This is a genomic window from Rhizobium sp. Leaf341, assembly GCF_001424325.1.
Taxonomy (GTDB): domain Bacteria; phylum Pseudomonadota; class Alphaproteobacteria; order Rhizobiales; family Rhizobiaceae; genus Ferranicluibacter.
The window spans coordinates 56,990-112,998 of sequence record NZ_LMPE01000003.1 but is presented as its reverse complement, the minus strand read 5'-3'; the positions used below and the strand labels follow the sequence as shown (position 1 = coordinate 112,998).

The 56,009-nt window shown below is 67.5% G+C and carries 49 protein-coding genes and 1 tRNA gene (2 of these 50 running past the window's edge); 22 read left to right on the top strand and 28 right to left on the bottom strand.

All coding sequences use genetic code 11. The annotated features are described in order from the left end of the window. Positions 1 to 420: the 5' end (the start) of an A/G-specific adenine glycosylase gene (gene mutY, locus ASG03_RS02200; protein WP_062691916.1), read on the bottom strand. 762 nt of this gene lie to the left of the window's left edge; only the first 420 of its 1,182 coding nucleotides appear in the window; its start codon is at positions 418 to 420; the stop codon falls past the left edge of the window. Positions 421 to 538: 118 nt separating this feature from the next. Here mutY and ASG03_RS02195 point away from each other — a divergent pair, with 118 nt between their 5' ends. The 5 genes from ASG03_RS02195 (at position 539) to ASG03_RS02175 (ending at position 10,592) form a co-directional block, all read left to right on the top strand. Next, complete coding sequence (locus ASG03_RS02195) at positions 539 to 1,048, top strand: DUF721 domain-containing protein (protein ID WP_062472080.1); 510 nt, start codon at positions 539 to 541, stop codon at positions 1,046 to 1,048. 276 nt (positions 1,049 to 1,324) lie between these two features. Beyond that, positions 1,325 to 2,176 (top strand): DsbA family protein, encoded by an 852-nt coding sequence (locus ASG03_RS02190; protein WP_062691914.1) that lies wholly within the window; start codon positions 1,325 to 1,327, stop codon positions 2,174 to 2,176. A gap of 153 nt (positions 2,177 to 2,329) precedes the next feature. Next, on the top strand, positions 2,330 to 5,794 hold the full coding sequence (locus ASG03_RS02185; protein WP_062691912.1) for a chromosome segregation SMC family protein: 3,465 nt from the start codon (positions 2,330 to 2,332) through the stop codon (positions 5,792 to 5,794). Positions 5,795 to 5,988: 194 nt separating this feature from the next. Continuing rightward, on the top strand, positions 5,989 to 8,664 hold the full coding sequence (gene ppdK, locus ASG03_RS02180; protein ID WP_062691910.1) for a pyruvate, phosphate dikinase: 2,676 nt from the start codon (positions 5,989 to 5,991) through the stop codon (positions 8,662 to 8,664). A 74-nt stretch (positions 8,665 to 8,738) separates the two neighbouring features. After that, on the top strand, positions 8,739 to 10,592 hold the full coding sequence (locus ASG03_RS02175) for a GGDEF domain-containing protein (RefSeq protein ID WP_062691908.1): 1,854 nt from the start codon (positions 8,739 to 8,741) through the stop codon (positions 10,590 to 10,592). Positions 10,593 to 10,810: 218 nt separating this feature from the next. Here ASG03_RS02175 and ASG03_RS02170 read toward each other — a convergent pair whose 3' ends face one another. Next, positions 10,811 to 11,224 carry a hypothetical protein gene (locus ASG03_RS02170; protein ID WP_062469411.1) on the bottom strand — a complete coding sequence of 138 codons (414 nt, stop codon included), beginning with the start codon at positions 11,222 to 11,224 and terminating at the stop codon, positions 10,811 to 10,813. Positions 11,225 to 11,791: 567 nt separating this feature from the next. On the opposite strand from ASG03_RS02170, the gene ASG03_RS02165 reads away from it, so the two are divergent. Then, positions 11,792 to 12,766: a DUF1499 domain-containing protein gene (locus ASG03_RS02165; protein ID WP_062691906.1), complete on the top strand. Its 975-nt coding sequence runs from the start codon at positions 11,792 to 11,794 to the stop codon at positions 12,764 to 12,766. A 308-nt stretch (positions 12,767 to 13,074) separates the two neighbouring features. On the opposite strand, the gene ASG03_RS02160 is transcribed toward ASG03_RS02165, so the two are convergent. Both ASG03_RS02160 and ASG03_RS21925 read right to left on the bottom strand, forming a co-directional pair. After that, entirely contained in the window at positions 13,075 to 14,010 is a 936-nt protein-coding gene (locus ASG03_RS02160; RefSeq protein ID WP_062691904.1) for an MBL fold metallo-hydrolase, read from the bottom strand. After that, complete coding sequence (locus ASG03_RS21925) at positions 14,007 to 14,303, bottom strand: cupin domain-containing protein (protein WP_062691901.1); 297 nt, start codon at positions 14,301 to 14,303, stop codon at positions 14,007 to 14,009. The genes ASG03_RS02160 and ASG03_RS21925 overlap by 4 nt, the downstream gene beginning before the upstream one ends. A gap of 553 nt (positions 14,304 to 14,856) precedes the next feature. Between ASG03_RS21925 and ASG03_RS02150 the strand changes: the two genes are divergently transcribed. After that, positions 14,857 to 14,931 (top strand) — tRNA-Gln (locus tag ASG03_RS02150). Between the two features lie 73 nt (positions 14,932 to 15,004). Here the strand turns inward: ASG03_RS02150 and ASG03_RS02145 are convergent. The 4 genes from ASG03_RS02145 to ASG03_RS02130 all read right to left on the bottom strand — a co-directional run bounded on the left by ASG03_RS02145 (position 15,005) and on the right by ASG03_RS02130 (position 19,396). Continuing rightward, positions 15,005 to 15,295 carry a hypothetical protein gene (locus ASG03_RS02145; RefSeq protein ID WP_062469388.1) on the bottom strand — a complete coding sequence of 97 codons (291 nt, stop codon included), beginning with the start codon at positions 15,293 to 15,295 and terminating at the stop codon, positions 15,005 to 15,007. 995 nt (positions 15,296 to 16,290) lie between these two features. After that, positions 16,291 to 16,509 carry a hypothetical protein gene (locus tag ASG03_RS02140; RefSeq protein ID WP_062469385.1) on the bottom strand — a complete coding sequence of 73 codons (219 nt, stop codon included), beginning with the start codon at positions 16,507 to 16,509 and terminating at the stop codon, positions 16,291 to 16,293. A gap of 607 nt (positions 16,510 to 17,116) precedes the next feature. Next, positions 17,117 to 17,326: a cold-shock protein gene (locus tag ASG03_RS02135; RefSeq protein ID WP_062469383.1), complete on the bottom strand. Its 210-nt coding sequence runs from the start codon at positions 17,324 to 17,326 to the stop codon at positions 17,117 to 17,119. A gap of 432 nt (positions 17,327 to 17,758) precedes the next feature. After that, a complete protein-coding gene (locus ASG03_RS02130; protein WP_443216583.1) occupies positions 17,759 to 19,396 on the bottom strand; it encodes a helicase HerA-like C-terminal domain-containing protein in 1,638 nt (545 codons plus the stop codon). 276 nt (positions 19,397 to 19,672) lie between these two features. Between ASG03_RS02130 and ASG03_RS02125 the strand changes: the two genes are divergently transcribed. Further along, positions 19,673 to 20,059, top strand: coding sequence for a DUF2780 domain-containing protein (locus ASG03_RS02125; RefSeq protein WP_062469380.1), 387 nt, complete (start codon positions 19,673 to 19,675; stop codon positions 20,057 to 20,059). 109 nt (positions 20,060 to 20,168) lie between these two features. On the opposite strand, the gene ASG03_RS02120 is transcribed toward ASG03_RS02125, so the two are convergent. Together ASG03_RS02120 and ASG03_RS02115 are read right to left on the bottom strand one after the other, a co-directional pair. Continuing rightward, complete coding sequence (locus ASG03_RS02120) at positions 20,169 to 21,005, bottom strand: aldo/keto reductase (protein WP_062691900.1); 837 nt, start codon at positions 21,003 to 21,005, stop codon at positions 20,169 to 20,171. 192 nt (positions 21,006 to 21,197) lie between these two features. Next, the gene (locus tag ASG03_RS02115; protein WP_062691897.1) at positions 21,198 to 22,382 is read right to left on the bottom strand and encodes an MFS transporter; all 1,185 of its coding nucleotides are present in this window, start codon (positions 22,380 to 22,382) and stop codon (positions 21,198 to 21,200) included. Positions 22,383 to 22,533: 151 nt separating this feature from the next. Between ASG03_RS02115 and ASG03_RS02110 the strand changes: the two genes are divergently transcribed. Together ASG03_RS02110 and ASG03_RS02105 are read left to right on the top strand one after the other, a co-directional pair. Beyond that, the gene (locus ASG03_RS02110) at positions 22,534 to 23,439 is read left to right on the top strand and encodes a LysR family transcriptional regulator (RefSeq protein WP_062469373.1); all 906 of its coding nucleotides are present in this window, start codon (positions 22,534 to 22,536) and stop codon (positions 23,437 to 23,439) included. A gap of 294 nt (positions 23,440 to 23,733) precedes the next feature. Continuing rightward, entirely contained in the window at positions 23,734 to 24,558 is an 825-nt protein-coding gene (locus ASG03_RS02105) for a gamma-glutamylcyclotransferase (RefSeq protein ID WP_244475134.1), read from the top strand. 76 nt (positions 24,559 to 24,634) lie between these two features. Here ASG03_RS02105 and ASG03_RS02100 read toward each other — a convergent pair whose 3' ends face one another. The 4 genes from ASG03_RS02100 to ASG03_RS02085 all read right to left on the bottom strand — a co-directional run bounded on the left by ASG03_RS02100 (position 24,635) and on the right by ASG03_RS02085 (position 27,806). Beyond that, on the bottom strand, positions 24,635 to 25,033 hold the full coding sequence (locus ASG03_RS02100; RefSeq protein ID WP_062469370.1) for a response regulator: 399 nt from the start codon (positions 25,031 to 25,033) through the stop codon (positions 24,635 to 24,637). 226 nt (positions 25,034 to 25,259) lie between these two features. Continuing rightward, entirely contained in the window at positions 25,260 to 26,045 is a 786-nt protein-coding gene (tam, locus tag ASG03_RS02095) for a trans-aconitate 2-methyltransferase (RefSeq protein ID WP_062693003.1), read from the bottom strand. A gap of 2 nt (positions 26,046 to 26,047) precedes the next feature. Next, positions 26,048 to 26,611: a hypothetical protein gene (locus ASG03_RS02090; RefSeq protein ID WP_062691895.1), complete on the bottom strand. Its 564-nt coding sequence runs from the start codon at positions 26,609 to 26,611 to the stop codon at positions 26,048 to 26,050. A 154-nt stretch (positions 26,612 to 26,765) separates the two neighbouring features. Beyond that, entirely contained in the window at positions 26,766 to 27,806 is a 1,041-nt protein-coding gene (locus ASG03_RS02085) for a zinc-dependent alcohol dehydrogenase family protein (protein ID WP_062691893.1), read from the bottom strand. A gap of 304 nt (positions 27,807 to 28,110) precedes the next feature. On the opposite strand from ASG03_RS02085, the gene ASG03_RS02080 reads away from it, so the two are divergent. Next, complete coding sequence (locus ASG03_RS02080; protein ID WP_062469359.1) at positions 28,111 to 28,995, top strand: branched-chain amino acid aminotransferase; 885 nt, start codon at positions 28,111 to 28,113, stop codon at positions 28,993 to 28,995. Positions 28,996 to 29,116: 121 nt separating this feature from the next. Here the strand turns inward: ASG03_RS02080 and ASG03_RS02075 are convergent, their stop codons facing one another. Continuing rightward, positions 29,117 to 29,902: a hypothetical protein gene (locus ASG03_RS02075; protein ID WP_244475177.1), complete on the bottom strand. Its 786-nt coding sequence runs from the start codon at positions 29,900 to 29,902 to the stop codon at positions 29,117 to 29,119. Positions 29,903 to 30,120: 218 nt separating this feature from the next. After that, complete coding sequence (locus tag ASG03_RS02070) at positions 30,121 to 31,548, bottom strand: hypothetical protein (RefSeq protein ID WP_062691891.1); 1,428 nt, start codon at positions 31,546 to 31,548, stop codon at positions 30,121 to 30,123. A 264-nt stretch (positions 31,549 to 31,812) separates the two neighbouring features. Here ASG03_RS02070 and ASG03_RS02065 point away from each other — a divergent pair, with 264 nt between their 5' ends. Then, positions 31,813 to 32,412, top strand: a complete 600-nt coding sequence (locus tag ASG03_RS02065) for a superoxide dismutase (RefSeq protein ID WP_062469353.1) — start codon at positions 31,813 to 31,815, stop codon at positions 32,410 to 32,412. Positions 32,413 to 32,502: 90 nt separating this feature from the next. Here ASG03_RS02065 and ASG03_RS02060 read toward each other — a convergent pair whose 3' ends face one another. Next, a complete protein-coding gene (locus ASG03_RS02060; protein ID WP_062691889.1) occupies positions 32,503 to 33,198 on the bottom strand; it encodes a helix-turn-helix transcriptional regulator in 696 nt (231 codons plus the stop codon). Positions 33,199 to 33,340: 142 nt separating this feature from the next. Here ASG03_RS02060 and ASG03_RS02055 point away from each other — a divergent pair, with 142 nt between their 5' ends. The 4 genes from ASG03_RS02055 to ASG03_RS02040 all read left to right on the top strand — a co-directional run bounded on the left by ASG03_RS02055 (position 33,341) and on the right by ASG03_RS02040 (position 36,923). Then, complete coding sequence (locus tag ASG03_RS02055) at positions 33,341 to 34,003, top strand: LysE family translocator (RefSeq protein WP_062691887.1); 663 nt, start codon at positions 33,341 to 33,343, stop codon at positions 34,001 to 34,003. A 232-nt stretch (positions 34,004 to 34,235) separates the two neighbouring features. Then, positions 34,236 to 35,042 carry a class D beta-lactamase gene (gene blaOXA, locus ASG03_RS02050; RefSeq protein ID WP_443216582.1) on the top strand — a complete coding sequence of 269 codons (807 nt, stop codon included), beginning with the start codon at positions 34,236 to 34,238 and terminating at the stop codon, positions 35,040 to 35,042. A 252-nt stretch (positions 35,043 to 35,294) separates the two neighbouring features. Further along, positions 35,295 to 35,729, top strand: coding sequence for a c-type cytochrome (locus ASG03_RS02045; protein WP_062691883.1), 435 nt, complete (start codon positions 35,295 to 35,297; stop codon positions 35,727 to 35,729). 279 nt (positions 35,730 to 36,008) lie between these two features. Beyond that, positions 36,009 to 36,923, top strand: a complete 915-nt coding sequence (locus ASG03_RS02040; protein WP_062691881.1) for a c-type cytochrome — start codon at positions 36,009 to 36,011, stop codon at positions 36,921 to 36,923. A gap of 402 nt (positions 36,924 to 37,325) precedes the next feature. On the opposite strand, the gene ASG03_RS02035 is transcribed toward ASG03_RS02040, so the two are convergent. From ASG03_RS02035 to ASG03_RS02025, 3 genes are all read right to left on the bottom strand, one after another. After that, positions 37,326 to 37,928, bottom strand: coding sequence for a GNAT family N-acetyltransferase (locus tag ASG03_RS02035; protein WP_082475494.1), 603 nt, complete (start codon positions 37,926 to 37,928; stop codon positions 37,326 to 37,328). 258 nt (positions 37,929 to 38,186) lie between these two features. Then, positions 38,187 to 38,636 carry a MerR family transcriptional regulator gene (locus tag ASG03_RS02030; protein ID WP_062691879.1) on the bottom strand — a complete coding sequence of 150 codons (450 nt, stop codon included), beginning with the start codon at positions 38,634 to 38,636 and terminating at the stop codon, positions 38,187 to 38,189. A gap of 96 nt (positions 38,637 to 38,732) precedes the next feature. Next, the gene (locus ASG03_RS02025; RefSeq protein ID WP_062691877.1) at positions 38,733 to 39,194 is read right to left on the bottom strand and encodes an Lrp/AsnC family transcriptional regulator; all 462 of its coding nucleotides are present in this window, start codon (positions 39,192 to 39,194) and stop codon (positions 38,733 to 38,735) included. Positions 39,195 to 39,283: 89 nt separating this feature from the next. Here ASG03_RS02025 and ASG03_RS02020 point away from each other — a divergent pair, with 89 nt between their 5' ends. Beyond that, a complete protein-coding gene (locus ASG03_RS02020; protein ID WP_062691874.1) occupies positions 39,284 to 40,246 on the top strand; it encodes a threonine ammonia-lyase in 963 nt (320 codons plus the stop codon). A 122-nt stretch (positions 40,247 to 40,368) separates the two neighbouring features. Here the strand turns inward: ASG03_RS02020 and ASG03_RS02015 are convergent, their stop codons facing one another. From ASG03_RS02015 to ASG03_RS01995, 5 genes are all read right to left on the bottom strand, one after another. Next, entirely contained in the window at positions 40,369 to 42,693 is a 2,325-nt protein-coding gene (locus ASG03_RS02015) for a glucose/quinate/shikimate family membrane-bound PQQ-dependent dehydrogenase (RefSeq protein ID WP_062691872.1), read from the bottom strand. A gap of 264 nt (positions 42,694 to 42,957) precedes the next feature. Beyond that, positions 42,958 to 44,463, bottom strand: coding sequence for a protein adenylyltransferase SelO (locus ASG03_RS02010; RefSeq protein ID WP_062691869.1), 1,506 nt, complete (start codon positions 44,461 to 44,463; stop codon positions 42,958 to 42,960). 166 nt (positions 44,464 to 44,629) lie between these two features. Then, positions 44,630 to 45,913 (bottom strand): DUF2254 domain-containing protein, encoded by a 1,284-nt coding sequence (locus ASG03_RS02005; protein WP_062693001.1) that lies wholly within the window; start codon positions 45,911 to 45,913, stop codon positions 44,630 to 44,632. A 130-nt stretch (positions 45,914 to 46,043) separates the two neighbouring features. Then, positions 46,044 to 48,149: a S9 family peptidase gene (locus ASG03_RS02000; RefSeq protein WP_062691867.1), complete on the bottom strand. Its 2,106-nt coding sequence runs from the start codon at positions 48,147 to 48,149 to the stop codon at positions 46,044 to 46,046. Positions 48,150 to 48,284: 135 nt separating this feature from the next. Continuing rightward, entirely contained in the window at positions 48,285 to 49,295 is a 1,011-nt protein-coding gene (locus ASG03_RS01995; RefSeq protein WP_062469315.1) for a LysR family transcriptional regulator, read from the bottom strand. 137 nt (positions 49,296 to 49,432) lie between these two features. Here ASG03_RS01995 and ASG03_RS20905 point away from each other — a divergent pair, with 137 nt between their 5' ends. Beyond that, the gene (locus tag ASG03_RS20905; RefSeq protein ID WP_082475493.1) at positions 49,433 to 49,795 is read left to right on the top strand and encodes a DUF2798 domain-containing protein; all 363 of its coding nucleotides are present in this window, start codon (positions 49,433 to 49,435) and stop codon (positions 49,793 to 49,795) included. A 6-nt stretch (positions 49,796 to 49,801) separates the two neighbouring features. Here the strand turns inward: ASG03_RS20905 and ASG03_RS01985 are convergent, their stop codons facing one another. Next, positions 49,802 to 50,734, bottom strand: coding sequence for a VOC family protein (locus tag ASG03_RS01985; protein WP_062691865.1), 933 nt, complete (start codon positions 50,732 to 50,734; stop codon positions 49,802 to 49,804). A 416-nt stretch (positions 50,735 to 51,150) separates the two neighbouring features. Here ASG03_RS01985 and trhA point away from each other — a divergent pair, with 416 nt between their 5' ends. After that, the gene (trhA, locus tag ASG03_RS01975; RefSeq protein ID WP_082475576.1) at positions 51,151 to 51,768 is read left to right on the top strand and encodes a PAQR family membrane homeostasis protein TrhA; all 618 of its coding nucleotides are present in this window, start codon (positions 51,151 to 51,153) and stop codon (positions 51,766 to 51,768) included. A gap of 185 nt (positions 51,769 to 51,953) precedes the next feature. Here trhA and msrB read toward each other — a convergent pair whose 3' ends face one another. After that, on the bottom strand, positions 51,954 to 52,391 hold the full coding sequence (gene msrB / locus ASG03_RS01970; RefSeq protein WP_062691859.1) for a peptide-methionine (R)-S-oxide reductase MsrB: 438 nt from the start codon (positions 52,389 to 52,391) through the stop codon (positions 51,954 to 51,956). A 761-nt stretch (positions 52,392 to 53,152) separates the two neighbouring features. Between msrB and ASG03_RS01965 the strand changes: the two genes are divergently transcribed. From ASG03_RS01965 to ASG03_RS01955, 3 genes are all read left to right on the top strand, one after another. Then, positions 53,153 to 53,629: a MucR family transcriptional regulator gene (locus tag ASG03_RS01965; RefSeq protein WP_082475492.1), complete on the top strand. Its 477-nt coding sequence runs from the start codon at positions 53,153 to 53,155 to the stop codon at positions 53,627 to 53,629. 362 nt (positions 53,630 to 53,991) lie between these two features. Then, positions 53,992 to 54,648, top strand: a complete 657-nt coding sequence (locus tag ASG03_RS21920; RefSeq protein ID WP_244475131.1) for a helix-turn-helix domain-containing protein — start codon at positions 53,992 to 53,994, stop codon at positions 54,646 to 54,648. Beyond that, the gene (locus ASG03_RS01955; RefSeq protein WP_062691856.1) at positions 54,645 to 55,535 is read left to right on the top strand and encodes a DUF6456 domain-containing protein; all 891 of its coding nucleotides are present in this window, start codon (positions 54,645 to 54,647) and stop codon (positions 55,533 to 55,535) included. The genes ASG03_RS21920 and ASG03_RS01955 overlap by 4 nt, the downstream gene beginning before the upstream one ends. A gap of 106 nt (positions 55,536 to 55,641) precedes the next feature. Here the strand turns inward: ASG03_RS01955 and ASG03_RS01950 are convergent, their stop codons facing one another. Then, positions 55,642 to 56,009: the 3' portion of a SufE family protein gene (locus ASG03_RS01950; RefSeq protein WP_062469301.1), read on the bottom strand. Its footprint extends 76 nt past the window's final position; the window shows 368 of its 444 coding nt (coding positions 77-444); its start codon lies beyond the right edge, outside the window — the gene reads right to left on this strand; it ends in the stop codon at positions 55,642 to 55,644.

Genomic DNA, 56,009 nt, shown 5'->3' with positions numbered 1-56,009 from the left:
CGCCCTTAATCCGTCTTCCGTGTCGGGAAAGCGCCCGCCATGCCGGCTCGCCACCTGTTCGGCGCACGCCTTGAGGTTGCGGGCCCGGGCATAATATCCGAGCCCCGCCCACGCCTTCATGACGTCCTCGGTATCGGCTGCGGCCAGATCGGTCACGGTCGGCCACAGCGCCAGGAATATTTCGAAATAGGCCTTCACCGCCTGCACTGTCGTCTGCTGCAGCATGACCTCCGACAGCCAGATGTGATAGGGGTCGGGCCGCCGGCCGGCTGTAGCCATGGCCGGGGTGATGCGCCAGGGCAGCACGCGGTGGTTGCGGTCGTACCAGTCGAGCAGCAGGGCGGCGGCAGAGCCTGCCGGCAGGCCGGATCTCGACGCTTCGACGGGCAGCGCCTCTGCCGTGGACGGAAAACCTTGCATCATGGTCCTTGAGGCCGACATGCTCTATGAATCCCTGCACGTCGCCGCGCCGAGCGTCATAGCCGAAACGGCCTCGGCGGGTAAGGGCTTCGACATCATTCACCACGGGAACAACCGCATGGCGCCTTCCAAGCCCTATACCCCGAAAGGGGTCCGCCAGATCAGCGAGGTCGCCAACGGGCTGCTCGATCCGGTTCTGGCAAAACGCGCCGGCATCAGCACGCTGCTGCTCGGCTCCTGGGATGAGATCGCCGGAGAGGCTTTTGCCGACTGCACGCGCCCGGAAAAGATCGCCTGGCCGCGGCGCGTCTCGGAAATGACGGGCGACAGCCGCCACCAGCCGGGCGTCCTCACCATTGCCTGCGACGGCGCCCGCGCCCTGTTTCTCGCCCATGCCGAAGGCGAGCTCGTCCAGCGTATCAACGGGTTTTTCGGCTTTCCCGCCATCGATCGCGTCCGCATCGTCCAGAAGCCCGTCACGCCGCAGAACCGCGCCCGTCGTGCCCCGCGTCCGCTCACCGGCCAGCCCGCCCGTCATCTCGCCGCCTTGACGGCGGAGATCGAGGACGAAGGCCTGAAGGCGGCATTGACCCGGCTTGGCACGGCCGTGCTCGGGAAGACGCGGTAGGCGGTATCGCCCTTCCGAGCAAGGTCCCCGTTTGTTTTTGCAGGCTTGGCCAGGCTTTCCCAAGCTTTGCCAGGCTTAAGGGAGGGGTGGTCGGGACGCCGCCGACGGGGCTTCAGAGCCGACCCGGCGTCGTCGCCAAGGCCGTCTTTCGTCCGTCAGGCGTTCCCGCGCCACAAATGCCTCACAATTCTTTGAACGATGCACCATGGGGGCCCCTTGTCCGGTCCCGGCCGGCGCGATATCGCAGAGGCCCGTCTCCGCTTGAACAGGTGAATCATGTCCCTTTCCGAAATGACCTTGCTGAAACGCCTTTCGAGCGGTGTGGCCATTGCCACCGTCGCGCTCGCGCTCGTCGCCTGCAGCGACGAGAAGAAGGAGACGGCGAATGCACAGGCGCCCGTCCAGACGGTCGATACCGCAACCAAGACCGAGATGAAGCCGGCGGATGCGATGACCACATCCTCCACCAGCGCGACCCCTGCGACGTCTTCGGCGCCCGCCCCCTCTCAGACCCAGGCCCAGACCCAGATGGCCCAGGCCGCAGCCCCCGCGGCCGCACCGGAGCTTCCCCAGGCCGACGGCGAGGTGGAGCTTTCCAAGCTGATGGAACCCGGCGCACTGCCGGAAATGGCGATCGGCAAGGCCGATGCCCCGGTGACCATCGTCGAATACATGTCGATGACCTGCCCGCATTGCGCCCATTTCCACAACACGACCTTCGACGCCATCAAGGCGAAGTACGTGGAATCCGGCAAGGTGCGCTTCGTCCTGCGCGAGTTTCCGTTCGATCCCCGCGCTGCGGCCGCCTTCATGCTGGCGCGCTGCGCGCCGGAAGGCCAGTATTTCCCGATGGTGTCCATGCTCTTCAAACAGCAGGAGCAGTGGGCTGCCGCGCAGAACGGCCGCGACGCCCTGCTGCAGATGTCCAAGCTCGCCGGTTTTTCACAGGAGAGCTTCGAGGCCTGCTTGACGAACCAGAAGCTTCTGGATGATGTGAATGCCGTGATGCAGAAGGGCATGAAGGACTACAAGGTGGCTTCGACGCCGACCTTCTTCATCAACGGCAAGCGCTATTCCGGAGACATGTCGGTTGACACCATGTCGGCCCTTATCGACCCTCTGCTGTAAGTCGCCCCCGGTTGCGGCACGGGAAACCGTGCCGTTTTTCCGTGCGATCCCCGCTGCCCTTCTCGCGACCACCCGCCTTTATCCGGGGACCCTCCGTTATCCAGGGACCCGCGTTTATCCAAGGACTCGCCGGCGCGTGAACGGCGGGACGTCATGAAATTCACCAAGCTGCGGCTGGTCGGCTTCAAGTCCTTCGTGGAGCCGTCGGAATTCGTCATCGAGCGCGGGCTGACCGGCGTCGTCGGGCCGAACGGCTGCGGCAAGTCGAACCTCGTCGAGGCCCTTCGCTGGGTGATGGGCGAAAACTCCTACAAGAACATGCGCGCGTCCGGCATGGACGACGTCATCTTCTCCGGCTCGGGCAAGCGCCCGGCGCGCAACACGGCCGAAGTCGGCCTCTATCTCGACAATACCGACCGCACCGCCCCCGCGGCCTTCAACGACAGCGACGAGATCCAGGTCACGCGCCGCATCGAGCGCGAGAACGGCTCGGTCTACCGCATCAATGGCCGTGAAGCGCGCGCGAAGGACGTGCAGCTGCTCTTTGCGGACGCCTCGACCGGCGCCCGTTCGCCCTCCATGGTCGGGCAGGGCCGCATCGGCGAACTGATCGCCGCCAAGCCCCAGGCCCGCCGCCAATTGCTGGAAGAGGCCGCGGGCATTTCCGGTCTCCATTCGCGCCGCCACGAGGCGGAGCTTCGTCTGCGTGGCGCCGAAACCAACCTCGAACGGCTGGACGAGGTCACGGCCGAACTCGAGAGCCGCATCGAGAGCCTGAAGCGCCAGTCGCGGCAGGCGAGCCGCTTCAAGATGCTCTCCGCCGAGATCCGCGCCCACGAGGCCATGCTGTTCCACATGCGCTGGGTGGAGGCAAAGCAGGCCGAAAGCGAGGCGGACAGCCTGCTCAACCGGGCAACCTCGCTGGTCGCCGAAAAGGCGCAGGCCCAGATGGAGGCGGCAAAGACCCAGGCCATTTCGAGCCTCAGGCTGCCGGATCTGCGCGAGGAGGAGGCCCGCACGGCCGCCGCCCTGCAGCGGCTGCAGATCGCCCGGACCCAGCTCGACGAGGACATGAACCGAACGCTGCGCCGGCGCGATGAACTGCAGCGCCGCCTAGCCCAGCTTCGCGAGGACATCGCCCGCGAAGAGCGGCTGGCGCTCGAAAACGCCGGCGCCGTCGCGCGGCTCGAGGACGAAGCCGAAGCGCTGCTGGCCGACGCGGAGGAGGCCGGGGAGCGGGCGGAGGAGGCGCAGGCACGTCTGGCCGACGCGCAGGACAGGCTCGAGACCAGCGAGCGGGCGCTGGCGTCGCTGACGGCCGAGCGCGCGGAAGCCGCCGCCGCTCGCGGCCAGCTCGAGCGCAGCATCCGTGACCTCGGCGACCGGCAGATGCGATTGTCGCGCCAGATCTCCGACCAGGCCGCCGACATCGCCGCGCTCGACCGGGAGATCGCCGGTCTCGCAGACCTCGACACGCACCGCGATGCGGTCGACGATGCGCAATCCGATTTCGAGGCGCGCGCCGAGGCGATCGCGCAGGCCGAGGCGGCGCTCAGCGAAGCCCGTGCGCGCGAGGCCGAGGCCCGTGGCCCGCTCGAGGCCGCGCGGGCGCGCCTGAGCGCGGCCGACACCGAAGCGCGCACCCTTCGCCGCCTTCTGGACGCGGCCACGCTTGCCGGTGGCGCGCGGCCGGTGGTCGACGCCATCACGGTGGAGCGCGGCTATGAAATGCTGCTCGGGGCCGCGCTCGGCGATGACCTCGAGTCCCCGCTCGATCCGTCCGCTCCCGTCCACTGGCGCGATCCCGGCTCCGGGCCGGCCGATCCGGCCCTGCCGCCGGGCGTCGCCCCGCTGCTCGATCATGTCACGGCGCCCGAGGCGCTGCGCCGCAGCCTGTCGCAGGTCGGCATCGTTGCGGGCGACGCCGAGGCGGAAACGCTGCTTCCCGCGCTTCATCCCGGCCAGCGCCTCGTGACGCGGGCCGGTGCCCTCTGGCGCTGGGACGGCCATGTCACCGGTGCCGACGCGCCGAGCGCCGCCACCCTGCGGCTCGAAAACCGCAATCGGCTGATCGAACTGGACGCCGAGATCGCAGAGGCCGGCGAAGCCCTGGAACGTTGCCAGCGCAGCCTGGAGGCGGCGACCGGGGCCATCCGGGCCGCCGACGAGGCCGTGCGCGGGACGCGCGAAGCCGAGCGGCAGGCGATCCGCCGCCTTTCGGAGGCCCGCGATGCATTGGCTGCCGCCGAGCGGGCAGAGGGCGATCTCGCCCGCCGTCGCGCGGTGCTGGTCGAGGCCTCCGCCCGGATCGAGGAGCAGCGCGACGAGGCGATGGCCGCCTTCGAGGATGCCGCGGCGGCGCTCGAGGACGCCCCGGATCTGGACGGGCTCGACGCCCGCCTTGCCGCGCACGGCGCGGAGGTCGCTGCCGACCGCTCGGCGATGGCCGAAGCGCGGGCGCTCGCCGACGGCCTGACCCGTGAGAGCGATGCACGGACCCGCCGGCTGCGGGCGATCGATGCCGAGCGCGCGACCTGGGCGAGCCGTGCCGCCAGTGCCGACGACCAGATCACCACGCTGCGCGACCGCGAGGCGGAGGCGCGTGACGAACTCGAGGCCATTCTCGATGCGCCCGACGAATTCGACGAGAAGCGGCGTGCCCTGATGAGCGCCCTGTCGGACACGGAAGCGGCCCGCCGGGCGGCGGCCGACAGGCTCGTGGAAGCCGAAACCCGCCAGCGCGATGCCGATCGGTTGGCCGCGACGGCCCTCTCCGAACTGGCCGAGACCCGCGAAAAGCGCGGCCGCGCCGAGGAGCGGCTGATGTCGGCGCGCGAAAAGCGCGTGGCGGTCGAGACGGCGATCCAGCAGGCGCTGTCGGTCGTGCCGCACGCGGTGCTGCGCCTGACGGGCCGGGCCGCCGAGGCCCTGCCGGCCGATCCGCGCAGCGTGGAACGCGATCTCGAACGCCTGAAGATCGAGCGCGAGCGGCTGGGCGCCGTCAACCTGCGCGCCGAGGAGGAGCAGGCGGAGCTCTCCGCGCGGCTCGCCGCGCTTCTCAAGGAGCGCGAGGACGTGATCGACGCGATCCGCAAGCTGCGCAGCGCCATCCAGAATCTCAACCGCGAGGGTCGCGAACGGCTGCTCGCAGCCTTCGAGATCGTCAACGCCCAGTTCCAGCGCCTGTTCAGCCACCTGTTCGGCGGCGGAACGGCGGAGCTGCAGCTGATCGAAAGCGACGATCCGCTCGATGCCGGTCTCGAAATCCTTGCTCGCCCGCCGGGCAAGAAGCCGCAGACCATGACGCTGCTGTCCGGCGGCGAACAGGCCCTGACCGCCATGGCGCTGATCTTTGCCGTGTTCCTGACCAATCCCGCGCCGATCTGCGTGCTGGACGAGGTGGACGCTCCGCTCGATGACCACAATGTCGAGCGCTACTGCAACCTCATGGACGAGATGGCCGCCTCCACCGAGACCCGGTTCGTCATCATCACCCACAACCCCATCACTATGGCCCGCATGAACCGCCTCTTCGGCGTCACCATGGCCGAACAGGGGGTCAGCCAGCTGGTGTCGGTGGATCTGCAGACGGCGGAGCAGCTGCGCGAGGCGGTGTGACCCATCACGCCGGCATGCGACCGTGATCGGGCGCGCCCCCGCAACAATTTTGCTGCAATGCAACAATATTACCGCAGGCGCAGCATTCCTAATCGGTGGTTGATGCTGTAGCGTGAAGGGGGAGAAGAGGCGGACCGGGCCGAAGGTTGCAGACATGCGACATCGGGCACGACTGTCTCAGGGTGGAGACGGACATGCAGAAGTGGGTATACGCTTTCGGCGGAGGCAAGGCCGAGGGGCGGGCGCTGGATCACGACCTCCTCGGCGGCAAGGGGGCCAATCTTGCGGAAATGTGCAGTCTCGGCCTGCCGGTGCCGCCGGGCTTCACCATCGTCACGCGCGCCTGCGCCCTTTACTTTGAAAACGGCCGCTGCCTTCCCGACAGCCTGAAGACCGACGTGCGCGCCGGCATCGCCATCGTCGAGGACATGGCCGGCCGGCGTTTTGGCGATGGGGAACGGCCGTTGCTCCTGTCGGTGCGCTCCGGCGCCCGTGCCTCCATGCCCGGGATGATGGATACGGTGCTCAATCTCGGCCTCAACGATGCCACGGTCGAGGCGCTCGCGCGCGACAGCGGCGATGCACGCTTTGCCTGGGACAGCTATCGCCGCTTCATTCAGATGTATGGCGACGTGGTCATGGGCATCGACCATGAGGTCTTTGCCGAACTGCTGGAGGACGAGAAGGGCCGCACCGGCAAGGAACAGGAAACCGATTTCACCGACAGCGAATGGCGCCGCCTCGTCGGCCGCTACAAGGATGTCATCGAGGAGGAGACCGGCGAGGGCTTTCCGCAGGACCCGGCCGTTCAGCTCTGGGGCGCGATCGGCGCCGTCTTTGCCAGCTGGATGAGCCCGCGTGCGGCAACCTATCGCCATCTGCACGATATTCCCGCCGACTGGGGCACCGCGGTGAACGTTCAGACCATGGTGTTCGGCAATCTCGGCAACGAGTCCGCCACCGGTGTCGCCTTCACGCGCAATCCCTCGACCGGCGAAAAGACGCTCTATGGCGAATTCCTCGTCAATGCGCAGGGCGAGGATGTGGTCGCCGGCATCCGCACGCCGCAGAACATCACGGAGAGCGCCCGCATCGCCTCGGGCTCCGATCGCCCCTCGCTCGAAAAGGTCATGCCGGATGCCTTTGCCGACCTCTGCGCCATCTGCGACCGGCTGGAAGGCCATTATCGCGACATGCAGGACATCGAGTTCACCATCGAGCAGGGCAAGCTGTGGATGCTGCAGACCCGTGCGGCCAAGCGCACGGCGCGCGCGGCCATGAAGGTGGCGGTCGACATGGCCGACGAACGGCTGATCACGCGGGACGAGGCGGTGGCCCGCATCGACCCGGCCGCCCTCGACCAGCTGCTGCATCCGACGATCGACCCTGCCGCCCGCCGCGACATCATCGGCGCCGGCCTTCCCGCGTCTCCCGGGGCGGCGACCGGCGAGATCGTCTTCACCTCGGAGGAGGCCGTCTCGGCCAAAAAGGAAGGCCGCGCCGTCATTCTGGTGCGGGTGGAGACGAGCCCGGAGGACATTCACGGCATGCATGCGGCCGAAGGCATCCTCACCACCCGCGGCGGCATGACGAGCCATGCGGCTGTGGTCGCGCGCGGCATGGGCATCCCCTGCGTTTCCGGCGCCGGCTCGATCCGGGTCGACCTGCGCAACGAGACGCTGATGGCCGCCGGCGTCACCTTTGCCCGCGGCGATGTCATCACCATCGACGGATCCTCCGGCCAGGTGCTCAAGGGCCGCGTCTCCATGGTCCAGCCGGAGCTCTCGGGCGATTTCGGCCGCATCATGGAATGGGCCGACGCCAGCCGGCGGATGACCGTGCGCACCAATGCGGACACCCCGGCCGATGCCCGCGCCGCGCGCTCCTTCGGGGCCGAAGGCATCGGCCTCTGCCGCACCGAGCACATGTTCTTCGAGGGCGAGCGCATCAACGTGATGCGCGAGATGATCCTTGCGGCCGACGAGGCCGGACGGCGCGCGTCTCTCGCCAAGCTCCTGCCCATGCAGCGGGCCGATTTCACGGAACTCTTCTCCATCATGCACGGCCTGCCGGTGACGATCCGCCTGCTCGATCCGCCCCTGCACGAGTTCCTGCCCAAGACCGAAGAGGAGATCGCGGATGTGGCGGTGGCGCTCGGCATGAAGCCGCTCGTGCTGCGCCAGCGGGTGGATGCGCTACACGAGTTCAACCCCATGCTCGGCCATCGCGGCTGCCGGCTGGCCATTTCCTACCCCGAGATCGTGGAAATGCAGGCCCGCGCCATCTTCGAAGCGGCCGTGCTGGCCGCGCGGGAGACGGGCGCGCCGGTCGTGCCGGAAATCATGGTGCCGCTGGTCGGCCTGAAAGCCGAGCTCGACTACGTCAAGGCGCGCATCGACGCGGTGGCCGCCGAAATCCTCGCCGAGGCCGGCGTGGGCATCGACTATCTCGTGGGCACCATGATCGAGCTGCCGCGCGCGGCACTTCGCGCCCATGTCATCGCCGAATCCGCGGACTTCTTCTCCTTCGGCACGAACGACCTCACGCAGACCACCTTCGGCATCTCGCGCGACGATGCCGCGCAGTTCCTGAACACCTATCGCACGAAGGGCATCATCGACCGCGATCCCTTCGTTTCCATCGATTATGACGGCGTCGGTGAACTTATCCGGATCGCCGCCGAGCGCGGACGGCGGACCAAGAACGGCCTGAAGCTCGGCATCTGCGGCGAGCATGGCGGCGATCCCGCGTCCATCCGTTTCTGCGAGGAGACGGGCCTGGACTATGTCTCCTGCTCGCCCTTCCGCGTACCGATCGCCCGTCTGGCCGCGGCGCAGGCGGCCATCAGCGGCAAGATTTCGGGGGCCTGATTTTTAGGGTGTTCACCGCCGCTTAAAGGTTCATGAGTATCGGTTCAAGGAGGCGAGGCTTAAGGAAGGCGGCGATGAACCAGGTCAAGCGACAGGCGCGATCCCTGTATGGCAAATGGCGACACGCGTGCCTGCTGCTGTCGATGGCGCTTCTCGTCATGGCCCTCTGGATCGTGGCGCCCTCGGTCCAGGCCTTTCTCGATGCGGAAGACAGCCTGGCCGCGGTTCGCGACTATGAAGCACTGCTTGTGGCGACGCACGCCCTGTCGGCCGAGCGCGGTCCGTCCAATGTCCTGATGTCGGTCGAGGCGGGATCCGATCCTGCTGTCGCCGCCCGGCTGCGGCTCGCCCGCCGCACGACCGATGCCGCCCTGTCCGTGGTCGACCGGGCCGCGACCCTGGCGACGGCGCCCGGCACGCTGCGCAGCCTCAAGGCCGATCTGGAGAGTGCGCGTGCGCGCATCGACGCCATCGCGGCCATGCCGCAGGCCGAGCGGTCGCTTGAGATCATGGCGGATGCGATCGACCGGATGTTCGCCATCGTCGACGCGATCCAGCCTTCCGTTGCCCGGGCGGCGGCTCTGCTGGAAGCGCGCAATCCGACCCTGTCCCGCAGCGTCTTCACGGCGCTGATCGCCACGGAGCTTCGCGAGCAGGCAGGGCGGCTCGGAAGCTATGTCGTTCCCAGCGTGTCGCGCGGCCTCGCCCTGTCGCCCGAAGCGGTCGACAGCGTCAACCAGACGCGGGGCCGGATCGACCAGCTCGTGCAGATGCTGGGTGCGCGGCTCGACATCGCGGATGCGGACCTGCGCCAGCAGATGGGCGAGGTGCGCCGCCGCTTCATCGGCCGCGGCGTCGGCCTGATCGAGCGGCTGACGCGGGAGGGGCGCCGCGCCGCACACTACAGCATCGCTCCGGCCGAGCTCACCGGCCTCTACGTTCCGACCCTCCTGCCGCTGGAAGACCTGCGCAAGGCCGCGATCGGAAACATGGTCACGGATATCGGCCACAGCCGCGATCTCGCCCTGCTGCGGCTGGTCGGCATCGTCGCGGCGACGCTGCTCGTGCTCGTGCTGCTGGTCGTCGTCATGCGGCGCCTCTTCCTCTCCGTCCTGCGTCCGCTTTTGACGGCGCAGGCGATGATCGTCGGGCTTGCCGAGGAACGGCCGCTGCCGCGTGCGGCCCGCCATGCCGATACGCAGGAACTGAACGATCTCTTCGAGGCGATCTCCCGGCTGGAATCCCAGCTGTCCGAGCGTCGCGAGCTGACCCAGCGGCTGCGCTTCCGGGCCGAAACCGATCCGCTGACCGGTCTATTCAACCGCGCCCGTTTCTTCGGCCTCGGCGACGAGCGGTTCGCGGAAGCCTCCGCGGCGGCTGGCGATGGCGGGAAGCGCCGGATCGAAGGAGACATGCCGGAAAGCCGTGTCGGCGTGCTCTATCTCGATCTCGACGGGTTCAAGACCGTGAACGATACGCATGGCCATTTCGCCGGCGACCAGCTGCTGCGCGAGATCGCCTCGCGTCTGTCGAACGTGGTGGGGCCGCAGGCCCTGCTCGCGCGCCTGGGCGGCGACGAATTCGCCATCTGCACCCGCGGTCTCGACGCTGCCGATCTCCAGGCCTTTGCCCGTCGCATTCTGCGGGCGTTCAACAAGCCGATCATCATCGGTGGTCTGCCGGTCCACGTGGGCGCGAGCATTGGCCTTGCCCTGATGGATGCCTTGCGTGAAGCGGACGCGGCTTCGGGGCAGGATGCGGGATCGGTCGCGGAGGCCGCAAGCTTTGCGCAGCTCTGCGCCCAGGCCGACGCCGCGCTTTACGAGGCCAAGCGGGGCGGCCGCAACACCTACCGCCTCTACGGTGACGCCATGGCCCGGACGGACGCATCGCCGCAGGCCCACCGGCTGCAGGCGCTGGCGGGATAAAGCGCGGCAGCCCCGGACACACGTGGTCGCCCCGAGCGACAGGGTGAGGTCCAACGGCTTCGGCGTTCTCTCGAACGTCCCTTCTCAGGACAAGGCGTTCCGCCGCGGCGGGCAAGGTCTAAGCGTTGGCGTTAAAAGGGTACACGCAACGTGCTTTAAGGTCTTGTTGTGGCGCATGCCGTTTCCCGAAACCGCTGCACACGTTCGGGCGACATGCATCAGATCCGCTGAAAGACGTCCACGAAGGCCTGGGCGAAGTTTGCGAGGCCCAGGGTGCGCTCGTCGGGCTTCTCGATGCGGATCGATGTGCCGTCCGCCTCCAGGCAGGCAAAGATCGTCTCCGCGCCCATGTCCTTGTCCCGCGGAATCCGCAGCACGGCGATCCGCTGGCAGTTCTCGACCAGCCCGGAGGCGGGAAGGTCGAACAGGAAGGCGCCGTTGAGGTCCGCCGCAGCGGCCCGTACCCGATCGGAAAAGGCAAGGCCATCGCTCGCAAGGCTGCTGCCGGCCAGGCCGTCGAGCACGATCCCGTCCAGCGACAGTTCGAGCTCCAGCATTTCCATCGTGAACTCGAAATCGCCGGCATCCGGACCGCTCCGGGCGGCCTCACCATCGATATTGGCAGAACGCATGGTCCTCATCCCCCTTTGCAACCGGTGCGAACCGGCCAGACAGTGCGACCGGACCCATCCGGCCAGCCACACATGTTCAGACACTCTTTGTCAGACGCCCGGTCTTTGTCAGTCGGCCAGTGAACGCAAGCCGCGCCGGGCGGAAGGCTGCAGGTCACGGGAAATATCGTTAACAAGTATGTCAATTCCGTGGCAGCGCGTCTCCCGGTTGCGGTCGATCGCGAAGCGCTTGTCAACGTGGCAGGCAGATAAAGGTTCCATGTCCCCTGCATATGCCAAGGCCCCTGCAGCCGCATCCGGGGTATGCGGACCGTCCCCACGCATCACCGACCGGTGGCAAAGGCGCGGTTCACGCCGTCGTTCGGCCGATGCCGCCGGAAGCGCCGCAATTGCAGCCTTGGATGACGCGCCGGATTGTGTAAGGACAGGGCGACGGCAGACGGCAGGTCGCAACGCCGTCATGGATCCAGGACCGGGACCCGCAGGCGGGTCGGGGAACGGGATCCGAGATGACGGGGCAGCGGCTGCGATGGCAGAGATGCGGGAAAGACGAGGGTTCGGCCGGCAATGATCACCTATGAACGCCCGATCTCCTACGCGGCCCGCTGGGCGCGCCATGTCGCGCGGCTGGCCTTCGCCCTTTTCGTCCTGTCGCTCGCCGCGCATCGTTTCGGCTCGCTGTCGAGCACGCTCTTCGTCACGCTGGCCCTTGCCAGCGCGGTGCTGGCTGTCTTGGCCGTCATCCTGGCCGTCGTCGGCTTCGTCCGCCTGTGGCAGGTGGCGGCCGTGGGCGGCATCGCCTCCACCATGGCGCTGGTCTATGCGGCGCTGCCGCTCGGCGTCGCGGGGTTTGCAGCCTTCCAGCTGGTCGACAAGCCCGGCCTTTCCGATGTCTCGACCGATCTCGTCACGCCGCCGCCCTTCATCCGCGACCGTCCGATCGAAGCAGGGTGGCTCACCCCGGCGGCCCCCACCGTTGCCGACCGGCAGGCGCAGGCACGCGCCTATCCGGCACTGACAGGGCGTCGGTACGACGGCGCGCTCGACCGCGTCCTTGCTGGCGTCCGCACGGTCGCCGAACAGTCGGGGATCGCAATCGTCGCAGAAGAGGGCCTCGAGAATGCCGAGCCCGATTTCGAGGATCTCGCCGTGAAGACGGAGCCGCCGGCGGACGCCGAAGGCGGGCCGAAGGGCAAGGCCCGGGGACGCGCATCCGGACGGGCGGGCGCGACGGCACCCTCGGGCGATCCGGGCCCGGTGCCCATTCCGCTCTCGCGCCCCAAGCCGGATTTCGGGCCCCTGATGCCGCTGCCGCCCGGGCGCAAGGCGGGCGACATCCTTCTGCAGGGAGAAAGCCGCAGCCCCGTCATCGGCTTCCGCTTCGATCTCGTCATCCGTCTGCGCGAGGAGTCCGAAACCACCTTCGTCGACATTCGCGTCGCCTCCCGCCTCGGGCGCCACGATCTGGGCCTCGATGCCATGACGGCCGAAGACGTCCTGCATGCGCTCGACGCGGAGCTTCTCGGCATCGCCGGCGACTGAGCACGACAAGCCGGCCCACGGCCTGACGCAAAGCTTGGAAGGCACGGCGCCTCGGACGGCACCGAGCTTGGAACAGCGTCGAACGTGGAAAGGCACCGAACGTGGCAAGGCTCGGACCCTCAAAAGGCGCCGAGCTTGGAAAATGCACGGCGGTCGTCGCTGCGCGTAACGGGCTGTCGGCTCCGCCTGGTGCCGACCTGTCTGTGCCGCCCCGCCCGGTGCCGCTCTGGCCGGTGCGCCCTCTCCGGTGTGCTATGGCCGGTGCCCCCCTCCCCAGTGCGAACGCGCGGTCGTCGCGGCAAGGTCCGTCAGGCGGGCCGGTAGCGTCCCGTCAGCGCCGGCGGGCCGTCCGTGAGGACAAGCCCGCGCTCCACCAGATCCTCGAGATGGGCCAGCACCGAGAGGGCGGCCGCGCCATGCAGGCGCGGGTCCGTGGAGGCATAGAGCGCCTGCACGATCTGCGAAATCTCCCGGTCGCCCCGACGGATGCGCTCCACCACGCCCCGCTCGCGCATGCGCCGATGGGCGCGCAGCCCGCGCAGGAACTTTGCCGGTTCCGTCACCGGCCCGCCATGGCCGGGCAGGAAGAGCCGGTCGTCGCGCGTCAGCATCAGGTCGAGCGAGGCCATGTAGTCGCGCATGGCGCCGTCCGGCGGCGCAACGATGCTGGTCGCCCAGGCCATGACGTGATCGGCGGAAAAGACGATGCCTGTTCTCTCCAGGGCGAAAGCGAGGTGGTTGGCCGTATGGCCGGGCGTGGCCAGCGCCGTCAGCGTCCAGCCGTCGCCCGCAAGGGCCGTGCCGTGGCCGAGCCGGAGGTCGGGCGTAAAATCGAGGTCGGCGCTTTCCGAAAACGGATTGACCTCGCCGTCATGCAGGGGGCGGGAAGGCCGGTGGGGCCCTTCCGCCGCGATCACCCCGCCGACATGGCGCTGCAGCACCCGCGCCAGCGGCGCATGGTCGCGGTGGGTGTGGCTGACGAGGATATGGCTGACCGGCCGCCCGTCGATCGCCCGCAAGAGCGCGGCGAGATGCGCATCGTCGAGCGGGCCGGGATCGATCACCGCCAGCGTCCGCTCCCCGACGAGATAGCTGTTCGTGCCGTGGAAGGTGAACGGCCCGGGATTGCCGACCGTCAGCCGCGTGACGCCCTTAGCGACCGCGACCGCCTCGCCGTAGGAAGGCTCGAAGGCCTGCTCGAAGCGCGGCTCCGCCTCGTCGCTGTCGGGAAGGGCAGCGCTCACTTCAGTTCGATCTCGATGAAGCTCATCGGGGCATCGCCGGCATTGATCACATCGTGCTCCACGCCGGCATCGCGCCTGTAGACCGCGCCCTTGGCCACATCGAATTCCCGCACGCCCTCGGCATCCTCGATCCGGAAACGGCAATCCGTCATCGGCACGACGATATAGCCGAGGCCGTGGACATGATGCCCGGTGTGCGCACCCGGCGCGAAATCCCACTGGGTGACGCGCATCAGCGGGTCGTCGCTGATCACCGTCGGCCGCGCCGGCATCCGAGCCTGATATCCTGCCATGTCTCCGTCTCCTTCATCCCGGCCGATCGTCAACACGGCGGCGCGCTGGGTCCGTGCGGCCGGAAGCAATCCCCGGAAGCCATCCCCAGAAGCCATCCCCAGAAGCCATCCCCGGAGCGCCCCGACGAGCGTCGCGAACGCCGTGACGCCCGGCCCGGCTCTGAAGCCCGCTTTGTGCCTCGACGCAACTCTAGCCTTAAAACCCTTCCGACCGAAAGTGCAGCGACCGTCATCCCGTGCCTCAACGGAGAGGAGAGGGACGCGCGATGCCCACCTCCGGCGGAAACGGCACAAGCGGCGACAGGCGCCCAGGGAAACAGGCGCCCAGGGAAACAGGCGCCAAGGGAACAGGCACACGGCCCAAACCCACCGGACGCATGCCGGCCCGGCAGGGGTGCGGCATGAGACCCAATACACAGGAGACCTGACAAACAGGAGACCCGATAAACATGAGACCGGATAAACTTGAGACCCGGCAAACTTACCCGTTGTCCCCGCCCTCACGCTTTGCTATCAGCCCAACACCCGGCCATCACCGCAGCCGGATCGGCAATGGGGCGTCGCCAAGCGGTAAGGCACCGGTTTTTGGTACCGGCATTCCCAGGTTCGAATCCTGGCGCCCCAGCCACCCTGATGGTCCATCCTTCGCTGAAAGACCGCACCGGCGGCGTGCCGGATGATTGGCGGGCTCGCCCTTCCGCTCAGGCTGCCCGGTTCAGCAAGGCGTTGCGCACGACGCCGCAGTCGCTGTTCTGGGTCGAGAGAAGCGTCGCCGGATCGACGAAGCCGGTGGTGACGCCCAGCGCCTGGGCAGCGGCCCAGCCCCAGTTGTCCTGCGCCATCTGGAGAAGACGCGGTCCTTCCGCAGCGATGCAGGCGCGCCCGGCCTGGATGAGCTCTGCCGAGGGCATGCCCTGCAGGCGCTCCAGCAACTCGGTCTGCAGGGGGGTGACGACGAAGATGGCAAAGAGGGTGCTGATGAAGTCGGACAATCCTGGTCTCCTGTCTGGAGATCATAGATGGTTAGACATCGTGCAGATACAAGGGCCAAACCGGAAGCTGGCATGGGGACTGTACGGGACGCAGATCGGGACATCCGCGAGGGCACGCACGGGACAGAGATAAGGGGCAGAGCTGGACGGAGACAAGGGACAGAGACAGAGACAGGGGACAGAGACAAGTGGCAGAGCGCGGTCATACCTCGGCGGCCGACAGGCTTTCCGTCGCGCGCACGGCGCTTCCGACGGCGCGGCATGCCTGTCGACCGTATCTTCCGCATATCGCAGCCCGGCCATCGGACACGGCACGGCGTGTTTGTGCTGCCGCAGCCGGTATTTGTGCTGGGGAACGGGGCAGGAGAGGCGGGGTCGGATGCGCGCGGCAGCGGCCGGAGGTGAGCGGCAAGGGGTAGAGGGTGCGCGGCAGCCGATCGAGGGGCGCGGCAGCGGCCGGAAGCGGGCGGCAGGCGGCAGGGGTGCGCGGCAGCGGCCGGAAGCGAGCGGCCAGGCGGCAGGCGGGCGCGGCAGCGGCCGGAGGTCAGCGGCAGGCGGGCGCGGCAGCCGGCAGTTATAGGAGACAACAGGCCGTCAGCGACCGCCGGGAGGCCGGGCCAGCGGCCAGCAAGGGGCCCTCGCGGTACGCGCAAGGCTGCGTGGTTTCAGCCGACACACCGGGACCAGCGCCACGCGGCGATCCAGGGGCGGCGCTTGCCGCGGTCCGGGATGGGCGTTTTGCTGGCCAATCCAGGATCGACGCCGTGCCGGTCCATGCGGAGCGGCGATGCCTGCGTCTGGGAACCGGCACCCCGCCGGGGCCCGGGATCTCTTGCGGGCGATCCGAGATTGACGCTTGCCCGCCAATCCGGGATTGGCGCGTGCTAATCCATCCTGCGTCGGCGCGTGCTAATCCATCCTGCGTTGGCGCTTTGCCGGCCAGGCTGGAGCCGGGGAGCCGGCCTTTGGCGGTCAAGCGCGGCCGAGCAGGAACGTCAGGCCTTCTTGCGGGGCTTGGCGGTCTTCTTGACGGGGGCTTCGGGGGCGGGCTGGCTGGCCTCCTGGGCGATCCGGGCCTGCTTCAGGCGCTCGGTCTTTGCGCGGCGCTGGGCGGCTTCGACCTCGATGATGGAGCGGGATGCCGAATCGGTCTGCGTCGCCTTGGCATTGGCGGGGCGGGCTTCGGTCTTGAACAGGCGATCGGCGGGAACCAAGGCGTTCTCCTTTGAGAAGATGTGGGGCGTCGAGGGCCGGTCGGCCACGATCGCGAAGTCTGTTGTCGGTCTCGAGCCTGTCCGCCGGATGCATGTGCCGTTCGGCGCGGGGCGCACGGCCGCCCTCGGGTCAGGGCGCGACCGGGTCTTAAGGGTCGGGACGTCGGTTAGCGCAGTCCCGGGTGGGGTGCGTCTTTGTCGAGCGGACCTCCGTCTGCCTGTCCGGCGCCGGCATCCCGCAATCATAGCAGCATCTTACCGCATTCGAAAACAAACCGGAAGCGCCGCGCGCGACATACAGGATGGCGCGTGGCCCCCGCAGATGCGTCGCTGGGTCGCAGCCGATGGCCATGCGCGGTCAAACGGCACGGGCCGCCCGATCTGCCGACCCCGATCTGCCGACCCCGATCCGGTCACCCTCATGCATGTCGCCCGAACCTGTGCAGCGGTTCCGGGAAACAACATGCATCACAACAAGACTGCAAAGCGCGGCGGTGCGGGAGACAGGCATAAAAAAAGGCCGGGAAATTCCCGACCTTCTCGATATCGTCTCGACGGTTTCTGCCAGTACATCCGTGGTCAGGCGCCGGAAACGAAATTCGGCCTATTAGGCTGCAGACAGGTTGTCGGCAGCGCTCTTGCCGCTGCGACGATCCTGAACGATTTCGAAGTTGACCTTCTGGCCTTCGTTCAGCGAACGCATGCCAGCGCGCTCAACAGCCGAGATGTGCACGAAAACGTCGCTTGCGCCGTTGTCCGGAGCGATGAAGCCGAAGCCCTTGGTTGCGTTGAAGAACTTTACGGTACCTGTTGCCACGACGTGATTCCTTTTCAATCGTGATGAAGATGCGCTCGCAACGTGCGGGCGGTGATAGATCGACGTTGAAAGAGAAGATTGAACGGCGCGTTGCGCGGGAGCAAAGCTCAAAATGCAAGATCGATAGACATGAGATAGACGATCCCCCCGACAATTGCAAGACGTCGGCAATAATTTGCAAGAACGCCGGCGGATCCCGGGCCGGCAACACCCAGAAAATCCTGAGCGAATCCCGGGCGCAAGCCGGTTGCGCCATGCGGCAGACGAAGCGCTTGGCCGGAAAACCGGCCGCCCGCATCCGGTGCGGCCGGGGGTCTTCTTCCCTAGCACCCCCGTTCGCGCGAACGGGGGCCTCGATCTGGCCTCGATCCTGGCCTCGATCTTGACGTTGGTTTTGGGGCTTCGTCCGGAAGGAGCCCCCCGGGCGGGCGCCTAGCGCTTGAGGCTGCCGAGGATGCCGCGCACCAGCGCCCGGCCGAGCGAGCTTGCAACCGTGCGCGCCACCGTCTTCATGGCAGCCTCCACCACGGTTTCCCGCTGATAACCGGTGCTGCGCGGCCGCTCTGCCGTGCCCGCGCGCGTCGGCTTCCGGCTCCTTCCGGCGTCATCGTCAGCACGCGGCCCGGCACCGGACGCCGCATCGTCGCCGAAGCCCGGCAGCGTCCAGCGGCGGCGGGCAGGGGCGTCCTCCCCCTGTGTTCCGTGATCTGGTGTCCCGTGCTCCGGCGTTTCGTCGTCCGGCGTCGCCGCCCGGCGCGCCGCGTCCGCCTGCGCGCTCGCCCGGGCGGCGCGGGCGGCAAGGATCTCGTAGGCCGATTCGCGATCGACATCCTGGTCGTAGATGCCGGCCACCGGGCTCAGCGCCATCACCTGCGCCCGCTCGGCGTCGGTCAGCGGGCCGACGCGGGCCGATGGCGGACGGATGAGCGTGCGCTCCACCATGGAGGGGGATCCCTTGGCCTCCAGCGTCGAGACCAGCGCCTCGCCGGTCGAAAGCTGGGTGATCACCGCGGCACAGTCGAAGTCGGGATTGGCGCGAAAGGTCTCGGCGGCCGTCTTCACGGCCTTCTGCTCGCGCGGCGTATAGGCGCGCAGCGCGTGCTGCACCCGGTTGCCGAGCTGCGCCAGCACGGTTTCCGGCACGTCCAGCGGGTTCTGCGTGACGAAGTAGACGCCCACGCCCTTGGAGCGGATCAGCCGCACCACCTGTTCGATGCGCTCCAGCAGCACCTTGGGCGCGTCGTTGAACAGAAGGTGCGCCTCGTCGAAGAAGAACACCAGCCGCGGCTTGTCCGGGTCGCCCACCTCCGGCAGTTCCTCGAACAGCTCCGACAGCAGCCACAGCAGGAAGGTGCCGTAGAGCCGCGGGTTCATCATCAGCCTGTCGGCGGCGAGCACGGAGATCGTGCCGCGCCCCTCGGGCGTCACCCGCATGATGTCGGTGACCTTGAGCGCCGGCTCGCCGAAGAACTGCTCGGCGCCCTGCTGCTCGAGAATGAGAAGTTCGCGCTGGATGGAGCCGACGGACGCCTTGGAGATCAGGCCGACGGTGGCCGAGAGCGCGCTGGCGTTCTCGCTCATATAGGTCAGAAGCGCGCGCAGATCCTTGAGGTCGAGCAGCGGCAGGCCGCCCTCGTCGGCGATCTTGAAGGCGATGTTGAGCACGCCTTCCTGCGCGTCCGTCGCATTCATCAGGCGGGAGAGCAGCAACGGCCCCATCTCCGACATGGTGGTGCGCACGCGGTGGCCCTTTTCGCCGTAGAGATCCCAGAAGATCACCGGAAACTGCGTGAGCTCGTACGGGTCGAGCCCGATCTCCGCGGCGCGTTTGACAAGGAAGTCCTTCGGCTCGCCGCGGGCGGCGATGCCCGAAAGGTCGCCCTTGATGTCGGCGCAGAACACCGGCACGCCGGCGCTGGCAAAGCCTTCGGCGAGAACCTGCAGCGTCACCGTCTTGCCGGTGCCTGTGGCGCCCGTCACCAGTCCGTGGCGGTTGCCGTATTTCAGCGTGAGATATTCGGGCCGGTTCAGCGTGTCGTCCGGTTTGCGGCTCGTGCCGAGGTAGAGCATTCCGGGCTGCAGCAGTGCCATGTCGGGATCCATTCGCTTGTTGTGCCGGGATAGTATACGTTGTCGGCAACCAGACAAGCACACTGTTGCCCTGGGGTGGGGACCGCCGCCCCAAGGCAGGGACCGCATGCGCTCGTTCGGCATGCCCGCCCCGAGACGCTGGCCGGTCCGCCTCGCGGGTGCCAGCACGCGGTTGAAAACCGCTGCGAACCGCTTGATTTCTCCGCCTATCCCTTTACGTTGACGTGAACGTTATTCGCTGCCGAGGAGAAGAGCATGAGCGAACTGGTCACCCGCGTATCCGACAATGTCGGCATCGAGCCGGACAGGGCGGAAAAGGCGATCGGCATGATGTTGGGCTTCCTGCAGCGGGAAGCCGATGCCGGTCCCGTGGCCCGCATGATCGAGGCCGTGCCCGGCGCGCCCGATCTCGTTGCCCGCTTCAATGGCGAAGGCGCCAAGACCGGCCTGCTCGGCAAGGTCATGGGCGCTGTCGGTGGCGGCGTCATGGCGCTCGGCCAGCAGCTGATGGGCCAGGGCCTGTCCATGGGCGAGATCACCGGGCTTGCCAAGGAAACGCTCGCCTACGCCCGCGAACATGCCGGCGACGAAACGGTCGATGCGGTGATCAATTCCGTCCCCGGCCTTCGCCAGTTCGTTTGAGCGCGTTCGTTTAAGCCGGATCGGCCGCCCCGCAGAGGCCGCATCCACCCTCACGCAAGGCTGTCCCGCCGCAGGTCTTTGGACCCGCGGCGGGTTTTTGTCGTTCGGGTCAGGCCGCCGCGTCCCAGGTCGGGGCGAGATGGCCGGGATTGACGATCCGGCCGTCGGGGCGGGCGAGCCCGTGGATGGCCTGCATCTCCTGCGGCGAAAGGTCGAAGTCAAAGATCCCGAGATTTTCCGCAAGCCGGGCTTCCGTCGACGTCTTCGAGAGGGCGATGACGCCATCCTGCTGGACCAGCCAGCGCAGCACGATCTGCGCGGCCGTCTTGCCGTGGCGGCTGCCGATGTCGTTGAGCACGGCATCCCTCGGCACCTGCCCGTCGGCCATGGCGTAATAGGCCGTGATCGACTGCCCGAGGTCGCGCGCCGTCTCCAGCACTTTCGACTGGTCGATATAGGGATGATACTCGATCTGGTTCGTCACGATCGGCGCATCCGACAGGCGGCTTGCCGCCCGCATCGCTTCGGTGTTGAAATTGCTGATGCCGATATGGCGTGTCTTGCCCGCCTTCACGGCGGCGTTGAGCCCCTCGATCTGCTCTTCCAGCGGCACGCTGCTGCCCCGCGGCCAGTGCAGCAGCAGCAGGTCGACATGATCGGTCTTCAGCTTCGTCAGGCTTTCGTCCACCGACTGTGCAAAGCTCGACCGGGCGTATTTCTCCGGCCAGACCTTGGTCGTCAGGAAGATCTCGTTGCGGGACACGCCGGATTGCTGGATCGCGGTTCCCACCTCCGCCTCGTTGCCGTAGATCTGCGCCGTATCCACGTGGCGGAAGCCGCGCTGGATCGCCTTCGGCACGATGTCGAGGACTTCGGGTCCGGGCATGCGGAAGGTTCCAAAACCGAGCGCAGGGATCTCGGCACCATGGGCGTTGACATGTTTCATGACGATGGTTCCTCTGTGGAAGGGCCCCGCGCACGGTTCGGCAGGGGCGGGGAAGGGCAGCACTCATCCTCTACAAGAGGATGCTGACATGCCTGTAAGGGATTCATTCATTTGTCTTTCGAGAGCGTCGCACGCGCGCCGCTCTCGAAGAGACCCTAATGTCGCGGAGCCGTGGAGGTTCCGCAAAAGCGGTCAGGCACAGGCCGGGGCCGCAGCCGGCGTCCGGCAGTCGAGATGTCCGCTGACGAGCGTCAGGCCGAGCGCCCCGAGCACGATGAGCGCACCGACCCAGGGCGTGGCGCCGAGGCCGAGCGTGGAGGCGACGGTGAGGCCGCCGATCCAGGCCCCGACGGCGATGCCGAGATTGAAGGCGGCAATATTGAGCGCCGAGGCGACGTCCACGGCGGCCGGACGCTGCTGGCGGGCGAGTTCCACGACGTAGAGCTGCAGCCCCGGCACCGTGGCGAAGGACAGGAAGCCGAGCGCCGTCAGGGTGACGAGCGCGGGGATCGTGGCGCTGGCCGTCCAGGTGAGCGCAAAGAGAACGAGCGCCTGCGCCGTGAACAGGGCGGCAAGCGCCTTCACCGGATGGCGGTTGGCCAACCGGCCGCCGGCCAGGTTTCCGGCCGCGATGGCGAGGCCGTAGAGCACGAGGACCAGGCTGACGGCGGAGGCGGAGAGGCCGGTGATCTCTTCCAGAAGCGGCGCGAGATAGGTGAAGGTGACGAAGGTCCCGCCATAGCCGAGCGCCGTCATCCCGAAGACGAGGAGCAGCCGTCCGCTGCCGAGAACCTTGACCTGGTCGAGAAGCCTGGCCGGCGGGCTGGACGGCAGATCGGCCGGCAGCAGGACCGCGATGGCGGCGAAGGCGACGGCGCCAAGACCGGCGACGGCGGCGAAGGTGGCCCGCCAGCCGAAGGTCTGTCCGATCAGCGTGCCGAGCGGGACGCCGGTGACGATGGCGACCGTCAGCCCCATGAACATCATCGCAATGGCCGAGGCGCGGCGGTTTTCGGGCACCAGCCCTGCCGCGATCGTCGCGCCGACCGAGAAGAACACGCCATGTGCGAAGGCCGAGAGAACGCGGGCGACGAGCAGGATGCCGTAGCCCGGCGACAGCGCCGCCAGCGCGTTGCCGAGGATGAACAGCGCCATTAGCCCGAGAAGCAGCGGCTTGCGCGCGATGCGGCTGGTCAGTGCCGTCAGGATCGGCGCGCCGAAGGTGACCCCGAGCGCATAGATCGAGACGATGAGGCCGGCCATCGGCAGCGTGATGCCGAGATCGCGGGCGACCGTCGGCAACAGACCGACGATGACGAATTCCGTGGTTCCGATCGCGTAGGCCGCGATCGTCAGGGCGAGAAGGGCAAGGGGCATAAGCGGCCTCCATGGGGTGCGGATGGGAGGCGTCGGCGCTGCGAAGGCGGGCGACGCGGGATGACCGGAGATATAGCCGGTGCCCGCTTGTGCGATAATCCGGCCTATCGGATAATCATCTGTGATTTGGTTTCATAGATAGGACGGACCCATGGACAACCGGGCGGGCGAGATGGAGGTGTTCGTCGCGGCCGTCGACGGGGGCGGTTTTTCGGCCGCCGCGCGCAGGCTCGGGCTGTCGCCATCGGCCGTGAGCAAGCTCGTCGCCCGGCTGGAGGACCGGCTGGGAACGCGGCTTCTGGTGCGCACCACCCGCACCCTGCAGCCGACGCCCGAAGGCGAGCTTTACCTCGCCCGCGCCCGCGCCATTCTCGCGGACATCGACGATGCCGAGCGCCTGGTGACCAGCGGCGCCCAGGCCGTTCCGCGGGGCCTGTTGCGGGTCAGCGCGCTGATGGCCTTTGCCGAGCGCTTCATCCTGCCGCTGGTCGGTGAGTTCCGCGGCCTCTACCCGCATGTGCGGCTCGATCTCTCGCTCAGCGACGACGTGGTCGATCTGGTCGGAGACCGCACGGATATCGCCATCCGCTCTTCCGGCGCGCTCCGGGACACGTCGCTGAAGGCGCGAAAGCTGCTCGACAGTCATCGGCTCCTTGTCGCCTCTCCCGACTATCTCTCTCGCCACGGGACGCCGCAGGCGCCGGACGATCTTGCCCGGCATGCCTGCCTCGGCTTCAATATTCCCGGCATGCGCACGGAATGGCCTTTTCTCGACCCGCGAAGCGGCGCGACGGTGCAGCGCCCGTTCGAGCCGGCCGTCCTTGTCAACACCGGGGCCACCATGCGCCGCCTCTGTCTCGACGGCGTCGGCATCGGCCGCATCGGTGCCTTCCACATCCAGCCGGATGTCGATGCCGGGCGTCTCGTGCCGATTCTTCAGGCGCATCGCCCGGCCGACCGGGAAACCATCCACGCCGTCTTTGCCAGCCACGAGCATCTTGCAGCCCGCATCCGCGCCTTCATCGATTTCCTGGTCGCCCGCATCGACCCCGCCTGAGACTCCGCCGGGGGCCGGCACTGGCGCCGGGGCCGGGGCCGAAAGGGAGAGCGGGCGACAAAGGGCCGGGGGAGCAGCACCCGACAGCAGCACCCGACAGCATTAGAAGGGGAGCAGCATCAGAGCCGAGTCTTAAGGGAAGCAGCAGGAGAGCAACGCGGTTGCGCGCCGTGATCGCCTGTGGCAGCAAGGCAGCGCAGCATCGATGTTGCCGTATCGTCTTGACAGACGCCCGGCTTCGGCCTTCGATCCCGTCGGGAGGAGGGTTCGATGTCCGCAAGGAAACCTGCCTTCATGTCCGCACTTCCCCCTGCATCCCGATCGCCCCGCGCACGACAGCGGCAGATGTCGCTGACCCCGGAGCTGGTCGCGCTCTGCTATCGCGACGAGCCCGATCCCGGCCTCGATGCGCGGCTGACGCCGATGGAGGACGCGGATTACCGGAGACTGGCTCTCGAGCTCGATGCGCAGTCGCACGGTGCGCCGCTCTGGGTTTTTGCCTATGGCTCGCTGATCTGGAAGCCGGAGTTCGAGCCCGTGGAAAGCCGCCGCGCCACCGCCTATGGCTGGCACCGCGCCTTCTCGCTGAAGATCGACCGCTGGCGCGGCTCGCCCGCGTCTCCGGGGCTGATGATGGCGCTGGAACGGGGCGGGCGCTGCGACGGCGTGATCTATCGCCTGGCGGACGGCGATCGCATCGCCCAGATCGAGCGCCTGCTGCGCCGCGAACTGTCCTCGCGCGAAACCATATCCACCGTCCGCTGGATGCCGGTGCGCACGCCCGAAGGCCCCGTCGACGTCCTTGGTTTCTGGCTCGGATCGACCGGCCACGACGCGGTTTCCCGCCTGCCGCTGGAGGAGGTCGCCCGCATCCTGGCGCGCGCCTGCGGCCATGTCGGCTCCGGCGCGGAATATCTCTACAACACCGTTCTCCACCTCGAAGCCGTGGGAATCCACGACCGCAATCTCTGGCGCCTGCAGGCGCTCGTGGCCGACGAGATCCGCGCACTGTACGTTGGGGACGGGGCGTCGATGCCCGTGTCGCGCGAGGCCGAAGCCGCGCTGGAGGCCGCGCCCGTCAAAGAGGTCGGCGGCGGGAAGGCCGGCGGCCCGGCCTGAGTCCGATCCCGTCGAAAAGGTTGGGGACGGAGACGATCACGGGCCAGACCGGGCCAACCGGGCCGAAGGCGGCGCCTTACAGTCCCGGCAGCGACGGCAGGTTCGCGAAGGTCTGGAGCGTCGACAGCAGTCGGCCGTGATCGTAGGGCTTGGGAAAGAACACCGCGCGGTCGGGCAGCTGCGCCACGGCATTGGTCACCGCGCCGGAGGTGATGATGATCTCGATCGGTGGCCAGCGGTCGCGGATGGCGGCCGCGAGCTTCAGCCCGTCCATGCTGCCGGGCATGTCGATGTCGGTAAACACGATGCGGATGTCGAGGCGGGTTTCGAGGAGATGAACGGCCTCGTCAGCATTGCTCGCCTCCATGACGGCGTAGCCGGCCTCCTCGATCAGGTCCACCGCCATCATCCGCAGAAGCGGTTCATCCTCGACCACCAGCACGACCGGCGGCGACGTTTTGGATCCTCCGATCATCTCAGGCGTCCCGACATGCAGGCGCGAGCGGCGCGGAGGCACCGTGTGGCGTGAGATGGTCTGGAAGGCGTGCGATCATGGATCACGATATCTTGAGCAAAAGGCGTAGTCTGTTTTGAGCCGCGGCGGCGAAGCAGGCAAGCAGTTTCATGCTTCGGCCGTTGTTTCCCTGTCATCGTTCTGTATGAGACCGCGAAACGCAATAGCTAGGTTTGTGTTCCCGCGGTTACGCTGGCACGTCTCCCTTGCGCACCGCGACCAGAAACAACCTGGGGAAGCGCAAAAGGACGCGTCCGTCGGAAAGGGGCGGATACGCCTTTCGGATACGCTCCAGGTACCGCAAAAGAAATTCTTGCCGGAGCGCCTCGGGCAGCGGCGCCAGATAGGGGCGCAGGCCTGTCCCCTTGACCCAGTCGACGATGGACTCCGCCCCGGTGAGTCGGTGATGATAGATCGTGTGCCACACATCGACGCGGTCCGCGATCGGCGACAGAAGGTCGATCAGCCGCTCCGGGGTCGCAACGCCGCTCCGGTTCGGCAGGCTTGCGCCATAGGCCTCTGCAAAGATCGGCTCGGCGGCGATGTCGCGCATGGCGCGATGCGTCGGTTCGTTGAGATTGTCCGGCATCTGCACGGCAAGGACGCCCGCGCGCGCCAGCATGCGGGCGAGCCTCTCGATGCTCGCGGCCGGATCCGGCATCCATTGCAGCACGGCATTGGCAAAGATCAGCGCCGGCGGGGCGTCCGGCTCCCAGTCGGTGAGATCGGCATGGTGGAACGGGACATCGGGAAGGCGTCGCCGGGCAGCGGCCAGCATGTCCGCATCGCTGTCGATGCCGCTGAGGGATGCATCGGGAAACCGCGAGGCCACCAGCTCGGTCGAATTGCCGGGCCCGCAGCCGATGTCGAACAGCGCACCCTCCGGCAGAGGGGGGACCTGGGCCAGCAGATCGCGCGCCGGCCGCGTCCGCTCGTCCTCGAATGCCAGATATTGGGCGGCCGACCAGCGCATGCTCATGCCTTTGCCGGCTTCCAGACCTTTGCCGGAAAGCGCAGCGCCTGCTTGGCGAGCTTGCCCTTCAGCCCCAGCGCCGTGTCGCAGAGGCCGACGACATGCCGGTTCGGCTTGGCATCCGGCCGGAGCGCGTGCAGGGCGGCAGCGGCGGCGTCCGGGTCCATGTACCGCGCGAGAATGCCGAGCGTCAGCGCCGTGGAGCGACCGATGCCGCGCAGGCAGTGCACCAGGAGACGGGCATCCGCCGGCAGGCCGTCGATGAAGGCGAAGGCCGCGGTGATCGCCGGAAGGCGTGCGGCATCGCGGTCCTCCGGGTCCATCGTGTCGCCGAAGATCAGCGGCAGATGCCTGTCTTCGGGAAGGTCGATCATCGACAGGAGCTTGGTGTCCGGCGCCCGGATGGAGATGAGATGGGTCGGTGCCCAGAGCGCGCGATTGTGCCGCGCCTCGGTCTGGGAGCTCACCATCATCGAGAGGGGCCAGCCGTGCGGATGGTGGGGGTTGGGAAGCAGCACCGGCGAAAAAAGGGCATCCTCGTCCGGCTTCTGCGCTGTGCGTGCCATGATCCACCTCGTGATTCTGTGTCTGCCCCGGCCCGCAAATTAGCATCCGAAGCTGGATCGAGCAAAGTCTCCGCGGCGCGCCCTGCACGGACACGCCGCTCACGGGTGCGCCCTCACGCATGCGCCGCGCGCGAAGAGGGTCGCCGGCCGCCCGTCAGAACGTCGTGATGACGCTGATGCCGAGGTCCGTTGCGGTGTCCATCGTGGCGAGCGCGGGCACGGCTTCCTCCAGCGAGAGATGCCGGCCGATCAGCTTTTGCGGGGCAAGCTTGGCCGACGCGACCAGCGCCAGCATGGCCTCGTAACGCCAGGCCTGCATGCCGTGGCTGCCATAGATCTCCAGCTCCTGGCCGATCACCTGCGCCATGGGGATCTGCGGCGTCGCGTGGTCGCCAAGCATCAACCCCACCTGCACGTGGCGGCCGCGCCGGCGCAGGTTGCGGATGGAGTTGAAGCAGGTGACCGGCGATCCCAGGGCGTCGATCGACAGATGCGCGCCGCCGCCGGTGATCGCGCGCACGGCTTCGGCAACATCGCCCGTCTGCGTGGCGTTGATGGTCTGCACCGCGCCGATCTCGCGGGCGAAGGACAGCTTGGTGTCGGCAATGTCGATGGCGATCACGTTCGCGCCCATGGCCGAGGCGATCATGACGGCGGACAGGCCGACGCCGCCGGCACCGTGCACGGCCACCCATTCGCCGCCCCGCACCCGGCCCTGGTCGACGATCGCCCGGAAAGCGGTGGCAAACCGGCATCCGAGGCTCGCCGCCGTGGCCGCATCGATGTCGTCGGGCAGAAGCACGAGGTTCTCGTCGGCAAAGTCGATCGCGACATATTCGGCAAACGAGCCCCAATGGGTAAAGCCCGGCTGGAACTGGTCGGGGCAGACCTGCTGGTTGCCGGAGCGACATTCCGGGCAACGACCGCAGCCCGACACGAACGGCACCGTCACCCGGTCCCCCACCTTGTAGCGCAGGACGCCGCGGCCGCGCGCCACGACGGTGCCGGCAAGTTCGTGGCCGGGCACATGCGGCAGGCGGATGTCGGGGTCGTGGCCCATCCAGCCGTGCCAGTCGCTCCGGCAGAGCCCCGTCGCCTCGACCTTGACGACGACGCCGCACTCCGTGGGCTCGGGGTCCGGCACGTCGCGGATCTCCGGCGTCTTGCCGAACGTGTCGAAATACATGGCGCGCATGGCCGTCTCCGCGGGCTGGGGTGCTTGAAGGGTTTGGGGGTGCTGGAGGGCCTTCAAGGGATTGGGGTCAAAAAGCGTCGCATCTGCCTAACCCAAACGCGGCGCGGGGGCAAAGCCCGGAGATCGGGTCGATCAGAAGTTTTGATCGATTCATTCACCTCTGTTCTCCGATTCCGGGCTATGCGAAAAGAAAAGGCAGGGATGGGACGGTGTGCGATCACAGCCGCCCGGCATCGATCCGGGGGCGAGACCCCCGGCAACGCCTTTCGAGACCGAACGCAAGACCGACACTCAGGAGACCATCATGGCCGTCGATACGTCACCGCGCAGCACCACCTGGACCTTCGTCGACGGCGAATGGGTGGCGGGCAATCCGCCGCTGATCGGGCCGACCTCTCATGCCATGTGGCTCGGCTCGACCGTGTTCGACGGGTCGCGCTGGTTCGACGGCATCGCCCCGGATCTCGACCTGCACTGCCAGCGGGTCAACCGGTCGGCTTTGGCGCTCGGCCTTGATCCGGTCGTCGCCGCCGAGGATATCGAAGGGCTCGCCTGGGAAGGCGTCAAGCGGTTCGACGGGAAGACCGCAATCTACATCAAGCCGATGTACTGGGCCGAACACGGCATGCCGGGCTCGGTGGTGGCAGCCGATCCGGCCTCCACGCGCTTTGCGCTCTGCCTGTTCGAAGCGCCGATGAACACGGCGCAGCCGTCCTCGCTGACCGTCTCGCCCTTCCGCCGTCCGAGCCCGGAGGTCGCGGTGACCACGGCCAAGACCGGCAGCCTCTATCCCAATTCCGGCCGCATGATTCTCGAGGCCCGCGCCCGCGGCTTCGACAATGCGCTGGCCAAGGACATGAACGGCAACGTGGCGGAAACCGCCTCGTCCAACATCTTCATGGTCAAGGACGGCGTCGTCTTCACCCCGCTTGCCAACGGCACCTTCCTCGCCGGGATCACCCGCTCCCGCGTGCTCACCCTGCTGCGCCGCGCGGGGCTCGACGTGCGCGAAACCACGCTCACGGTCGAGGACTTCCTGTCGGCCGACGAGATCTTCACCTCCGGCAACTATTCCAAGATCGTCCCGGTCATCCGCCTCGACGACCACCATGTCCAGGAAGGCCCGGTCGGCAAGAAGGCGCTCGAAGTCTACATGGACTGGGCGCACGGCAACGGCTCGGATTTCTGAGCGGCCGGAAGAGCGGGGCGGCCGTTCCGGGCCCGCCGCTCCCCCGCGTGACCGGGGAGACGTGACCGGGGAGACGGTCGCGGCAGCGGCATGAGGTGCCGCCGGCCCGAAAGCACAGTGCTCAAGGGGCCGATGCCGCCGCCTTGGCCCCGCCCGTCTTCTCGCCTGTCGCCTCGCTTGTCGTCCCGCCCGTTGTTATGTCCGTCGTCAGGGCAAAGTCCCGCATCTCCCTGACGCTGAGATAGGCCAGCCGGTCCGGGGGCGTGTCCATGGCGCGCTGCCAGAGGCCGGGCTTGATGCCCATGGCGTCGAGATGGCGGGTCACGGTGGCGGTGGTGCGCTGGGCTTCGGACATCGCCATTTCCGGCGAAAGTTTCTCGCGCGAGCCGTTGAACACCTGGTGCACGCCGACGACCGCGCCCTCGGCCACCGTCCGCTCCACGCCGCCGGAAAGCACGAGAGGGCAGGAGGAGGCGCAGAGCGCACCCTTGTCGACCCGCGTGGACAGCTGCCGGTCGCGAACGAGCTTCGACATGGCGAGCGCGTCGCTGACGGAACCGCCGGGCGAATCGAGGCTCACCACCTTCACATATTCGCCGCGGGCCTCGATCTCCGCGGCGAACCGCACGGCCGCGCCCGGATCGATCGCCCCCTTGGCAAGCAGGATGCCGCCCGGCTGCAGCTCGAAGCGGATCGCCTGCTTCAGCACCTCCGGATCGGTCGTCACCTCGCCGGGCGCGTCCTCCGGCTCGCCGGTGGTGAGTGCGGGCGGCAGCACCGGCGCGCTGGACGGGCTCGCCGGATCGTAGGCCGGCACGAGAGCGGCCTCCTGGCTGATGGTCCGCCAGTCGATCAGCACGAAAACCAGCGCAGCGGCCAGCAGCCCGTAGAAGAAGGCCCGCATCATCTGCCCGTCGTCCAGCCGCGCAAGACGGTGGAGCACCGTCTGCGCAGTCTGCGCAAAGCCCGTGCCGGTCGTCGTCGGCCGTTCCGCCAGCACGCGCGCCCGCTCCGGTCGAGCTCCTTCCGGTCGAGCCCCCGCCGGTCGTGCACGCTCCGAACGTGCGCCTTCCGAACGCGGCCGATGCCCGTCGCCGGCGGCTCCGCCGTCGTCCGCCGTCAGGCTCATGCGGGTGTTCCGGAGCGCGGCGCCCGCGGCGGACCCTTTGCGGCGATGTCGAGGCTCGTGATGTTGGTCGGCTCGGGGGTGTCTGCCGTGGCGGGCGCAGCGGCGTCCAGGACCGTATTCTCGTCCCGGGCCTTGTGCTCGTCCCGGGCCGCGTGCTCGTCTCTGGCACGGCGCTCCTCCTGGGCGCGGCTTTCCGGCACCGGTCCGTCGCCCCGCGCGATCGCCTCGATATCCACACCGCTGCGGGTCAGCGCCCGTTGCACCTCGATCGCCTCGAGCAGTTCGGCCGCGGTGATGCGCTGCGCGAAGGGCATGGTCTGTTCCTGCCGGCGCAGCGCCGCATGCACGATCGACAGCATGAAGACGAGCACGGCCGGGAGGAGGTCGATCGAAATGGCGCCGGCCCAGCTCGGAATGAAGTCCGAGGCGTAGCGCAGCACGGCTTCGGCCGAGGACAGGGGCACGAAGCGCCGGTCGGCGACGGGTTCGCGCGCGAGGATCTCGTCCGCGGCCGTCGACAGGACCCGGGATTGCGCGGCGACCGAGGAGCGGATCGTTTCCATCACCCGGTCCTGCCGGTTGGCAAGGTCCGGCGCATCGCCATCGGCGATCGGCGCGATGAAGCCGAGCGAGAGATCCTCCGCCGCGCGCTTGACCGAGGGGGCGATGGACGTCTGCTGCAGCGAGGTGATGACGCCCGACAGCGCCACGACTTCGGCCGAGAACTGGTCGGCGCGCGGGTCGATCGCGCCGGGGGCCGAGACCAGGGTGCGCATGGTCTCGAGATGTTTGCGGCCATCGTCGAACAGGGTGGTGACCCGTTCGCGCGAGGCGGTGATGCCGTTTTCGAGCTCGGTCAGCTGGGCGGCCATCTGCGACAGCAGCTGCACGACGCTGCCCGCGCCCGTGGTTCCCGTCAGGGCGCCGGTTTCGCGCTCCTGGTCGGCCAGCCGCTGGAAGCGTTCCTGCGTCCGCTGGATGTCGGGCAGCAGGCTCTGGGCGGCCAGCGCATTCTGGTGCGCCTTGTCGAGATCGGCCGTGTAGTCTTCCAGCGTCTCGGCCAGATGCTGCTCGAGGGCGGCCGATCCGGCAAGGGCAGCCGCGTTGAGCCAGCTCGACATGGCGATGATCATGGCACAGCCGAGCGCCATCACGCCGATCATGGCGCCCCGCCCGGCGGTGCCGGTGACATGCGGATAGAACCGCGCCATGTAGCTCCAGAACGCATAGATCGCGACGGAGACGGCGCTGGAATAGATCAGGGCAGCGAAGAACACGGAGGTGGCCGACCCGTCGAGGATCGAGCGAACGCCAAGATAGGTGTAGACGCCGGAGGCGAGCGACAGCACGGCAAGCGCGAAACGCGTCATGGTCTCGACGGCCTCGATGCCGTCCTGCAGTCGATGCGAAGCGCCTAGCGCCATGGAAAATTCCCTTGGTTTCGAAAGTCTTAACAGAGGCTTAAGAAACGGGCGAAATGAAGGCCGCACCCCGCGCGCGACCGGGTTCGGGGGCTTCGCCCCGCGCAAGGACGCTGCGATGACGCTGTCGTGATCCGGCGTGTCCGGAAAACCATTTCACCCGGTGCGGTGAATTTAGGAGCGCCGCCGGTTGCCTCCGGCAAGCGCGGTGCCTATGTTCCCCGGACGATTTCGCGAATGAATTCCGATGCCAAGAGGAGAACCGCCATGGCCTTCGAACTTCCCCCGCTTCCCTATGATTACGATGCGCTGGCCCCCTACATGTCGCGCGAGACGCTCGAATATCATCACGACAAGCACCATCAGGCCTATGTGACGGCCGGCAACAAGCTGGCGGAAGAGGCCGGGCTGGCCGATCTCTCGCTCGAAGAGATCGTCAAGAAGTCCTACGGCACCAACCAGCCGCTCTTCAACAATGCCGGTCAGCACTACAACCATCTGCATTTCTGGAAGTGGATGAAGAAGGGCGGCGGCGGCACGTCGCTGCCGGGCAAGCTCGACGCGGCCATCAAGTCCGATCTCGGCGGTTACGACAAGTTCAAGGCCGACTTCATCGCGGCCGGCGTCGGCCAGTTCGGCTCGGGCTGGGCCTGGCTCGCCGTCAAGGACGGCAAGCTGCAGATCGCCAAGACCCCGAACGGCGAAAACCCGCTCGTCCACGGTGCAACGCCGGTGCTCGGCGTCGATGTCTGGGAACACTCCTACTACATCGACTACCGCAACGCCCGCCCGAAGTACCTCGAGGCCTTCATCGACAACCTGATCAACTGGGACTACGTCCTGGAGCTTTACGAAAAGGCAGCCTGATCAGGCTTCCAACGACGAACAGCGGGGCCTTCGGGTCCCGCTTTTTTATGCGGCGTGTTTGATCCGCTGGCGCGCCCGGTTGTCGCGCCGTCACGAGGCGACAGGCGGCGGGCTCCAGCCGGTGATCCAGCTCTCCCGCATCCGGTCACCCGCACCGGCGAAGGACGCATTCGTCGGTTCGCAGTGCTCCACACGGTCGGTCCGGAAATGCCGCAGCGCGTGCCGCAGCTCGCACCACGCGATCATCACCGTCGTTTCCGGATAATAGACGACGGCGAGCGGGCAGACGGTCCGCTCCGTCGCCTCGCCCTGTTCGTCGCGGTAATCGAGAACCAGTTTGCGCTCGTCGCGTATGGCGCGGCGGACGAGCGCCAGGTCGATCCCCTCCGGTGGATCGGGAATGGCACCCCAGGCATGGAGCGCGCGGCTGGCGAACGCGCGGCCGAGGGGAGCGGGCACCGCACCGGCGATCTTGTCGCCGACCCGGCGGGCGGCGCCGCGCAGCTCCGGATCGCCGGAGCGTTCCAGCAGCGCGAGGGCGACCACCAGCGCTTCCATCTCTTCGATCGAGAACATCAGGGGCGGCAGGTCGAAGCCGGGCCGCAGGATGTAGCCGAGGCCGCGGGCACCCTCGATCGGCACGCGCATCGCCTGCAAGGCCGCGATATCGCGATAGACCGAGCGGACCGTCACCTCCAGCCTTTCGGCCATCCCCGCCGCCGTCAACGGCCGTCGGGCAAGCCGCAGCATCTGGATGATTTCGAAAAGCCGCGATGCCTTGCGCATGTTCCCTCACGCCGCTGAACCCAACTGACACCACCCTGTCAGGAGCCTGGATTTATAGCACGAACGTGATGACGGGATACCGGCGGCCTCCAGGGCCGCTGCCCTGATCCCGTCGCGTCTAGGCAGGCAACAAGGATCCCGCATGACCTACGCCGAAAATCTCTGGCTCTTCTTCACCCTGCTGTTCGGCATCATCATCGTGCCCGGCATGGACATGGCGCTCGTCCTGTCCAGCGCGCTTTCCGGCGGCCGGAGAGCGGGCTTCCTTGCGACGGCCGGCGTCATGGCGGGCGGCGTGGTCCACACGATCTATGCCGTGATCGGCATCAGCGCGCTCGTCCGTTACGTGCCGCACCTGTTCGACGCGCTGCTGCTGGCCGGCGCGGCCTATATCGCGTGGATCGGCCTCTCGCTCGTGCGCAGCAGCGCCCGTCTCGCGACGATCGCGCCGGGCGGGGAGACGCTCTCGCCCGCCGCCCGTGCGCCATCGGGCTGGAGCTTCTTCCGGCGCGGCGCCATCACCTGCCTCCTCAATCCGAAAGCCTATCTCTTCATGCTGGCCGTATTCCCGCAGTTCCTGAAGCCGCATTACGGGCAGATCGGCGTGCAGGCGGCGATCCTGTCGATGATCACGGCGACGACGCAGCTCGGCGTCTACGGCACCCTTGCCTTCACCGCCGGTCGAAGCCGGACGCTGCTTTCGGGGCACCCCCGGGTAACGGCGCTGATCGGTCGCGGGGTCGGCGTGCTGCTGATTGCGGTCGCGGCGCTGACCGTCTGGACCGCCGGGTGGGGAGGGGCGTGACGGGACTTGGGCTCCAAGGCTCGGGCTTCAAGGCCTGGACTTCAGAGCGTTGGCTCAGCGCGTGGCGGAAAGGCTTCCGCGCCTGTTATTCGTAAGTCTGAAGTTTCACTGGAGACCGGGCCGGCGATCCGTGCTGCGCCGCAATGATGCCGCCTTTTGCCGCATGGTGCGCGTACCATCCTGTTTCGAAAGGACTATCGGCTTGCATCGTCTTCTCCTCGCCTGCGCCCTTTTGGCCGCGACCGCCTCCCATTCCCTGGCCGCCTCCGCGGCAGCGGAGGATGTCGACGTCACCTGCACGATCATGCTCGATGCCGCGACGGGCAAGGTGCTGGTCGAGGAGGGCGACTGCGCCACGCGCACGACGCCGGCCTCCACCTTCAAGATCCCGCTGGCGCTGATCGGCTACGACACGAAATTTCTCAAAGACGAAACGACGCCCGTCCTCGCCTACCAGAAGGGCGATCCGGACTGGGGCGGGGCCAACTGGCTGCGCGATACCAACCCGACCGACTGGCTGCGCTATTCCGTCGTCTGGTATTCCCAGCGCATCACGCGCGATCTCGGCCGCGACACGCTGGAGCGCTATGCGCGTGCCTTCCAATACGGCAATGCCGATCTTTCGGGCGATCCCGGCTTCGACAACGGGCTGGAACGCGCCTGGATCGCCTCTTCGCTGCAGATCTCGCCGCGCGAGCAGGTCGCCTTCCTGCGCGGCCTCGTCAACGGCACGCTGCCGGTCGGGGCCGAGGCGATCGAAAAGACGCGGCGCATCGTGGAACGCCGCGATGCCGGCGACTGGACGCTGCACGGCAAGACGGGTGCCGCCTTTCCCCGCCGCGCGGATCGCAGCTTCGACGATGCCCATGGCTGGGGCTGGTATGTCGGTTGGGCCGAACAGAAGGGGCACGCGGACGGGGCCGTGGTCTTCGCCCGCCTGATCCGGACGCGCGAGCAGACGAAGACCTCGCCCGGCGTGCTGACGCGCGATGCGCTGATCGCGCAATGGCCGGCGCTGTCGCGCACGCTCGGTCGCTGAGGCCTGTTCCCCCACACGTCGTCGGTCAAAGCCCGTCGGCCAAACCCGTCGGCCGAAGCCGGTTGTCCAAAGCCTGTCGACCAACTGTTTTGCGTCTCGCCTTTCGCAAAGATTTTACTTTCAACGCGCCGAGAAGATGCCAAGATGCCTGCGACGAAATGGCCGCGCGTCCCGGAGGAGTCGGTCGTCTCGCTCGGCCATGTATGACGGCGAGGCGCCTGCAAACGCACCTCGATAGCAGAGAGGAATTCCATGAAACTGAGAACCCTGTTTCTCGCGGCCGCCCTGACGGGGCTTGCTGCCGGTGCCGTGACGGCCGCCGAGCCGCAAGAGGTGCGCGAAGGCCTGATGAAGAAGATCGGCGGCTCGATGGGCGCGCTTTCGGCCATGGCCAAGGGACAGAAGCCCTTCGATGCCGATCTGGTGAAGGCATCGCTGACGACGATCTCGACCAGCATCAAGGCCTTCCCGGACCAGTTCCCAGCGGGATCGGAAGCCAATTCCGAAGCGAGCCCGAAGATCTGGGAAAACAAGGCCGACTTCGACGCCAAGGCTGCAAGCCTGGCGGCCGATGCCGACATGGTTCTGGCGCAGCTGCCCGCCGATCCCGCCGCCCTCGGCCTGGCGATCGGCAAGCTCGGCCCGCATTGCGGCGACTGTCATCAGGTCTACCGCCTCAAGAAGTAGGCGGCAGACCGGCCAGAGGCCCCCTGCGCCCGCGCAAGGGGCCCGTCTCGCGAGGGATCCGTCCTGTCAACGGGAATGGCGATCCCGCAAGGATCCTGTCCTGAGGCGACGCGTCGGCGCCGGCCGTGACCATTCGGCCGGCCATCAGCGCCGTCTGCGCATCTGCCTGGCAGCATCGGCCGCCCGGCCGCGACACCGCCCGCCATCCGCCCATCATCATTCGAGCCCAAAGGCACCGCGTTCCCGGACCCCGGCGCCCCGACCACAAGGATCTGCCGCATGGCCCGTCGCGCGCGCACATTTGTCTCGACCGTGCTGTTCCTCGGCATCGTCGTTGCGGGGGGCGCCTGGTTCGTCACCAAGCCCGAACCCTGGCCGGCCGCGCATTGGGAGGGCCTCGGTGATCCGGATCTCGGCCATGGCGAGCAGGTGTTCTGGGCCGGCGGCTGCACGAGCTGCCATGCGGCGCCGGGTTCGGAGGGCGATGCCAAGCTGGTGCTGACCGGCGGGCTGCCGCTGAAGAGCCCGTTCGGCACCTTCCACGTGCCCAACATCTCGCCTGACGACACCGCCGGCATCGGCCGCTGGACGCTCGCCCAGTTCGGCAACGCCATGACGCGCGGCGTCGGACCGGAGGGCGAGCACCTCTACCCCTCGTTTCCCTACGGCTCCTATGCCCGGCTGACGCAGACGGACGTCAACGACCTCTTCGGCTTCATCAAGACCTTGCCGAAGAGCGCGAATGTCGCCCCGCCGCATGAGCTGCCGTTCCCGTTCAACATCCGCGCCTCGCTCGGCGGCTGGAAGCTGCTGTTCTACAGCGACAAGGCGCGCGTGCCGATCGACCAGGCGAATGCAAAGCTGGTGCGCGGCCAGTATCTCGTGGAAGGCCCCGGCCATTGCGGCGAATGCCACACCCCGCGCAATGCGCTGGGCGGCTTCAAGACCGACCTGTGGCTCGCGGGCGCGCCGAACCCGGAGGGCGAGGGCCAGATCCCCGATATCACCCCCGGCTCCAAATCCATCGGCGGCTGGAGCGAGGCGGATATCGCCAACTATCTCGAAACCGGCTTCACGCCGGATTTCGACAGCGTCGGCGGCTCCATGGTCGAGGTCCAGAAGAACATCGCCAAGCTCCCCGCCGCCGACCGCGAAGCCATCGCCGCCTATCTGAAGGCCGTGCCGGCCCGCTGAAGCGCGTCTTGATGCCTGTCGTTTCCCGAAACCGCTGCACGCGTGTCGGGCGACAGGCATGAGGCGCGGTTGACAAGAAGGGGGCCGCAGAGGGTTTGGATGGGCGTGTCTCCACCATCCGGATTTTCGAAACGGCCGCGCGACGGATCGGTTCGCCTGACGCCGGCGTCGGGAGAAAGCCCTGCCGTTTTTCGACCACCTCGCACAGGCTGGTGCGGCAGGGCCGAAAGATCAGCACCAGGCTTATGGTCCCGCTCTCGCAACGGGCGCCTCCTTCAGGGACGAGGCGTTTCCGGACCGGCGATCCAGGGCGGGGCGGCCGTCATGAACGGCAGACCCCTTGGTCGCGCCGGGAACGCGCCGGCGAGATCCAGCTGTGCCATAGGGAGGACGCGTGCACGCCTATCGCAAGGCCTGCACATACCGCATTCCCGTTACCGGACCCGGCGTGAAATCCTCGCTTTCGTAGAAACGGTGCGCCTGGACATTGCCGGTGGCGGCGCTGACCGAGAGATAGGCGCAGCCGGCGCGGCGGGCTTCCTGGCGTGCCTTCGCCACGAGGTGGCGACCGATGCCGGTGCCGCGATGGGCGTCGCGCACGAAGAGATGGTGCAGGTCCATACCGCGCACGCCAAGCTGCGCCCGGTAGAGCGGCACGAGGATGGCGTAGCCGATCAGCGTGCCCGCCGCCTCGGCGACCAGCGCCGTGATCCACGGCACCGGCCCGAACAGGTCGCGCGCCAGCGTGTCCGCGTCGAGCGGAGCCGTGTCGCCATGATGCGCGGCAAGCTCGGCGATCATGGCGCAGAGCGCGGGGATATCGCCCGCGCGGGCGGACCGGATCGTGACCAGCGGCGCGCGGTCCGGCACGGCGGCAGCCTGCAGGTCGAGGCCGGCCGGCGAGCCGAGCTGTTGCGCGCTTGTCCGGTCTGAGCTTGGTCGGGTTAGGTCAGGCAGGTGTGAGAGAGGCGGATGTGAGACAGGCGGGGAAGACAGGGTCGGCATCGTGGTTTCCTGAAGCTGATCCGCCCCAGGCACCCGTCAAAACAAAAGCCGCCTGGCGGCGGCTTGTTGAACGTGATCAGACAGCCGCATCTATGAATGCAGCGTAAAATACCAGCGGGCACGGGTTGCGGTCGTGATCATGGAACTGTCATGGCCCCTTTTGCGGTCCCTGTCAATGTCGGCCTCCCGTCGGCGCAGGGCCGCGCGGCGGCGCGTGCCTCCACGCACATGTCCCACGCATGTGCCCAATGCGGCAGGTCAGCGTGTCGGCACCTGCTTCTCTTCCAGAGGCCGGGCGTGCTCGCCGTCGCAGAGCGCATGGTCCGACAGGGCGCGCAGGACATAGCAATCCTCGACGGTATGGCCGGTGCAATGGGAAACGATCCGCTCCAGCTCATGCTCCAGCCGCTGCAGCTGCGTGATCTTCGCCCGAACGGCGGCCAGATGCTCGACGGCGATGGCGTCGGCGCGCGCGCACGGCTTTTCCGGGTGATCGCTGAGGTCGATCAGATCGCGCAGCGCCTCGATCGACAGGCCGAGATCGCGCCCGTGGCGAATGAAGGCGAGCCGGTCGAGCGCGCGTTTCTCGTAGCGCCGCTGGTTGCCCTCCGTGCGCTCGGCCGGTGCAATCAGGCCCGCCTGCTCGTAATACCGGATGGTGGGCACCTTCACGCCGGTGCGCCGCGACAGATCGCCGATCGAATACATGGCCCGTGGTCTCCGCGCGGCAGGGACGGCCGCTGGCCCTGAGATAGGCGCGACCGCCGCCGGTTTAAAGCACTCGGCCTTGCCGGCAGGCGTCTCTCACGCCTCGAGCGGCAGCGTCAGCCCGTGCTTGATCGTCTTCAGGGCGATGATGCTCCTGTATTTCCGCACGAGCGCCTGCTGCTCGCTCATCAGGCGTTCGATGAAGGCGTTGTAGTCGGCAAGGTCGCGCACGACGACGAGGAGGACATAGTCCATATCCCCTGTGACGTACCAGCACGACTGGATCTCCGGCGCCTGGTCGAGCCATCGCTGGAACTGGTCGAGCGTGTGGCGATGCTCGTTCTGGATCTCCAGCTCCACCAGAATCGACAGCGGCCGGCCGACCGCCTTCGGGTCGATCACGGCGACGATCTTCTGGATGGTCCCGTCCTGCTTCAGCCGGCCGATGCGCCGCTCGACGGCCGAGGTCGAGAGGTTGACCATGTCGGCGAGGCGCTTTGCCGGCAGGTCGGCATTCTCCTGCAACGCCTGCAGGATCCGTCTGTCCACATCGTCCATGGCGTCACATGTCTCCTCGACGCGGAATATCGGCGTGTCGTTCTTCAAGATGACGGTTTTACCGCATCCGGCTGTCGTATCCTAAGCCCATGACACGAGAACCCGAACTCTCCCACGAAAACATCAGCGCGGCGCGACAGGTCATCGACCCCGTCTTTCTGAACAGCCCGCTGCTGTCCTGTCCGACGGCCGGCCTCATGCTGTTTGCCAAGGACGAGACCGACAATCCGATCCGCAGCTTCAAGGGCCGCGGCACGGGCTATTATCTTGCGCACGGCACGGCCAAGACGGGCGCCGCAAGCAGAGACCCTCTGGTCACGGCGTCGGCCGGCAATTTCGGGCAGGGCCTTGCCTATAACGCCGCGCGGCACGGGCGATCCCTCGTCGTCTTTGCCAGCGTCAACGCCAATCCGCTGAAGATTGCGGCCATGCGCCGGCTGGGCGCAGAGGTCCATCTCGCCGGAGAGGATTTCGATGCGGCAAAGGACGCCGCACGACACCATGCCCGCGACCGCGATCTCGCCTTCGTGGAGGACGGTGCACATGCGGCGATTGCGGAAGGTGCGGGGACGATCGCAACCGAGCTGAGCGAGGCCGTCGATGCGCTCGACGTCGTCTACGTCCCCCTCGGCAACGGTGCTCTTGCGGCCGGAATCGGGTGCTGGTTCAAGGCGCGGGCACCGCAAACCCGCGTGGTCGCGGTCGCTGCCACCGGCGCGCCCTGCATGGCGCTGTCCTATCGGGCGGGCCGGGCGATCGCGACGCCGGACGGCAACACGATCGCCGACGGGATCGCGGTCCGCATCCCCGTGCCCTCCGCCGTCGATTGGCTGCGCGACACGGTCGACGAGGTCGTGCTCGTCGACGACGACGAGATCGTGCAGGCGATGCGGTTTGCCGAGCGAACCTGGGGTCGCCGTGTCGAACCGGCGGGGGCGGCCGGCCTGGCGGCCATTCTCGCGCAGGCCGCAAGCCTCAAGGGCCAGCGCGTGGCGACCGCCCTCTGCGGCGGCAACCTGACCGAAGCGCAGATCGCAGGCTGGCTTTCCTGAGCGAACGGCCCTGAGCGATCGACCCCGTGCTTTTGGCCCTGAGTGATCGGGCGTAGCGTCCCACCTATGAAAAAGCCCGGCGCGCTTTCGCGGCCGGGCTGTTTCTCGTGTTGGACCCGGCCTTACTTCGGCAGGGTGTAGGCGATGATGTAGTCGCCGGGTTTGGTGCCGACCGAGCCATGGCCGCCCGCGACGATCACGACATACTGCGTGCCGTCCTGGGTGCTGTAGGTCATCGGCGTGGACTGGCCGCCGGCCGGCAGGCGGCCGCGCCAGAGTTCGCGGCCGTTCGAGAGATCGTAGGCGCGCAGGTAGTTGTCGACCGCCGCGCCGAGGAAGGCGACGCCGCCCTTGGTGATCATCGGGCCGCCGATGCCGGGAACGCCGACCTTGAAGGGCAAGGGCAGCGGCGTCATGTCGTAGACCGTGCCGTTGCGGTGCTTGTAGGCGATGTCGCCGGTCTTCAGGTCCACGCCCGCGACATAGCCCCAGGGCGGCGCCTGGCAGGGAATGCCGAGCGGCCCGAGGAACGGTCCCATGAACACGCCATAGGGCGCGCCGTCGTTGCGGTTGAGGCCCTGCTCGCTGCCCTTCTGGTCCTGACCCTTCGGCGGAACCTGATCCCGCGGCACGAGCTGCGAGGTGAAGGCAAGATAGGTGGGCATGCCGAACATCAGCTGCTTTTCCGGATCGACCGCGACGGACCCCCAGTTGAAGGTGCCGAAATTGCCCGGATAGATCAGCGATCCCTCGAGCGACGGCGGCGTGTAGCGGCCGTCATAGCGCAGCCGCTCGAACTGGATGCGGCAGGCGAGCTGGTCGAACATGCTCACGCCCCACATGTTCTTGTCCGTCAGCGGCGGCGGCGAGAAGGTCAGGTCGGAGATCGGCTGGGTCGGTGCCGTGAAATCTTCCGGGATCGCGCCGGAGGGCGCGGGGATTTCCTTCACGGGGATGATCGGCTCGCCGGTGCGCCGGTCGAGCACGTAGAGATCGCCCTGCTTGGTCGGCCCGACCAGCGCCGGACGACCGTCGATGTCGAGCAGCACGGGCTGGGCGGGAACGTCCATGTCCCATAGATCGTGATGCACGGTCTGGCGGACCCAGCGCAGCTGTCCGCTGTTGATGTCGAGCGCGACGATGGAGGAGGAGAACTTCTCCACGTTCTCGCTGCGGTTCATGCCGAGCTGGTCGGGCACCTGGTTGCCGAGCGGGATGTAGACGAGGCCGAGCGCCTCGTCATAGGAGAACACCGACCAGCTGTTGGGCGAGTTGGTCGTGTAGTGCTGGCCTTCCGGCAGCGGCGCGGTCGCGTCCGGGTTGCCGCTGTCAAAGTTCCAGATCAGCGCGCCGGTGTTGACGTCGAAGGCGCGGATGACGCCCGACTGTTCCTGCGTCGAATAGTTGTCGTTTACGGCGCCGCCGATGATGATCTTGTTGCCGGTGATGACGGGCGGCGAGGTCGAGTAATAGTAGCCGGCCGGCTGGTAGCGCATGCCGCTTTCCAGATGCAGCGTGCCCTGATCGGCAAAGCCGGTGCAGACCTGGCCGTTCTCGGCGTCGAGCGCGATCAGGCGGGCGTCCGAGGTTGGCAGGTAGACGCGGGAGGCGCAGGCGCTGCCCGGGGCAGCGGCGGCGTCCTTGTAGTAGCTGACGCCGCGGCAGGTCTGGTGCTGCCGGTCCGGGTTCATGCCGGAATTGCTGTCAAACTTCCACTTTTCCTTGCCGGTCGCAGCATCGATGGCGATCGCCCAGTTGTGCGGGGTGCAGACATAGAGCGTCTCGCCGATCTTGAGCGGCGTCACCTGATAGGTCGTTTCGCCGACGTCTTCCGGCCGCTTTACGTCGCCCGTCTGGTAGCGCCAGGCTTCCTTCAGGTCCGAGACGTTGGCCGTGGTGATCTGGGCGAGCGGCGAATAGCGCTGGCCATATTGCGTGCGCCCATACTGGTGCCATTCGCCGTCCGGCACGTTGCCGCCGAGGGCCGGTGTCGCATTGGCGACCGTTGTCGGCAGGGTGCCGGCCATGTCGAGCGGATCCTGCGTCATCGCGTAGACCGCGACGGCCACCGACAGGACGACGGCGATGCCGAGCGGCCAGCCGCTCGCGCGGTACACGTGGCCCGTCGGGCTGGTGAACCCGAGCGGCTTGCGGATGGACGGCAGCAGCAGCCAGAGGCCGAGCAGGATGACGACGCCGCCGCGCGGGCCGAGCTGCCACCAGTCGAAACCGACCTCCCATAGGGCCCAGCCGAGCGTGGCGAGAATGAACACCGCATAGACGGTCAGCGCCGAGGATCTGTGGCGCGACAGGAGGATGGCCGTCGCGAGAAAGGCAAGGCCGGCCAGCACATAGTACCAGCTGCCGCCGAGAACGGCGAGCCAGGCCCCGAAGCCGGCGAGCCCCAGTCCTATCAGCGCAAAAAGGACAGACGTAAACATGATCATGGAAGGGACTCCCGGCGCCGCGAAGGGCGCCCCGTCAATTTCGATAAAGGGAGACCGGTGGAGATCCGGACCCCGTCATGGCGAAATTAGGGCAGCCCAGAGCCGGGTCAATGCCGCAACGCACAATCGATGGATCGGTTCCGCATGGCGTCGGCGCAACGAACGGGGGAACCCGGGGACGCGTGGGCGGCACGATCACTCTCCCTGCAGGCCGGGAGAGGGTGGCGAGGCCCGGAGCGCAGCGTGTGTCTGATGCGTGCGATCTCAGGTCCCGCAGAACGTCCTCAGCACCTCTTCGCCCGGGGCCGGAGGCTCGGCATAGGCCTCCCGTTCGGGCTGCGCGTCATAGGGACGGGCGAGCACCTGCATCAGGGTATCGAACGGCGCGAAATCGGCGTCCGCCTGGGCGGCGGCGATCGCCTGCTCGATCCGGTGGTTGCGGGGTATGAAGGCCGGGTTGACGGCGCGCATCGCCGCTGCGATCTCGGCGGGGCCCCGGTGCTCGGCGGCGATCCGACGGCGCCAGCGGTCGAGCCAGAGGCTGGTGCTCGCCGGCGTGCGAAACCGTTCGGTAAACCGGTTCTCCGCCGCCGGGTCGGCCGCGACGTCGGCCAGCCGACGGAAGGTGAGCGTGAAATCGGCCTCTTCGGCGTGCATCAGCGTCAGCAGGTCCTGGACGAGATCGAGATCGCCGTCCTCGCTGGTGGACAGACCGAGCTTGGCGCGCATGGCGGTCATCCAGTGATGCTGGAACCGCTCGCCATACTGTTTCAGCACGCCGTTCGCCGCGGTGACCGCGGCCTCCTCGTCGGTGTCGAGCAGCGGCAGCAGGGTTTCGGCGAGGCGGGCAAGGTTCCACTGTCCGATGCCGGGCTGGGCGGCATAAGCATAGCGGCCGTTGCGGTCGATGGAGGAGAACACCTTGGCCGGATCATAGGCGTCCAGAAAGGCGCAGGGGCCGAAATCGATGGTTTCGCCCGAGATCGCGACATTGTCGGTGTTCATCACGCCGTGGATGAAGCCGATCGACAGCCAGCGGGCGATCAGCGCGGCCTGACGGTCGGCAAAGGCGAGGAGAAAGGCGAGATACGGCTGCGGATCGTCCGCAAGCGCGGGGTAATGCCGCGATATCGCATAGTCGGCAAGCCGCTTGACGCCGGCCTGGTCGTCACGCGCGGCATGAAACTGGAACGTGCCCACCCGGATATGGCTGGCGGCCACACGCGTCAGCACGGCGCCGGGCTGCACGGTCTCGCGGTAGACCGGTTCGCCGGTGACGACGGCTGCGAGCGCCCGTGTCGTCGGCAGACCGAGCGCATGCATGGCCTCGCTGACGATGTACTCGCGCAGCACGGGCCCGAGCGCCGCGCGCCCGTCGCCGCGGCGCGAATAGGGCGTGGGGCCCGCACCCTTCAGCTGGATGTCGCGGCGCCGGCCGTGCCGATCCACGACCTCGCCGAGCAGAATGGCCCGGCCATCCCCGAGCTGCGGGTTGAAGCCGCCGAACTGGTGGCCGGAATAGGCCATGGCGAGCGGCTGCGCGCCGGGCAGATGCGCATTGCCGGAAAAGATCGCCGCACCCTCGGCCTCGAGCGTCGCGACGTCGAGCCCGAGCTCTTCGCCAAGCGCCCGGTTGAAGCGGATCAGCATCGGCGCTTCGACCGGCGTCGGGTCGACATGGGTGAAGAAACTGTCCGGCAGCCGGGCATAGCTGTTGTCGAAGGGAATGGGCGCCGCTTCCACCCGCGTTGTGCTCGTCGCCGCCATCATCGCCTCCGCGTCGTGTCTGATCCGTCATCCTCGGTCCGGTCGCAGGACCGAGCTTTGTAGATAGGGTGCGGGGCAGCGCGCTGAAAGGGTCGTCGGGCCTTGCTTGTCGCGTCGGGCAAGCGGATGCGCGTGTCTCGGCCCGATCGCGCCTGCGCAGACCCGGGGGTCAAACCTCGACGAAAGCCTCCCGCGTCAGCCGGTCGCGGTCGCCCTCGAAGGCAAGAGCGTCCCGTCCGCGCGCAAGACTTGCCGCGGCAATCTCGCGGGCGATCGTGTGCAGGCGGCCGCCGGGCAGGCGGGCGAGCGCGCGCAGGCATTTCTGCAGGCGGATGCCGATTTCGGGATTGTCGGCGCCATCGCGGGCGATGGGAAGGAACGCATCCTCGAACATGTCGCGCAGCGTCAGAGGGGGAACATGCACGCGGGGGAAGTCCGGCGTCTCGCGCCGATGGTCCGCCCGCGGCTCGACCGCGAAGACCTCGACCATCGTCGTCATGACGTCGATGGCGGTTCCCGGATCGTTGATGGCCGGCGACAGCGCACGGGAGGCGATCTCGGCGAGGACGATCAGGCCGAAACGGGGATCCTGCTCGAAGGTGCGGCGTGCGCCGATGGTCAGCGCCGCGAGCAGCGCCTCCTGCGCCGCCGCATCGAGCCTGCCGCCCGATCGCGGCCGGACAAACAGCACGGGCGTTCCCGGCGCGCAGAAGCTGCCCGTGCGCGCGGCCAGATGCAGATCGAGATTGCCGGCCTCCGCAAGCGCCTGCAGGCGCGGCATGTCGATATGCTGGAGATAGCCGACCGTCGCGGGCGAGACCGGCACGGCCCCGGGTGGGCCGCTTCCGGGCCCCGTGCCGGGCGTGAGGACGGAAAGCGGCGCGCCGCCGAGGAGCGGATCCTCGAGATGATCGCGCATGGCCGAGATCGCCGCGGTCTTCACGCGGTCGATCGTCTCGCTGACGCGCCCGAGGGTCGAAAGATGGTCGATCCAGCGCAACAGCGTCAGCACGATCACGGCGATGACGCCGAGCGTGACGACGAACAGCACGAGCCGCCCGCCGCCGCCATAGAGGCCGGCATGCAGCCCGATCAGTCCGACCAGCGAAAACAGGAAGGTGCCGAGAAAGGTCGAGAGCGCCCGCTGCGCCGTGGTGTCCTCCAGCAGCAGACTTGTCGCGCGCGGGGTCGCGCCGCTGGCGGCGGCCGACGTCGCGGCCACCAGCGTCGAAAGCGAGAAGGTGGTGACCGCAAGCATGCTGGAGGCGATGATGCTGAGGATGGGATCGACCGCATCCGCCCCGAAGGCCTTCGTCATCTCCTGCGGGATGAACGGCCCGAGCAGCACGGCGACCAGCGCCGTCGCGACGCCCGCGAGGCAATAGAGCGTCGCCCGCACCCACAGCCGCCGCGACAGCCGCACCACCTGCCAGAGACGTTTCGACCTGAGCATGAGATCCCCTGAACCGGCGACCGGGATGGCCGCCGCCACGGGGAGGATAGGGCGCGGCGGCCTTTTTTCGACAGCGGACGTGAGTCCGGCGGCAGGATCCGGACGACGGGGTGCGGCCGTCGTCCGCCCTCTACATCTTTCGCGCCACCTTGATCGCGAAGGCGTATTCGAAGGCGATTTCCTCCAGGCGCTGGAAGCGGCCGGAGGCGCCGCCGTGGCCGGCGCCCATATTGGTCTTCAAGAGGATTGGCTGGTCGCCGGTGGTCGTCTCCCGCAGCTTCGCCACCCACTTGGTCGGCTCCCAATAGGTCACGCGGGGGTCGGTGAGCCCGGACAGGGCCAGCAAAGCGGGGTAAGGCTTCGCCGCCACATTGTCGTAGGGCGAATAGCTGGCGATGTGGTGATAGGCGGCCTCGTCCTCGATCGGATTGCCCCATTCCGGCCATTCCGGCGGGGTTAGCGGCAGGGTGTCGTCGAGCATGGTGTTCAGCACGTCCACGAAGGGCACGGCCGCGATGATGCCGCCGAATTTGTCCGGCGCCATGTTTGCGACCGCCCCCATCAGCATGCCGCCGGCCGATCCGCCCTCGGCGACGATGTTCGCGTACGACGTGAAGCGCTCCTTGTCGAGATAATCGGCCGCGGCGATGAAGTCCTTGAACGTGTTGGTCTTCTTCTCCATCTTGCCGTCTTCGTACCAGGCGAACCCCTTGTCCTTGCCGCCGCGGATATGGGCGATGGCATAGACGAAGCCGCGATCGACCAGCGACAGGCAATTCGTGTTGAACGAGGCCGGAATGGAGATGCCATAGGCGCCGTAGCCATAGAGCAGGCACGGGGCGGAGCCGTCGAGCGGTGTGTCGCGGCGATAGAGCAGCGTCACCGGTACGGACGCGCCGTCGTGCGAGGGCGCAAACACCCGGCGCGTTACATAGTCGTCCGGGTCGTGACCGGAGGGCACCTCCTGCGTCTTCAGGAGCGTGCGTGCACGCGTCGTCATGTCGTAGTCGTAGAGCTGGCTCGGCGTCGTCATGGACGAATAGGAAAAGCGGATGACGTCGGTGTCGTATTCGCCGGCACCCGACAGCCCGAGCGAGAAAGCCTCTTCGGCAAAGGCGATCGCATGTTCCTCGCCGGTGCGCCGGTCGCGGATCTTGATCTGCGGCAGGCCGTTCTCGCGCTCCAGCCAGACGAGATGGCGGGCGAAGGCCATGTGGTTGAGGATCAGCCGGCCCGGCGTGTGCGGCACCACCTCGCGCCAGTTTTCCCGCTCGGGGCGGTCGAACGGCGTTTCCATGATCTTGAAATCCTTGGCGCCGTCCGCGTTCGTCAGGATGTAGAAGACGTCGCCGCCCTCCGTCAGGGCGTATTCGAGCCCGGTTTCGCGCGCCGCGACGAGCTTGGGCGTGGCCTGAAGGTCCGAGGTCGGGATCAGCAGGTATTCGCTGGTCTCGTGGTCGTGGATGTCGATGTAGATGACGTCGTCGAGCATCGAGGCGCCGACGCCCATGAAGAAACCGGCATCCTCTTCCTCGTAGACCAGCCGGTCTGCTTCCTGCGCCGTTCCCACGACATGGTGGAAGATCTTCGACGGACGGTGGTTCTCGTCGAGCACGGTGTAGAAGAAGCTGCGGCCGTCGGGCGCCCAGGCGCCGCCGCCGCCGGTGTTTGCGACCACGTCGTCGAGGTCGGCCCCGGTCGAGAGATCGCGGACCCGCAGCGTGAAATATTCCGAGCCCTTGTCGTCATAGCCCCAGATGCCGAGCGAATGGTCGGTGCAGTGGTCGAGGCCCGACAGGCGGAAATAGTCCTTGCCCGCGGCCTCCTTGTCGCCGTCGAGCAGCACGATGCGCTGACCGCCGTCACGCGGTTCGCGGAAATAGCGCGGCTGCTCGCCGCCCGTCACGAAGGACGTGCCGTAGGCAAAGGGTCCGTCCTTCATCGGCACCGAACTGTCGTCTTCCTTGATGCGCCCCTTCATCTCGGCAAACAGCGTCTTCTGCAGCGCCTCGGTGTCGGCCATCGCGGCCTTCATATAGGCGTTCTCGGCCTCCAGATGGGCGCGGATCTCCGGATCGAGAATGGAGGTATCCTTGAACATCTGCTGCCAGTTGTCGGCGCGCAGCCAGGCATAATCGTCGGTGCGCGTGATGCCGTGCCGGGTGTCGCCCCGCGGCTTTTTCGGCGCAACGGGCGGGGCGGGCAGGTCGGAAAATACGGGGGTCTGGTCGGACAAGGCGATCTCCGGGGGGTTGGAGAACGCTTTCCGGCACGGCCGGAAAGGCTCTGGGGTGCCCCGGACATAGATGCCGCAGCCGGCGCATTCAAGCGGCAAAGCGCGGGACAGTTTGCCGCGACGGAATGCGCGGCCTCACGGCGACGCATGGGCTGACGCCGGCGCGCGCCAGCGCGACGCGAGTGCTGCCACCGCGTAATCGATGAAGGCGCGGATCTTCGGGGTGGCGCTATGGCGGTCGAGCATGCAGGCATAGAAGGTGAACGGCGTATGCGCCGCGATGGCGTCGTGGCCGGCGCTGCTGCCGTTACTTGCGCTGATGCCCTGGCTTGCGCTGCTCCCGTGGCGCGCCTGCGCCGCGGCTTTGCCGAACAGCGGCACCACGAGGCCCTTGGCGATCAGGTCGTCGGCGATGAACGCGCCGAGACGGGCGATGCCGGCCCCGGCCAACACCATCGAGGTCAGCGTGTCGATGTCGTTGCTGACGATCCGGGGCTTGAGGTCGGGCTCGTAGAGCGAGCCGTCGCGCAGAAAGGTCCAGCGGAACAGGCGGCCGTGGGTCGCCAGCCGGTAGATCAGGCAATCATGGTGCACGAGATCCTCCGGCATCTGCGGGTGGCCGCGCCGGGCGAGATAGTCGGGCGCCGCGCAGATGATCATCGGCACGGTGGCGAGCCTGCGGGCGATCAGTGAGGGCTCCAGCTGTTCGGCAAAGCGCACGCTGATGTCGATGCCCTCCGCGATATGGTCGACGGCCCTGTCGGTGATGACGAGCTCGACGGAGAGCTGCGGGTGGAGGCTGGCAAAGCCCGGAACGAGCGGCGCGATGACATGGCGTCCGAAGGCGACCGACGCCGAGATGGTAAGCCGGCCGCGCGGCATATCGTTGAGCGCGGAAACGGCGGTCGCCGCGGCCTCCAGTTCGTGCACCACGTGGCGGACCCGCGCGAAATAGACCTCTCCGCTGTCCGTCAGCCCCAGCCGTCGGGTCGTGCGCTGCAGCAGGCGCACGCCGAGGTCGCGCTCCAGCCGCGCGATGTTCTGGCTGGCCGCCGCCGCGCTAATGCCGAGGTGCCGGGCGGCCGCGGCGATGCTGCCCATCTCGACGCTGCGCACGAAACTCTCGATCCCGCGAAGGCTATCCATAGCTCTGCCCTCTGTCGTTCGCACCCATTCGAAAGTTTTGCTTCAGATTGATGAAGCCTGCAAGCCTCTCATCAAGGATCGCCGAACGGCGTAGGACAGGGGTAGAGGCATTCGAACGACGAACGACAGGAGACGTCATGTCCACCGCATCCACACCCACCGCATCCACGCCCGCCGCATCCACCCCCGCTGCCACGCCGGCCGTACCGGCCTCCGCCACGTCAACGCCGAACCCACCGAGCAAGTTGCCGGGCGGGTTGCCGAAAGCCGGGCTGCCGCCGGTCCTGACGCCCTATGCCTTCGCCTTCTTCATGGCGGGCATCATGGCCTTCATCATGTGCTGGATCATCGTGTCGGCCAATAGCGGCATCGATGCCGGCCTGCCGCGGCGCGTGTTCTCCGCCTATGCGATCGCCATGCCGGCCGCCTTCGTCAGCGTGCTGATCGTCCGCCCGGTCGCGCTCCGGCTCACCTCTCTCGTCATCCGGCGGGCCGGCTGACGCGGGTCACGTCGACAGCGTCAGGCCGATGCCGAAGGGGTCGGTGAGGGAGACGCTGTCGCCATGGCGCGTGGTGGGAATCTCCAGCCGGTCGAGCGCGGCAAGCGCCGTCTGGAGCGCCGTCCCGTCGGTGAAGCGCAGCGTGTAGGTGCCGAGACCCGTCATGTCGGCGGACCGACGGGGCGCATCGCGCGTGTTCCAGACATTGGCGGCGAGGTGATGATGGTAGCGGCCGGTCGAAAAGAAGCTCGCGCCGGGATAGGTCGAGATGATGTCGAGCCCCAGCACGTCCCGGAAGAAGCCGTTGGCGGCCGGGAGGTCGGAGACCTGCAGATGGAGGTGGCCGAGCGCCGTTCCCGGCTCCATCCCGGCCCACCCTGCACCGCCCCCGCTTGCCGGGCCGGGTCCAAGCGCCAGGCCCTCGGCATAGAGCGACTGGAGATCGAGCGGCCGCGTCGCCATCTTCACCATGCCGTCGGGCAGGGTCGTCCAGTCGGCGCGGGGCCGGTCGCGATAGATCTCGATGCCGTTGCCTTCAGGATCCGCCAGATAGATCGCCTCGCTGACCAGATGGTCGGAGGCGCCGTCGAGCGCCACCTGCTGGCGGGCGGCATGGACGAGCCAGCGCGCCAGTGCCGGCCGATCCGGCACCAGGAAGGCCGTATGGAACAGGCCCGGCGCGTTGCGCGGCGCAAGCGCGGCATGGTTGGAGGTGGTGAGCGTCAGGAGCGGCCGGCCACCGACGCCGAGCGTCTCGCCGCTCGGCCGCCGCTCGATCACGCTCAGCCCCATGACGGCTTGATACCAGGACGACACGAGCGGCAGGTCGCGCACCACCAGCCGGGCATGATCGACGAAGGCCGGCATGGACAGCGGGTGTTCGGGCCCGGGATGCGGCAGGGCGCCGTGTTCGGATGAGGCGGATGAGGCAAGGGTCATGTCGGTCGCTCCGGCAGAAAGGGGCAGGGATCGGAGCCCCGGACCGTGCCGCGCCCGTTCCCGCTCTCCCCGATGGCCCCCGATGGCGATGTCGTCGTCGGTGGCTATGTCTGTGTCGATGTCGGTGCGGACTATGCACCGCCCCGGGCGCTTGCGAAATGCGCGGGATCGGCGAAGGATCGTCGCGGCGGCGTTGACAATCCCGCTTTGTCACGCTCGTCGATGATCTCTTCACGGCCGCCACTCTCCCGCCTGCATCCGCCGCCATGGTCGATTCGTCACAACAAAGCAGCGGCGGGCCGCGCAAAGGGGCTCGCCAAACGGGCGGCGCATGCGTAGCCTGACGCCGGGAACGATCGGGAGACGAAGCGCGCGTGGAGATCAAGGGCATCAAGTGGAATTACGACCGGACCGAAATGATCGCGGACGGCATCGTCCATGGGATCGGCCTTGCCTGTGCGGTCGTCGGGGTCACGATCCTGCTTGTCCATGCCGGTGCGGCGAGCACCGCCGGGCAGATCGCTGCAGCCGCGATCTACGGCGCAGGCCTTGTTGCCACCCTGTCGATCTCCTTCGTCTACAACATGTGGCCGGTCTCCCGCACCAAATGGCTGCTGCGCCGGTTCGATCATTCCTCGATCTTCGTCCTGATCGCGGCCACCTATACGCCCTTCCTGCAAAGCGGCTGGGATGATCCGTTCCTAGCGGTGATGCTGCTCGGCATCTGGCTGATCGCCGCGCTCGGCGTCGCGCTCAAATGCCTGTTTCCCGGCCGCTACGACCGGCTGGCGATCGTGCTCTATCTCGCCATGGGCTGGAGCGGGGTGCTGGCCGTCGGGCCGCTGCTGGCCACGCTGAACGGAGCGACCATGCTGCTCATTCTGGTCGGCGGCATTCTCTACTCCGCCGGCGTCATCTTCCATGTCTGGGAGCGGCTGCGCTTCCAGAATGCGATCTGGCACGGCTTCGTCGTGACCGCTGCCGCCGTGCATTTCTCGGCCGTCTTTTCGGTGATCGGCAACGGCGCCGCCTAAAGCGCATTGCGTGAAAGAGGATTCACGCAATGCGCTTCAAGGTCTTGTTTTGATGCAGGTCGTTTCCCGAGACGGCACATTTTCGGGCGACGTGCATGAGGGCGCCGTGCCGGATCGCGTGCTTTCCGCCGTCGGCATCAAGCCAGCCAACGAGCCAGCGAACTGGCCAGCCTTCAAGCTAGCCCTCAGGCCGGGTCGAACGTCAGCGCCACGCCGTTCATGCAGTAGCGCAGGCCGGTCGGGGCGGGGCCGTCCGGAAACACGTGGCCGAGATGCGCGTCGCAATCGGCGCATTTCACCTCCGTCCGCGTCATCCCGTAGGAGCGGTCCGTCACCTGCGTCACCGCGTTCGGATCGAGCGGCTGGAAGAAGCTCGGCCAGCCCGTGCCGGAATCGAACTTCGTGCGGGCGTCGTAGAGCGCATTGCCGCAGCACACGCACCGGTAGGTTCCGGGCTTGCCGAGCGCGAAGTCCGGGCTGGAAAAGGCCCGCTCCGTTCCGTGCTGGCGGGTGACGCGGTACTGGTCGGGCGTCAGCTGGGCGCGCCATTCGGCATCGCTTTTCACGACCTTCGGGCCGGTGGCTTCATCCTGTCCGGCGGCATTCGGGTGATGTTCGCGCATCGCGTGCTCCTCATCTTCACATCTGGCCTTTCGGCGTCGGGCTTCATATAGGAACGCCCCACGGTCTGGCCAAGGCTGGGCCGGCCAAGCCAAGTCTGGCCAAGCTAGGTCCGGCCAAGGCAGGTCCGGCCAAGGCAGGTCCGGCCAAGCCAGGTCTGGCCAAGGAAGAGCGGGCGAACGCTGGCGCGCCCGGAGCGTAAGCGACCGAGACCGGAGCATTGCCGGATTGGGTGCACACCACGCTCTGCATAGTAACCGTCGCTGATACACCCGCCCCGAATCGGGGACAGAATCAGCGGTTGCAGAGGATTTACGCGTTTGTCGAAGGTGGACGCGCAGAACTTGCCGCCCTGCGCGCGTGTTGATAGATAAAAACGCACATATATACGGTGATTGCTTCGGGTAACTGCGATGCCGATGCGGAATTTCGTCATCAAGTCTTGCGACTATTGAAAAACGTGTTTGACATTTTTGGGGTGAATGTTATTCGAATATCAGCAAAGTGTCTGAGACTGAACATACTGCAGGATGCCGCCGCCACAATAATTCGACAGAATTGGGTCGTCTTTCCCAGGGTCTGTCAAGAGATGCGACGGGACATGCAAAAGCTTCAAGCAAGTAACTCGGTCGTTCCCTTGTGATGCCATCGCCCCGGTTTGCGCCGGAATCGATGGCATCTCCGTGGGAAAAATTGGTACTTTTAGTGCACGCGCCTGCGGATCAGCGGGTGAAACGAGAACATCGCCCGAAAGGAGAAAAAAATGAGCGAACAGTTGGCAGGACAGGGTGCAACCGGGCACAGTGCGGCAGGGCATGGCCTGGCAGGACACGGCAGCGATCTGCTGGTGGAACTGACCGCCGAAATCGTCGCAGCCTATGTCAGCAATCATGTCGTGCCGGTCTCGGAACTGCCGACGCTGATCGGCGACGTGCACAATGCGCTGAACAATACGGGCGCGCCGGCTCCGGTCGCGGCGGCTGTCGAAAAGCCGAAGCCTGCCGTTTCCGTGCGCAAGTCGGTGCAGGACGGACAGATCACCTGCCTGGAATGCGGCGGGAACTTCAAGTCGCTGAAGCGCCACCTGATGACGCACCACACGCTGTCGCCCGAAGACTATCGCGAAAAGTGGGAACTGCCGCAGGATTATCCGATGGTCGCCCCGGCCTATGCCGAAGCGCGCTCGCGCCTTGCCCGCGAAATGGGTCTCGGCCAGCGCCGCAAGCGCGCCGCCAAGTAAGACATCCGGCGGATCGGCGCGAATGGTCGGGTCTTCGCCCGCCAGTGCCCGCCATTGCCTGACAGTTCCCGCGACTGCCCGGGCGTCTTGCGCCGGATGCAGGCGCGGCGGGGGCGCAGGACCGCCATCTCAGCCATCGTCGGACGCTCTGTCGCGCCGGGTCGGATCCTTTCCGGCCCGGCTTTTTCGTGTCTGGACCGGCGTTGCTTATGCGCAAGCGCGAATAAGGAAAAAATGCCTATATGATTCAGGGGGCTACGCGAAAGCTTGCTTCGCTCGCCAGAAAGTTGCGATTAGCATGTGGCGCTCGCGGCTCGTTCGGCATAGGGTATATGAAATTATTCCTATGACGGAGACCTGCGATGACCATGCCCCATGCACCTGCCGGACCCTCTACGCCCCTATCCATTCTCCCCCCGACCATCCTCATCTCGACCATTCTCGCCAGCTCTCCCTCACACCTCCTGCGGGATCCACCCTCCGTACGGTTCGCCCAGGTTGAGGCGCTCTCCCTTGAACAGGCGGTGCATCCCCTTCAGCCGGTGCCGACACGCGCGCCCGAATGCAAGGCGATCCCGGCCGGTGCGCCTCTCGGGATCCGGGCCGGGTCGGAGCCGCCGGAACCGTCGGACGCCGCTCCGTCCTCCCGGATTTCCGGTCTTCCCGATAGCGGTGCGCCGGATCCGCGGGCGCAGGCCCGCTGCCGGATGGTGGCGGAAGTGGTCGAGGAACTGACCATGATGGTTGGCGACCGCCCGCAATTGCGGCGCGACCGCCGGCGCATGATGGTGCATGTGCGCCAGATCGCCATGTATGTCAGCCATGTCGTGCTGCAGGTGACCATGACCGATATCGGGCTCGCCTTCGGACGGGATCGCTCGACCGTCAGCTATTCCTGCCATGTGGTGGAGGATCGGCGCGACGACGCGGACTTCGACGCTTTCGTCTCCGTCATCGAGCGCGTGATCGGCGCCGTCTTTCCGCCCGCCGCCATCGCCGACCAGAGGAACGGGGCATGACCGGCGGCGCGAACGACGCCGCGGACGGTCGCGCCGGCCTCGTCCGTCTCGTTCGCCATCTCCTCGGCGACCGTCGGGACAGGCAGGAGCGGGCGATGGCGGACCACGCCGATCCGGGCATGGCGCGGTTCACGATCGCGGCAGAGGGAGCGGAACTGGTCGTCACCCGGCCGGACGGCGCGACCCGTGCGGTGCCTCCGGCCGCCTTGGGCCGCGCCGTTGCGCTCGGCCTCGTCGGCGGGCCGGACAAGGCCGGTCACTATCGCCTGCTTCCGCCCGCCGTGGCGTTTCTCAAGCGGGCGCTCGCCGATCCGCAGGATGCCTTTGCCGGCCAGCACCGGCACGTGGCGTCCGGCTCGGTGGAGACCGCAGACGGCCGGCAGGCGGTCGAGATCAACCTTGCCGAATCTCCGCTCGCCCATATCGGCCGGTTGAAGGAGAAATCCGGCCGGCCGTTCCTGCCGCCGGAAGCCCTGGAGGCCGGCCAGCGCCTGCACCGCGATTTCACCCGCGCGCAGTTGCAGCCGCGCATGACCATGGCCTACGAACCGCGGCTTTCGACACGGACGAAGGGAAGCGGCGGCGGGGGCGAGATCGCCGACAGCGCGCTGGCTGCGCGAAGCCGGGTGGCGTGCGCGCTGGAGGCGATCGGTCCGGAACTCTGCGGCGTCGCCATCGATGTTTGCGGCTTTGAGAAAGGGCTGGAGACGGTGGAGCGGGAACGCCAGTGGCCGGCGCGCTCGGCCAAGCTCCTGCTGCGCGCCGCGCTCATGGCGCTCGCCCGCCACTACGCGCCGCCGCCGCCCGCACAGACGCGCCGCACGCATGCCTGGGGTGCAGACGGCTTCCGGCCCGATCTTGGAGGCGCAAGAGGGCAAAAGGATTGAGGGACGGCTGGAAGCCATCATGCGACGCCAGCTGCGGCCGGCTTTGCCCCATGAGCGCCCGGGTGGCGATGCGCTTGGCGGGCGGGGCGCTCGGCGGGCGGGACGCTCAGGCCTTGCGTCGAAGTGCCGCCTGGTCCTGGATACGCTTGACCATGGAGCGCAAGCCGTTGGCGCGCTGGGCGGTGAGAAACTCGATGAGGCCCATCTGGCTGAAAAGGTCGAGCGCGTCGGTCGCCACGATTTCGGAGGCCGTCTTGCCGGAAAAGATCGACAGCACGATCGCAACGAGGCCGCGCACGATATGGGCGTCGGACTCGCCCTCGAAGGTGAGGACCGGATCGGCACCGGCCTCCGCATGCGTCACGAGCCAGACCTGGCTGGCGCAACCCTGAACCTTGTTCTCGGCCGTGCGCAGATCGTCCGGCAGGACGGGCAGGGTGCGGCCGAGCTCGATGACATAGCTCATCCTGTCCT

What these genes read in the sequence shown, in the direction of transcription:
- ASG03_RS02195 (WP_062472080.1), top strand. Translation starts at nt 539, where the DNA reads ATGGCGCCTTCCAAGCCCTATACCCCGAAAGGGGTCCGCCAGATCAGC.
- ASG03_RS02190 (WP_062691914.1), top strand. Translation starts at nt 1,325, where the DNA reads ATGTCCCTTTCCGAAATGACCTTGCTGAAACGCCTTTCGAGCGGTGTG.
- ASG03_RS02185 (WP_062691912.1), top strand. Translation starts at nt 2,330, where the DNA reads ATGAAATTCACCAAGCTGCGGCTGGTCGGCTTCAAGTCCTTCGTGGAG.
- ppdK (WP_062691910.1), top strand. Translation starts at nt 5,989, where the DNA reads ATGCAGAAGTGGGTATACGCTTTCGGCGGAGGCAAGGCCGAGGGGCGG.
- ASG03_RS02175 (WP_062691908.1), top strand. Translation starts at nt 8,739, where the DNA reads ATGAACCAGGTCAAGCGACAGGCGCGATCCCTGTATGGCAAATGGCGA.
- ASG03_RS02170 (WP_062469411.1), bottom strand. Translation starts at nt 11,224, where the DNA reads ATGCGTTCTGCCAATATCGATGGTGAGGCCGCCCGGAGCGGTCCGGAT.
- ASG03_RS02165 (WP_062691906.1), top strand. Translation starts at nt 11,792, where the DNA reads ATGATCACCTATGAACGCCCGATCTCCTACGCGGCCCGCTGGGCGCGC.
- ASG03_RS21925 (WP_062691901.1), bottom strand. Translation starts at nt 14,303, where the DNA reads ATGGCAGGATATCAGGCTCGGATGCCGGCGCGGCCGACGGTGATCAGC.
- ASG03_RS02130 (WP_443216583.1), bottom strand. Translation starts at nt 19,396, where the DNA reads ATGCTCTACCTCGGCACGAGCCGCAAACCGGACGACACGCTGAACCGG.
- ASG03_RS02125 (WP_062469380.1), top strand. Translation starts at nt 19,673, where the DNA reads ATGAGCGAACTGGTCACCCGCGTATCCGACAATGTCGGCATCGAGCCG.
- ASG03_RS02120 (WP_062691900.1), bottom strand. Translation starts at nt 21,005, where the DNA reads ATGAAACATGTCAACGCCCATGGTGCCGAGATCCCTGCGCTCGGTTTT.
- ASG03_RS02115 (WP_062691897.1), bottom strand. Translation starts at nt 22,382, where the DNA reads ATGCCCCTTGCCCTTCTCGCCCTGACGATCGCGGCCTACGCGATCGGA.
- ASG03_RS02110 (WP_062469373.1), top strand. Translation starts at nt 22,534, where the DNA reads ATGGACAACCGGGCGGGCGAGATGGAGGTGTTCGTCGCGGCCGTCGAC.
- ASG03_RS02105 (WP_244475134.1), top strand. Translation starts at nt 23,734, where the DNA reads ATGTCCGCACTTCCCCCTGCATCCCGATCGCCCCGCGCACGACAGCGG.
- ASG03_RS02100 (WP_062469370.1), bottom strand. Translation starts at nt 25,033, where the DNA reads ATGATCGGAGGATCCAAAACGTCGCCGCCGGTCGTGCTGGTGGTCGAG.
- tam (WP_062693003.1), bottom strand. Translation starts at nt 26,045, where the DNA reads ATGCGCTGGTCGGCCGCCCAATATCTGGCATTCGAGGACGAGCGGACG.
- ASG03_RS02090 (WP_062691895.1), bottom strand. Translation starts at nt 26,611, where the DNA reads ATGGCACGCACAGCGCAGAAGCCGGACGAGGATGCCCTTTTTTCGCCG.
- ASG03_RS02085 (WP_062691893.1), bottom strand. Translation starts at nt 27,806, where the DNA reads ATGCGCGCCATGTATTTCGACACGTTCGGCAAGACGCCGGAGATCCGC.
- ASG03_RS02080 (WP_062469359.1), top strand. Translation starts at nt 28,111, where the DNA reads ATGGCCGTCGATACGTCACCGCGCAGCACCACCTGGACCTTCGTCGAC.
- ASG03_RS02075 (WP_244475177.1), bottom strand. Translation starts at nt 29,902, where the DNA reads ATGATGCGGGCCTTCTTCTACGGGCTGCTGGCCGCTGCGCTGGTTTTC.
- ASG03_RS02070 (WP_062691891.1), bottom strand. Translation starts at nt 31,548, where the DNA reads ATGGCGCTAGGCGCTTCGCATCGACTGCAGGACGGCATCGAGGCCGTC.
- ASG03_RS02065 (WP_062469353.1), top strand. Translation starts at nt 31,813, where the DNA reads ATGGCCTTCGAACTTCCCCCGCTTCCCTATGATTACGATGCGCTGGCC.
- ASG03_RS02060 (WP_062691889.1), bottom strand. Translation starts at nt 33,198, where the DNA reads ATGCGCAAGGCATCGCGGCTTTTCGAAATCATCCAGATGCTGCGGCTT.
- ASG03_RS02055 (WP_062691887.1), top strand. Translation starts at nt 33,341, where the DNA reads ATGACCTACGCCGAAAATCTCTGGCTCTTCTTCACCCTGCTGTTCGGC.
- ASG03_RS02045 (WP_062691883.1), top strand. Translation starts at nt 35,295, where the DNA reads ATGAAACTGAGAACCCTGTTTCTCGCGGCCGCCCTGACGGGGCTTGCT.
- ASG03_RS02040 (WP_062691881.1), top strand. Translation starts at nt 36,009, where the DNA reads ATGGCCCGTCGCGCGCGCACATTTGTCTCGACCGTGCTGTTCCTCGGC.
- ASG03_RS02035 (WP_082475494.1), bottom strand. Translation starts at nt 37,928, where the DNA reads ATGCCGACCCTGTCTTCCCCGCCTGTCTCACATCCGCCTCTCTCACAC.
- ASG03_RS02030 (WP_062691879.1), bottom strand. Translation starts at nt 38,636, where the DNA reads ATGTATTCGATCGGCGATCTGTCGCGGCGCACCGGCGTGAAGGTGCCC.
- ASG03_RS02025 (WP_062691877.1), bottom strand. Translation starts at nt 39,194, where the DNA reads ATGGACGATGTGGACAGACGGATCCTGCAGGCGTTGCAGGAGAATGCC.
- ASG03_RS02020 (WP_062691874.1), top strand. Translation starts at nt 39,284, where the DNA reads ATGACACGAGAACCCGAACTCTCCCACGAAAACATCAGCGCGGCGCGA.
- ASG03_RS02015 (WP_062691872.1), bottom strand. Translation starts at nt 42,693, where the DNA reads ATGATCATGTTTACGTCTGTCCTTTTTGCGCTGATAGGACTGGGGCTC.
- ASG03_RS02010 (WP_062691869.1), bottom strand. Translation starts at nt 44,463, where the DNA reads ATGATGGCGGCGACGAGCACAACGCGGGTGGAAGCGGCGCCCATTCCC.
- ASG03_RS02005 (WP_062693001.1), bottom strand. Translation starts at nt 45,913, where the DNA reads ATGCTCAGGTCGAAACGTCTCTGGCAGGTGGTGCGGCTGTCGCGGCGG.
- ASG03_RS01995 (WP_062469315.1), bottom strand. Translation starts at nt 49,295, where the DNA reads ATGGATAGCCTTCGCGGGATCGAGAGTTTCGTGCGCAGCGTCGAGATG.
- ASG03_RS20905 (WP_082475493.1), top strand. Translation starts at nt 49,433, where the DNA reads ATGTCCACCGCATCCACACCCACCGCATCCACGCCCGCCGCATCCACC.
- ASG03_RS01985 (WP_062691865.1), bottom strand. Translation starts at nt 50,734, where the DNA reads ATGACCCTTGCCTCATCCGCCTCATCCGAACACGGCGCCCTGCCGCAT.
- trhA (WP_082475576.1), top strand. Translation starts at nt 51,151, where the DNA reads ATGATCGCGGACGGCATCGTCCATGGGATCGGCCTTGCCTGTGCGGTC.
- msrB (WP_062691859.1), bottom strand. Translation starts at nt 52,391, where the DNA reads ATGCGCGAACATCACCCGAATGCCGCCGGACAGGATGAAGCCACCGGC.
- ASG03_RS01965 (WP_082475492.1), top strand. Translation starts at nt 53,153, where the DNA reads ATGAGCGAACAGTTGGCAGGACAGGGTGCAACCGGGCACAGTGCGGCA.
- ASG03_RS21920 (WP_244475131.1), top strand. Translation starts at nt 53,992, where the DNA reads ATGACCATGCCCCATGCACCTGCCGGACCCTCTACGCCCCTATCCATT.
- ASG03_RS01955 (WP_062691856.1), top strand. Translation starts at nt 54,645, where the DNA reads ATGACCGGCGGCGCGAACGACGCCGCGGACGGTCGCGCCGGCCTCGTC.